Here is a 57,671-nt window from a genome sequence, read left to right as displayed (position 1 = left end):
GTGCTGGTGGGTCCGGTGTTGCGGGAGCGGTAGAGGCGCTGGAGCCGGGTGTGCGGGGTGCGGATCGAGGTGAGCGCTGCGCGGATCGATCGGGTCGGTTCCGGGGCTTCGCGGGCCATTGGTCCCGTATGCCCAGTCCGGCGGGCGGCCATGCCGGGGCGACCGCCCGGTCGGCGTACGTGACAATGGCCACGTGCTGGAGATGACGCGCGAGGAGTTCGAGGAACTGGTCGCCGAGGCCCTGGACAGGATCCCGCCGGAGCTGACGCGGCTGATGGACAACGTCGCGGTGTTCGTCGAGGACGAGCCCGCCGCCGACGACCCCGAGCTGCTCGGGCTCTACGAGGGGACTCCGCTCACCGACCGCGGCGAGTGGTACGCGGGCGTGCTGCCGGACCGGATCACCATCTACCGCGGGCCGACGCTGCGGATCTGCGAGTCCCGCGAGGACGTGGTCGAGGAGACGGAGATCACCGTCGTGCACGAGATCGCCCATCACTTCGGGATCGACGACGAGCGGCTGCACGCGCTGGGCTACGGATGAGCCACCCGGACCACTCGCACCGCCCGTCCTCCGAGGCCGTCGATCCGGATGTCGATCTCCATGTGCCCGCGCAGCGCGCCGGGGTCGCGGGCAGGCGTACGTGGCCGGTACTCGCCGTCATCTCGGCGGGCGGCATGGCGGGATCGCTGGCGCGGTACGGGGCAACCCTGCTGTGGCCGGCGGCGCCGGGGGCGTTCCCGTGGACCGTCCTCTGGGTGAACGTGGTGGGCTGCGCGCTGATCGGAGTGCTGATGGTCCTGGTCGGCCGGGGCGGCAGGCCCGCGCATCCGCTGGTGCGGCCGTTCCTCGGCGTGGGTGTACTCGGCGGCTTCACCACCTTCTCGGCGTACTCGCTGGACTTCTACAAGCTCCTCGAACGCGAGGAGGCGGGCACGGCGTTCGCCTACGCGGCGGGGACGGTCGTGGGTGCCCTGTGTGCGGTGTGGCTGGGGGCCTCGGCGACGCGGACGGTCGTTGCGCGGACGGTCGCCAAGTGAACTGGTGCTCCACATTTTCGTATGAGATGCCGCGGCGGGCCGAGGGCGGCCGGACGCCTCCGGCGGCCGCGAATACGGGTGCGTCGTTGCTGGTGAGGCTCGGATCGGTGTCCTTGGGCGCGGAGTTGGCGCCCGGGCCGGTGGCTGAGGTGGGCGCCCTGGGTGTGTCGGCCTTGTAGCGCGGGGCGTGTCCCTTGTGGGGCACGGGGAGTTGGGCAGTGAGACCCGTCTCGTTTCCCGTGCTCCGGAGGTGCTGCTCGTGCGCCAGTTGTCCGCCCCAGGCCGTTTGGCTGTGTGGATCGCCGCTTCGCTGGCGCTCGCAGCATCGGCAGGCTGTATGAGCGTGAGCGACGACGAGGACGGGAAGCCGGCGCCCCGTTCGACCGCGGACCGGAACGGGACGGTGGCCGATTCGGACGGTGGGCACGCCGCGCCGGGCGGGCGGCATGGCGACGGCGGCCCCGACGGCTCGGATGCGCCCGGCGGCAAGGACGCGGACGGCAAGGGGGCATCGCCGAAGCCGAGCGCCTCGGCGGGGCCCGCGGCGAAGCCGACGCGGGGCGGGCCCGGGCCCAAGCCGCCGGGGCTGCCCCAGCCTACGCGCGGCGGGATGTCCCCTTCCGAACCTCCGCCGCCGCCGCAGCCGTCGCCGTCCGAACCGCCGGCGGAGAGCCCCACTCCGCCGCCGAGCGAGCCCACCGACCCGCCCTCGGCGTCGTCGGCGCCAGAGGTGCGCGCGGGGGCGATGCGGGCTGCCGAGAGGTGGAGGATGCGGGGCGAACCGACGGCGTCTCCGCAGGTGGGACCCATGTAGGGCGCGTCCGGATGGCTGTGTAACCGGAGTCACTCGGACGCGGTTTGCCATTTGTGGGGGAGGGTGCGTATGGTTATAGATCGTTTGATCCCATTGCCCGGCGCCGAAAAAGAAGAGCGCCGCGTGGCGCGTACTCTCCCTTGCCGTGGCTGACCGCATTGAGGCGGTCGAATTTGCGATTCACGGAGTTTGGGCGCGTGCCGAGACTCCGGAAGGTTTCGCATTTCGCATGTCCACTTTCAGTACTGATCACGCCGTCATGCCCGAGAACGACGAGGCCGTGGCGGCTTCCGCTGCCGAGGCCGTAGACGCCCCCGACGCCGTTGAGGCTGTCGATTCCGACGCGGTCGCCGACACCGAGGCCGACACCGACACCGAGGCCGCCGAGCCGACCGTCACCTTCGCCGAGCTGGGACTGCCCGAGGGCGTCGTCCGCAAGCTCGCGCAGAACGGTGTGACCGTCCCCTTCCCGATCCAGGCCGCGACCATCCCGGACGCCCTGGCCGGCAAGGACATCCTCGGCCGCGGCCGCACCGGCTCCGGCAAGACCCTCTCCTTCGGCCTGCCGACCCTGGCCACGCTGGCCGGCGGCCACACCGAGAAGAAGAAGCCCCGCGCGGTCATCCTCACCCCGACCCGTGAGCTCGCGATGCAGGTCGCGGACGCGCTGCAGCCGTACGGCGACGTACTCGGCCTCAAGATGAAGGTCGTCTGCGGCGGTACGTCCATGGGCAACCAGATCTACGCGCTCGAGCGCGGCGTCGACGTCCTCGTCGCCACCCCGGGCCGGCTGCGCGACATCATCAACCGTGGCGCCTGCTCGCTCGAGAACGTCCAGGTCGCCGTCCTCGACGAGGCCGACCAGATGTCCGACCTGGGCTTCCTGCCCGAGGTCACCGAGCTGTTCGACCAGATCCCGGCCGGCGGCCAGCGGATGCTCTTCTCCGCCACCATGGAGAACGAGATCGGCACGCTCGTGCGCCGCTACCTCGTCGACCCGGTCAGCCACGAGGTCGACAGCGCCCAGGGCAACGTCACGACCATGACGCACCACGTGCTCGTCGTGAAGCCGAAGGACAAGGCGCCGGTCACCTCGGCGATCGCCGCCCGCAAGGGCCGCACCATCATCTTCGTCCGCACCCAGCTGGGCGCGGACCGTATCGCCGAGCAGCTTCAGGACTCGGGCGTCAAGGCCGACGCACTGCACGGCGGCATGACGCAGGGCGCCCGTACGCGCGTCCTCGACGACTTCAAGAAGGGCTACGTCAACGCGCTCGTCGCGACCGACGTCGCCGCCCGCGGTATCCACGTCGACGGCATCGACCTGGTCCTGAACGTGGACCCGGCCGGCGACCACAAGGACTACCTGCACCGCTCGGGCCGTACCGCCCGCGCCGGCAAGTCCGGCACGGTCGTGTCGCTGTCCCTGCCGCACCAGCGCCGCCAGATCTTCCGTCTGATGGAGGACGCGGGCGTCGACGCCTCGCGCCACATCGTCGCCGGGGCCGGCGCGTTCGACCCGGAGGTCGCCGAGATCACCGGCGCCCGTTCGCTGACCGAGGTCCAGGCCGACTCCGCGAACAACGCCGCCAAGCAGGCGGAGCGCGAGGTCGTCGACCTGACCAAGCAGCTGGAGCGCGTACAGCGCCGTGCGGCCGAACTCCGCGAGGAGGCCGACCGCCTGGTGGCGCGCGCGGCGCGCGAGCGGGGCGACGACCCGGAGACCGCGGTCGCCGAGGTGCAGGCCGTCGCCGAGGCGGAGGTCGCTGCCGAGGTCGCGGCTTCGGTGCCGGAGCAGTCGGCTGAGCGCCGCGATGACCGCCGCGACGACCGGGGCAACTTCGAGCGCCGTGGCGGCGAGCGGGGCGGCGACCGTGGTGGTTTCCGTCGTGACAACGACCGTCCGTCGGGCGGCTTCCGCTCGGGTGGCAACGACCGTCGCGATGACCGTGGTGGCCGTTCCTTCGAGCGTCGTGACAACGACCGTCCGTCCGGTGGCTTCCGTTCTGGTGGCGGCGACCGTCCGTCGGGCGGCTTCCGCTCGGGTGGCAACGACCGTCGTGACGACCGTGGTGGCCGTTCCTTCGAGCGTCGTGACAACGACCGTCCGTCCGGTGGCTTCCGTTCCGGTGGCGGCGACCGTCCGTCCGGTGGCTTCCGCTCCGGTGGCAACGACCGTCCCTCGGGCGGCTTCCGCTCCGGCGGCAACGACCGTCGTGACGACCGTGGCGGCTTCAACCGTGACGACCGTCCGTCCGGTGGCTTCCGCCGCGACGACCGCCCCTCGGGCCACCGCGGCAGCGACCGCCCGTTCAACCGCGACCGCCGCGACGACCGCCCCACGGGCGGCTTCCGCTCCGGTGGCGGCGACCGGCCGTACGGCCGTCGTGACGACCACCGTGGGGGCACCGGCACCGGCACGAACACCGGTTCCTTCGGGCGGCGTGACGACAAGCCGCGCTGGAAGCGCAACGGCTGACCGGCTGACGGCTCACTGAGCCTGACCTGCTGACAGGGCCCGTACGACACTTCGGTGTTGTGCGGGCCCTGTCGCTTTGAACGGGTTCGAAAGTGCCTTCCGTTGCCTGTGGGGCTGCTGTTACGATCCGTCCACTTGCGGTGGGGGGCACGGCAAGGGGAGTCCGGCCAGATACTTCGACGGCTGTGAGCCGCTGTGTCTTTCCCCTGCCATTTTTCAGGCTCCTGGGGAGGGACCTTCTTGAAGCGTCATGGGCTGCTGCGTGCACGCACTGCCGGACGGCTGAGCACCGGCGTACTGACCGGAGCCCTGCTGGCCGGACTGATGGCCGCCACGCAGCCCGCAGCCGCCGCGCCCAGCGCCTCGGCTGCGGCGGCGACCGTACCGTCATGGCTCGTGCCGCTGAACTTCCAGGACGGTGAGTCGGACGCCCGTCACTCCTGCACCGGCATCTATCTCTCGCCGGCCCGCACCCTCGCCACACCTGACTGCTTCACCGGGATGTCGAAGAACGACGGGGTGTGGGAGTACGACGCCGCCGGGAAGATGACCGGCGGTAGTGCAGGGTTTACCCGCTACCGCTCGCACCCGCAGTTCAACGCCACCACCCGCCAGGCCGGGGTCTCGGTCTTCTACGACCAGAATCCGGCGCCGGCAGGGCGGGCCGTCCTCGCGGGCCCTTCCGACACGTACCTGTACACCGCCGGCTCCAAGGCGACCTTCTACTCGTGGACGGGCACCGACGCGCAGGAGTCCGTCCGCGTACGCCACAGCGAGCAGGTGGTGGTCCGCAGTGGGTCCGACTGCGCCGCGCTGCTCGGCAGAAGCCTGCCCCAGGGCACCATCTGCACCTCCCCTGCCCCGGATGCCGCGCCGGTCGCGGCGGCGGACCAGTGTTTCGGCGACGCCGGAGGCGCACTGGTCGCGGGCGGCAAACTCATCGCGGTTTCGGCGACCAGCACCAGCGGCTGCGTGCAGAACGGCGTACGGCTCTACACCGCGATCCCCACCTACCGGGCGGTCGTCGAGAGCTGGACCCGGGACGTCGACATCGAGTACCGCGACAGCGGATCCATCTTCGGGCGGGAGCCGGAGGACATGATCGACACCCTCACTCCCGAATACGCATGGGCCAACAATGTCGACAACAGCGGCTTCATGTATCTGCCGTTCGAGAATTTCGTGACCCTGGGCGGTGACCTCAACCGCAACGGGTACACCGACCTTCTCGTCCGCCACAACAACGGGACGCTCTACCGGATCCCGTACGACGTGTCCCACAATCCGGGTTCCCGCGTGAGCCTTGGCACCGGCTGGAACCGCTACAACAAGCTGCTCGCGGTCCGCGACCTGTCCGGCGACGGCCAGCCCGACGTCGTCGGACGGGACGCCTACGGCTATCTCTGGATGCATCCCGGCACAGGGACCGGTGGTCTCGGCGCACGGAAGAAGATCGGCGTCGGCTGGGCCCAGTACAACGCGATCGTCGGCCGCAGTGATCTGTCCGGCGACGGTCGGCCGGATCTGCTGGTCCGCGACGCGGCCGGTGACCTGTGGCTGTACCGGGGGAATGGCGGGGGCGGCTTCCTTCCGCGCACGAAGGCGGGCGCGGGCTGGAAGGCCTTCAACGCCATCGTCGCGTCGGGCGACTCCGACCACGACGGCCGCCAGGACGTCATCGGGCGCACGTCCGCGGGCGCGGCATACCTCTACAACGTCAACAACAAGGGCAGCTTCGTGGCGCCCAAGCTGCTCACCGCGTCCAACTGGAAGAAGTACGTGTCGCTCAGCTGACGCGGGCTCGGACGGTGTCAACTCCCGTCCACACATGACACGTCATCCCGAGAGAATTCAGAAGGACCGAATGAGTCATCGCTCGATCCTCCGGCGCGCCACGGCCGCCGGAGTGGTCCTGGCCGCCTGCGCAGGTCTCGGCCCGGCTGTCGTACCCTCCCTCGCGTACGCCGCCGACGATCCCGCGGCGCAGGAAGTCGTGCTGCCCGCCGGCGTGCGATTCCTCCCGCGCGACGAGACGCTGCTGGAGGCCGGGACCACCGGGTTTCTGCATTATCAGGAAGGCAGTTCGGGGAGACAGTGGACCGACTACGCCACGGTGAGACCCGGGGCGGGTCGCCGGCTTTCCCGTACGGGCATTCCGGACTGAGGGCAGCGCTGGGGGAGACGGCGAGCTGGAAGGGGCTCACCCTCATCGGCGCGGGGGACCTGAACGGCGACGGCCGCGGTGATCTGCTGGCTCGTGACGCGGGCGGGGAGCTGTGGCGGTACGACGGCACGGGGACCGGGACGCTCAAGCCCCGCGTGCTGGTCTTCAGGGACTGGGGTGCCGGGCGCAACGCCTTTGTGGGCGCCGGGGACCTCGACGGGGACGGCAGGAATGATCTCGTCTCCCGTGACACGGCGGGCAGGCTGCTGCGCAACAGCGGTGACGGCAAGGGCTCGTTCCGGGGCACCGTGCAGATCGGGACCGGCTGGCAGCGGTACACGGCGATCTACTGATCGGAGCGGACTGAACTGGCAGTCACTCATATGGGTACAACCAGCGGGCACTTCGGGCAGTCGTACCTTCCAGGACGCTGAGCGCGCTAGGGAGTGTCTTCAAAGTAGCGTCGTCCGCCCGAAGGGCGGGCCAGGCGTCGCCAGGCAGACGGGACTTTGAAGACACGACCCAGGGGGGGTACGCATGACCCGCACCGCCGCACGTACCAGACGCAACCTCGTGCTCGGGGCCGTCGCCGCCTTCATCGCCAGCGGTCTCGGGCTCGCGCCCGGCGGTGTGGCCGTCGCCGGGCAGGGTGAGCCGGAAGAGGTCGTCATTGACCTGGGCACCTACCAGGGCGGGCCCGCCGTCCCTGAGCGCATCGCGCTCGGCGGCGGGCGGCTCGGGGTCGTGGCCCGGGTCGATCCGGAGGTCGGGCGCAGGCTGTATGCGTACGACCTCGCCGTGACCGGGACGCCGGAGCCCGGGCCGCGGTGGACCGACATTGCCGATGTGTGGGACGGCTACCCGGAGTTCGGCCCGCTGGTCCATGCGCTCGGGGACGGCCGGTTCGCGTACACCAATCCGAGCGGGGCCAACCACAGCGTCTCCGGTGAGGGGACCTCGTACGACACCATCACCGTCGGGCAGCTCGGCACGGAGCAGCGGATGGTGGCCGCGGAGGGGCGGTTCTTCGCGGTCGACGAGCCGAGTACGGGCAGGCAGTACGTCGCCACCTTCGACGACGAGCTGCCCAGGGTCCTCACCACGCGTCCGATCAGTGCCGTCGCCATCTGGGGCAGCACGATGTGGACGCCCGGCAGCAACCCCGGGTGGCTGCGGTGGTACGACCTGGCCCGCAGGACCGACGCTCCGTACGACCAGGCCACCGGCCTGAGCTGTACGCCGGACGAGCTGCAGAAGGTCGGCCGCTGGTTCTACTGGCGCTGTGACGGTGCCGCGAAGTCCTGGATCTGGGACTCCGGCGTCAGCTTCCCGCAGATCATCAGCGTGCCGTACTCGAAGTCCGCGAAGCTCGGCGACGGATTCGTGGTCCAACAGGACGACGAGACCGGGGCGTTGACGATGACCGACTTCCACGGCGGTGCCCGCGAGCAGCCGGTCACCACGACGCTGGCCGACAAGGCGGCGCCGGGGGCGGGCAGGTGGAGCGTCGACAAGTACGGCGGTCATGTCGCGTACACGGACACCGAGGGCCGTATCCACATCAAGCCGGTGACCGTGCCGCGGGGCGACTTCCACGCCCTCGACGTGTCCGCCCCGGCCACCGCCGACGACCTGCACTGGCCCTGGAGGGCGAAGGTGCTGCTGAACCGGCCGCCCGCCACCCGGACCTTCACGGTCAAGGACTGGCGCAGGGGCGTCCTCGTGAACGAGACCAGTACGGAACGGACCGCCGCGCTCGTACGTGCCCAGTGGGATGCCCGGGACTGGGATCCGAAGGACAGGGTCAGCGGCCCGTACCAGTGGGAGATGACCGTGCAGCCGGCCGACGGCACGGGCGAGTCGTGGACGCCCGGTTCCCTGCGGCTCGTCAACGGCGCCTCGGCCTTCCGGGACATGAACGCCGACGGCTACGGCGAGTTCTACTCGATGACGACGACGGGCAAGGCGGCCGTACACCACCCACGGGGCGGCGCCCGCTCCTGGGCCACCACCGGATGGGATCCACGCACGCGTCTCGTCCCGTACGGATCGAACACCGACAACCCGCGCAGCAATGTCCTGATCCGCACCCCCGACGGCACCCTCTACCGCGCGGGCGGCGGCAGCAACCCCATCGACCCGAAAGAGCCGCTCCAGCTGATGGGCAAGGGCTGGAACGGATTTGACGCCTTCGTCGCATCCGACGACTTCAGCGGGGACGGCCGTCCCGATCTGCTCGTACGCCAGGCGACCACCGGCTACCTCTTCCTCTACCGGGGCAATGCGCGTGCCGGTTTCGATCCGGCCGTGAAGGTCGGCTCGGGCTGGAAGGGCTGGAAGATCATCGGCGCCGACGACCTCACCGGCGACGGCATCGGCGATCTGCTGGCGCGTGACGCGGGCGGTGAGCTGTGGCGCTACGACGGCACGGGGACGGGCTCGTTCAGGCCGCGGACGCTGGTTTTCAGCAACTGGGGCGCAGGACGCACGGACATCATCGCCGTCGGTGACATCACGGGCGACGGCGTGGGCGATCTGCTCTCCCGCGACGCCAACGGCAAGTTGCTGCGCAACAGGGGCAACGGCAGGGGCTCCTTCGGCTCCACGGAACAGATCGGAAGCGGCTGGCAGTACTACCGAGCGCTGTTTTAGGCCACTGGTGGCGCATGTGGTGCCCCCGGCAAGGGAATTGCTGGGGGCATGACAGATGACGCCACTGCGGGAGGCCACCCGCCAACAGCACCCGTTCCCGAAGCCGCCCTCACACCACCCTCCGCGGGCTCCGACGAGGAGCGCCTGGCTCAGCTCGGCTACACCCAGGTCCTCGCCCGCCGGATGTCGGCGTTCTCCAACTACGCCGTCTCCTTCACGATCATCTCGGTCCTCTCCGGCTGTCTCACCCTGTACCTCTTCGGCATGAACACCGGCGGCCCCGCCGTGATCACCTGGGGCTGGGTCGCCGTCGGCCTGATGACCCTGTTCGTCGGCCTGGCGATGGCCGAGATCTGCTCGGCGTATCCGACCTCCGCGGGCCTGTACTTCTGGGCCCACCGGCTGGCACCGCCACGTACCGCGGCCGCCTGGGCCTGGTTCACGGGCTGGTTCAACGTCCTCGGCCAGGTCGCCGTCACGGCGGGCATCGACTTCGGCGCCGCCTCCTTCCTCGGCGCGTACCTCAATCTCCAGTTCGACTTCGAGGTCACGCCGGGCCGGACGATCCTGCTGTTCGCCGCGATCCTGATGCTGCACGGCCTCCTCAACACCTTCGGCGTACGCATCGTCGCGATCCTCAACAACGTCAGCGTCTGGTGGCATGTGCTGGGCGTCGCGCTGATCGTCGGCGCGCTCACCTTCGCGCCCGATTCGCACCAGTCCGCGTCCTTCGTGTTCACGAAGTTCGTCAACAACACCGGCTGGGGCAGCGGCATCTACGTCGTCCTCATCGGCCTGCTGATGGCCCAGTACACCTTCACCGGCTACGACGCCTCGGCCCACATGACCGAGGAGACCCACGACGCCGCGACCGCAGGACCGCGCGGCATCGTCCAGTCCATCTGGACCTCGTGGATCGCGGGCTTCGTCCTGCTGCTCGGCTTCACCTTCGCCATCCAGTCGTACGAAGGAGCCCTCACCTCTCCGACGGGAGCGCCACCCGCCCAGATCCTGCTGGACGCTCTCGGCGCGACCGCCGGAAAGCTGCTGCTCCTGGTCGTCATCGGCGCGCAGCTCTTCTGCGGTATGGCGTCCGTCACCGCGAACAGCCGCATGATCTACGCCTTCTCCAGGGACGGCGCCCTGCCGTTCTCGAACCTCTGGCACACAGTCAGCCCCCGGACCCGTACGCCCGTCGCCGCGGTCTGGCTCGCGGCGATCGGCGCCCTGGTCCTCGGTCTGCCGTATCTGATCAATGTCACCGCGTACGCCGCTGTGACCTCGATCGCGGTCATCGGCCTCTACATCGCCTACGTCATCCCCACCCTGCTGCGGCTGCTGCGCGGAGACAGCTTCGAACGCGGCCCCTGGCACCTGGGCCGCTGGTCCCGCCCGATCGGCATCGTGGCGGTGATCTGGGTCGCGGTGATCACCGTGCTCTTCATGCTGCCGCAGGTCTCCCCCGTCACCTGGGAGACGTTCAACTACGCCCCGGTCGCGGTGCTGGCCGTCCTGGGCTTCGCCGCGGCCTGGTGGCTGGCCTCGGCCCGCCACTGGTTCCTCAACCGCAACCACCCCCGGACCATCGCCCGCGAGACGTCCCGTCGGTGACGTGCCGCGGCGCCTCGACGGGGCCGGTGATCCGATACCCGATCGGCTCACCGGTCCCGTCCGGCTATGCTCAGGGATGTTGCGCCGAGGGCCGTTAGCTCAATTGGCAGAGCAGCGGACTTTTAATCCGTTGGTTGTGGGTTCGAGTCCCACACGGCCTACCGACCGCATCACCCTCCGAACCCTCGTTGACCTGCGTCAACGGGGGTTCGTCCGTTTCCGGGGCCCGCTCGGCCGTGGAATCCGTAGGGGAGGTGGTCACCGAGTGGTCACGCTCGTCCTCGGCAGACGCGATCGGCGCCACCGGACGGGAGCGCGGAACCAGGGCCGACGCGCGGTCTGCTGCGTCCCGCCCGACTCCTCCGAGAAGGTGGGAGTAGGTGTCCGATGTGATGGTGATGGTGGAGTGCCCGAGCCGCTTGGACACAATCGCCATGTCGATGCCGGCCGCGAGCATGAGGGACGCCTGTCCGTGGCGCAGATCGTGCAGCCGCACCCGGCGCAGTCCGGCCGCGTCGACCAAGGCACCGAACAGCTTGGTGACGTCGTCCGGGCGCAGCGGGTTGCCGTCCTCCCGGGCGAACACCAGGCCGTGGTCGGCGTACGCGTCGCCCCACGCCTGGCGCTCCTCACCCTGGCGCAGCTGGTGAGAGAGCAGCGCGCCCACGGTGCTCTCGTCCAGGTCGATGACTCGGTTCTCACCGGACGCGGTCTTGGGCCTGCCGAACGACATTCCGAGGTGGCCCGCCTCGCAGTACGGGCACGCCGCGGGGGCCTCGTTGTTCTTCTTGCGGCCCGACTCCTGGACGATCTGCTGCCGTACGACGATGACCCGGGCCGCAAGGTCAACGTCGTCCCATCGCAGGCCTACGGCTTCACCGCGACGCAGGCCGGTACCCGCGATCGTCTCGAACATGGCGCCGAGCCGGTGAGCCCCGATGGAGTCGAGGAACTGCCCGAGCTCCCCGGGCTCCCACGGTTTCACCTTCGGCCGCTGGGCTACCGGGAGGTCAACGTCCTTGGCCGCGTTGAAGGTGACCAGACGCCGCCGTACGGCCGTTGAGAGCGCGCTGCGTAGCGTCGCGTGGATGCGGCGCACCGTGGCTGCTTTCCGCTTCCCGTTGTCGAGCGCGGTCAGCAGCTGGTCGACGTGCTGCGGGCGCAGGTCTTGCAGGCGCAGGCGCCCGAGCCGCGGAATCAGGTGCTCGTCAACGTGGCTGCGGTAGGCGCGCAGGGTGGACGGACGCAGGCCGGCCCGCTCCTTGATCTCCAGCCAGGTACCGAGCCAGGTGGTAACGGTCTGGCCTTCGTCATGGGTGTAACTGCCCTCGTTGACGCGGCCGAGCAGCTTGGTCAGTGCCTTCTCGGCATCGTCCGCGGTGCGGAATCCGCCCTTGCGGACCTGCTTGCGCTTGCCGTTCGGGCCGAACCCGACGTCGGCGACGTAGTACCAGGCGCCGTGCTCCTTGCGGCAGTTGCGCCGGTTGCCCTTGGCGTCGTACGTGACCGGGCACCCGCACCGCTTGTACGTCGACCCCTTCACGCGCCCTCCCCCTTGTCGTCAGCACTGGTGGCCCCGGGGCTCACTGTGCGGATGAACTGCTCCAGAGCCCGCATGGATGCCGGAGAGCGGTCCAAGGTGACCTGGTAGCCCATCTCCCCCAGAGAAACGCTCACGGTCTCCGTGCGGGGCGCCTCGCGTTCGAAGCGGGCGGGGTCGGCGTTGAGCGGGTAGTACCCGCGAATCCACTCCCGCACCACCGGTACAGCCGCGGTGCGGGTAGGCGTGACCTGGTAGAGATCTGCGTCGGTCGCGTCCGGGGACACCAGGAGGTGGAGGGGCGCAACATCGAGGGCCTGAGCCAGTGCCAGCCACTCAACGACGCTCACATTGGGGCGCCGGCCCGCTTCAAAGTTGGCCACGATCGAACGGTTCCAGTTCACTCCCAACCGGGCGAGCCGGTCGGCCAGGTCCGCACCGGTCAGACCGGCTCGCCCGCGTAGCTCTTTGACCCTCTTGCGGAGAGTGTCCACGGGGGTCGCCGTATCGGCGGTGTGCTCCATGAGCACAGTTAAGCATCGCTAGACACAGAGCCGCAAGGGGGCGTAGCGTTCAGCACGTAGACCTGTAAGCACACCGCGTGCGCTGAGGGCACACATCGTGTTCCAGTCGCGAACCCGGAGGAACCCGTGAAGGAAAATGAGGTGCGGAATCTGCCCGCCGCGGTGGACGTCGTCACCGCAGGCAAGGCCCTTGGGCTGGGACGCAGCAAGAGCTACGCACTGGCACAGAGCGGTGACTTTCCCATCCCGCTGATGCGTCTCGGAGCCCAGTACCGCGCCCGCAGGGCGGACCTTCTCGCGCTGCTCGGCATCCCGGACCAGACCAAATAAGAGCGGCCCGCAGCAGGCGTTAGCGCGCCTGCTGGGGCCCTGCCCAATCTCCAGAAATGCCGAAGATCCCGGACCGCTCGCCAGCGATAACCCCGGGATCTTCAGAGAAGAAATGGACTACCTCGCATGGTAGAGGTCCCCTCAGACGCTGTCCACAGTAGACACGTCCCCGTGGCGTACTGCCGGCCCCGCCTCAACAACTTCCCCTCCGGGCACGAGATCTCCCTCGTGGTCGAGAACTGCCCGCTCTGCGGGGAACAGCACGTGCACCCGGGAGGGCTGGCCCGCAGGCCCTTCTACACAGTCCGCTCTGCCCCGTGCTGCGGGCAGTTCATCCCCTCGTGCGCCTACCGCCTGGCCCCGGCGGGGGGTGCGGCGTGACCACGGCCACAGACGCGCGTCAGATCGTCGACGACGCTCCGGCCGAGGCTGGCCCCGCCGAAGAGGCGGAGTTCACAGAAGTCAGTCTGGCGAAACTCACCGAGTGCGCCGTGACGCCCGAGCACGCCCGGTCCAGGGGCGTTATGCCGGTCCGTCACCCCGACCACGTACCCGACTCCATCAACCGGTTCTGGGTCATCGGTACGGGTCGCGGCCCCGGAATGCTCTTCCCCTGGACCGACGGAGACCGTGTCGTCCCGCAGTTCCGCCCGGACAAGCCCGTCGTGAAGGACGACGGGGAAGAGGCCAAGTACATCTTCCCGAAAGACTGCGGAAGCTTCCTGTGGCGTCTCCGGGAGGCAGCTGAGGGCGCGCCGGTCATCTTCTGCGAGGGCGCCCTGAAGGCCCTGGCGGTCGACCAGTGGGCACCCCCGGAGTGGGGTGTTGTCGGATTCCCGGGGGCACACGGCTGGTACGGCACGGACCTTTCGTGGGCGGACGGCCGGAAGATCGCACTCCTGTTCGACGCGGACATTTCCAGCAATCAGCAGGTGCACGACGCCGCGGCGGAAGCCAAAGAAGCGTTCGAGGCCGAGGGCGCCAACGACGTCGTGTTCATCACGCTCCCGGGAGCCAAGGGCAAGGACGGTATCGACGACGTCCTTGGCAAGCGGGACGCAGACAAGCGGACGTCCTATCTGGCCAATCTGGTCAACCGGGCGCAGCAGAACCCGGGCAAGCGTCCGGCGAAAAAGGCTTCCCGCCATTTCGACAACCGCGGCTCACTTCAGGCAGAAACGCTCGCCAAGGACATCCTCAAGGACCACCCATGCGCAGTCTCGGCTGAGAAGAAAGTCGCTGTCTACCAGGGCGGGGTGTTCCAAGTGAACAGCCTCGGGCTGCTGTCGGCCGTGCGGGAAAAGCTTCGTGAGCAGCACAGGCCGGCGCATCTGGTCACGGCGGAACAGTCGCTGCTCGGGCTGCTGTACGGAGCCGGAACGGTACTCCCGGACCGTGTGTCCGAGCCCCTGCTGAACTGCGCGAACGGCATGCTCGACCTGCGCACGGGCGAGCTGAAGGATCACAGTCCGGAGCACCTGTCCAAAACACAGATCCCCGTGGCATGGGACCCGGACGCCACATGCCCCACGTACCTCTCATGGGCAACAGACCGGGTCGGGGACCAGCTGGACGACCTCGAAGAGTCTGTGGCCGTGATGCTGGACCAGTCCAGGACCCCGACCAAGGGCGTGTTCCTCTTCGGGCCCACACGGTCCGGCAAGGGCACCTGGCTGCGCATCCTGCTGGCGATCGCAGGGCTGGACAACACGTCGTCGGTGACGCTGCATGAGCTCGCTGAGGACAAGTTCGCGGCGGCCGACGTCTACGGCCGCATGCTGAACGTTGCGGGCGATCTGAGCGCCAAGGACGTGCAAGACGTGTCCCTGTTCAAGACGCTCACGGGCGAGGACCTCGTACGCGCGCAGCGCAAGCACGGCCACTCCTTCAAGTTCATGTCGACCGCGCTCTTTGCCTTCTCAGCCAACGTGCTGCCCAACGTCTCCGAAGCGTCCGGCGCGTACGTCAACCGGGTCCGGCCGTTCAAGTTCCCCCACTCGTTCGATGGCTACGAGGACCCGTCGATCGAACAGAGGATCATGGCGGAGCTCCCGGGCATCCTTGTCCGCTGGGTGAGGGCGTGGCAGCGCTACACCGAGCGTGGCGGGTACCGGCCGGTCAACGGGGCCGTGGCAAAGGAGTTCACCGAGCAATCTGATCGCGTCGTGCTGTGGCTGAACACGTACTGCCGGGTCACTCCTGCCACAGCAGGAGGCATGCTCCCCGACCAGGACGTAGCCACCGTGACCGACCTGTACAACGCGTTCCGGCTCCAGCAGGAACGGGACGGCGCGTCATGCATGGGCAAGATGCTGTTCAAGAACAAGTTGCTCAGCGTCAAGGGCGTGGCGGAGGTACGGACGCCTAAGCCAAGCCGGAAGCGCGGGGTCAACGCCGTCGTGCTGCCGTTCGGTGGGACCAACGCCCCCGACGATGACGATGACGACGGCCCGGGGGGCAACTCTGGGGGCGACTCCGGGGGCGACTCTGCCCCCTCGGCGGGCAGAGTCGCCCACCCCCAAACCCTCCCGGAACCGGACACAACGGGTACCGAGGGCGCCTCGGTGGGCAAGGTGGGCAACCTTTCACCCACTTCTCGTTCTACGCAAAGTTTGAGCCCTCCGGAGGGTGTGAAAAGTGCCCAGGGTCTAGAGATGGCGAAGGTTGCCCACCCTGCCCACCCCTCACCCGAGGGCGGCCCGGACCGCTCTCAGACACCGTGTAATCGGTGCCAGAAGCCGCAGTGGAACGCATACGGGTCCCCTCTGTGCGGTGCCTGCCGTAGCAGGTACCTGGCTGATGCCCCTGCCAGTCCCCCCGAGCGTGGCTGCGACTACTGCGACAGCACCCCCTACGCCGTTCGCGGCGGTGCCCACCGTGCCAACTGCACCCGCCCCCGCAGGGATCTGCCCGCTCCCCCCGCTCCCCCCGCCTGCGACTACTGCGGGTCTGCCCGGGCCGCCGGAGGAATCCACGAGCTGGGATGCACCCGCCCCCGAAAGGATGTCCGTAATGGCCAGGAATGACCTAGAGACGCGCAGTGCGGCCGTCGCGCTGCTCGCCCGGGGCATGTCGACTGATGCGGTCGGTGCCGAGATCGGGATGAGCGGCCGTCAGATCCGGCGGTGGCGCGATGAACCCGAGTTCCGGGCGGAGGTGGAGGCGGCCCGCCGGGCCGTGCTGGACGAGTCGGTTGCGGCCCTCACCTCCGCAGTCCGCAAGGCCGTCGACACCCTCACCGCGGCCCTAGATGACCCGTCGGCAGTTATCCGTGTGCGGGCCGCCTCGGAGATCGTGCGGGCCCTTCCCCTGCTCGCCTCGCATGCCGAACTGGAGGCACGTCTGGGCGCCCTGGAGTCCCGCCTCAACGCGACGGAGGTACCGGCATGGCAGGCAGCCTGAACGCCCGTGTGGCTCGCCTGGAGCAGCATCTCTCCCCGCCGGCGCCGGACTTGATCGAGCACGTCGCGGCCAAGCTGGACCGGCTCGCGGCCACAGACCCCGACTGGGCGAACGAGCTGCTGATCAGCTTCGGTCTGCGCCCCTGCTACCCCTCCACCCCTGACCCGTTCGGCCCCGACACCTCCGAGGAGAGCAAGTGATGTCACGACGCAAGAGCCGTAAGGCTGCCGAGCAGCCCGTACAGGCGCCCGCAGCCGCTCCGGGCACCGAACCGGCCATGGACGAAATCCGTGCGCTGCGCGAGCGTCTGGACCGCGTAGAGAAGGACCAGTCCCCCCGGGATGCGTGGGCCATGGTGGCGGACCGTCACCGCATCGAGCGGGAGCGGGAGATAGCGGCGCACACGCGAGTCAGCCCGGACACGCCCTGCCAGGCATGCGGTGACGCGGAAGCGGTTCAGCGACGTCTCGTCTCACCGCTGGTGCTCGGTGCCTCGGGGTGGATCTGTGACCCGTGCATGCAGGCTGTGCAGCCGGGATGGGGGACGCAGTCCACCCGAACGCTGAACCGCTCACAGGGTGTTGACCGCCTCGCCTGCCTGGCGGCCGGCCTGGCGGAGTTCACGGAGGGATTCGCGGTCCTGGCCAGCCGCTACGGGCTCACTTTCCAGCTCGCCCAAGACAGCCGCGGTGACGGGGACGGTACCGCGTGGTCCCACCTGAGTGACCTGGCGGAGTGGCGCAGGGTCGGCGAGCTGGCCGTCCGGCGCCATGCCGCAGGGTTCGGTGTCTTCCCGGTGGCCACGCTGCCCACGCCCCCGGAGAAGAGGCTGGGCAGGGTCTGGGACCGGAAGGCTGGTGCCGTCCGTCTGGGCCTGGTGGAGGAGGCTCCCGAGCCTCCTGCGCCCGGGGAACTGGCGGCCCAACTGGCGGCCGAGGAGACCGCCATTGCGCAGACCCTCAAAGACCGGAAGCGCGCAGCCAAGGAAGCCGAGGCAGCGGCTGCCGAGACGGCTCGCCAGGCGGAGGTACGCAGGCACTGGCGAGACCACCAGCGGCAGTTGGAGCGGGAGATCAAGCGGCAGCGTGCTGCGCTCCGCCAGGACCTGCGTACCGCGCTCGGAAGGGGCGGAGCGGCATGAGCGGCAAGGCAGCGCCACCCACCGTCATAGTCATGGCCTGCGCCACCGCTGCGGAGACTCAGGCCCTGGCGCGCAGGGCCGAAGCGGTACACGCCCGGCTGCGGGCCGCGGCCCAGATACCGCCCGGAACGGGCGACGTGGTGACGTACCGGGTGAACCCGCGGGGTGGTCCGAACATCGTCACGCGTACCAGCCCGGCGGAGCGCCGGGAGGTCCGCGCCCGGGCCAATGCTGCGGGGCAGGCCCGGGCGCATTGGCGGGAGGCCGAGAAGTCGTTCGCTCGGCTGGACGCCCAGATCGAGCAGCGAAAGGAGCGGGACGCCGTGTTCCGCTGGCTCATTGACGCAGGCTGGCTCCCGCTCTGACACCGGACACGCAGAGAGCCCCGCCGATGATCCGGCGGGGCTTCTGCATGTCCGGGCGTGTGACCACCCCGTGACCACCCCTCCCGTGACCTGCGGGAACACAGCGACCACCGGATACCGAATCCGCTGGATTCTGTGTCGGGACTTGGGGCCGCACAGGAGAGAGCCCCCGCAGTCACCTGCGGGGGCTCTCTCCTGTGCGGGCTCTGAGAGGGGTCCTGGCCCCGGGCCCCAGACCCCTCTACGGGCCTCTACTTCGCAGGTCAGTGCCCACTACAGGGGGGATCTACCCCTGTAGTGGGCCCCCTCTAGATCCATCCGCCCGGTAGACCCCGGCGGACAGGGCCTAGTTGGGGGCCTCGGTAGAGGGGGAGGGGTCTACCGCCCGCGCAGCAAGGAGCAGTTCCTCGGGCACAGCCGCCTCCAGATCGGCCCGCCGGTACCCGGCAAGGTTCTTGCCCTTGATGTTGATCTGCTTGGTGGTCCGCTTGACCCCGGCGGCGTCCAGCTCGGCGGCGAGCTTGTCGAGATCCCAGTCCCCGTACCGGTCCTCATCGAGGTTGACGAGCCGGGCAAGCAAGTCGACTGAGTGCAGCCTGTCGGAGTGCCGCATCACATCGAGCGTGTCGGAGAGTACGGGCGCAATGGTGACCCCGACCCGTCCGGCTCCGGCCGTCACGTCGCCGGCCGCGTCACCGGTGATCTGCCCGAGCGGCTCGCGCAGCGCACGGCCCTTGAGGCACAGAGCGTTGAACTCAGCCGTGGTGAGCAGATCGTTCTTCACCGTGGCGTGCGATGCGGGCCCGGTGACCAGCACGGTCACGCCCTTGTGGTCCTCGGACAGCAGCGAGGCGTCCGCGCCCATGGCTGCTTTGCCCGAGCCGAGCACCATGTCGCTGCTCGTCTTGTCCGTGACCTGGGTGCAGCAACGGATGGTGATGATCTCCCGGAGCTTGGTCGGCACGGACTTGGCGTCCGGGCGCTGGCTCGCATAGTTGCTGATGAACCCGGCGGCCGGCCCACGCCTGGCGAGCCGCCCGAGGTCATCAACGATCTCCTCGCGCACCTTGTCGTCGACAGCGAGGAAGCATTCTTGCAGCTCATCGACGGTGATGAAGATGAACGGCATCCGGTACTTCTCGATGATTGCCGGAGTGAGCTTGCCCTCGGGGCAGATGGACGTAGGCAGGCCACGGAGCAGGGTGAACCGGCGCTCCATCTCGGCGAGCAGTTCCTTGAGCATTGCGATGAACGCTGCAATCGCGTCGTCCTCGGCGCCAAGGACAAGGCGGTGCGCGACGTGCCGCATCCCCATCCAGTCCTGCCCGCCCTTGAAGTCGGCCACGTAGTGCCGCACCCACGGATCGAGCAGCCCCGCCGCGGTCATCAGCCGTTGCGTGAACGTCTTGCCGCGGCGCGGGAGTCCACCAAAGAACATCGACTGCCACACGACCGGCACCGCGATGCGGTTGCCGCGCGCATCCTGCCCGAACGGCACCGGCTCCCAGATGGAGAACTTCTCCAGCTTGGCCAGTGGCGACGGGACCGGGTCGGCAAGGTAGGGGTCATCGTCCGCCACCCACATCGACACACGGCCAGCATTGCCACCCTTGGCCGCACGGACGCGGGACATGATGACCTGGATCTCATCCACCCCGAGCTCCTGCGCGATGACTTCCCGCTTCGCGAGCACGTCGGACGCGGTCTTACCGCCTCCTCGGGGCATGTCGAAGATGACCGCCCATCCACGGCCGTCGCGTACTGGGCCCATCACGCACGTGACCCGCGGCTGCTCCTTCTCGTCCTTCCCGGCGGCCGTCTTCAGGAGGCCGGCGGCGCGTAGCGCGTCGTTGAGCTGCTGCGCGGACATGTCCACGCGCAGCGGCGGCGCGCCGTGGTCGAGTAGCTGCGTGTCCTTGCCGCGCCCGAGGTAGGCGAGCGGCACCGTGACAGCGGTCCCGATACCGGCCTGGAGCATCGGATCAGCCAGGGTCACACCCACGGCAGCCGCGGCTACGCCTACAGCCGCGGCACCGAAGCGCCACCGCCGGGTACGGGTCCGGTCGGCATGCGCAACTTGCAGCCGTACAGCCAGCTCCACATCCTCGGGCCTGGCCTTGACCTGCGTCCGCAGGGCCTTCACGGCAGCACTGTGGTCCTGTGCGGACAGCGTGGGCCATATGCCCGCGGTGGCCCGGTAGAAGCCGCGTGCGGCCAACAGGACCGTTTTTACGAGGTACTTCGGTGTGCGCACCCCGTGATAGCGGCTGTGCCACCACGTGAGCCGCGCGAGTGCCTGCGCGTTGGCGACGATCGATGCGCCGGAGCGGGCCCACGCGGGCAGTACGGGCGCGTCGGGCACGGTGAGCCAGTCGGCCAGCGGGTTGTCCGGCCGGTCGACCGCCTCGACAACGGCCAGCTCCTCCGGAGCCGCGGCCGGCGCGGGGTCGGGCTGCTTGACCAGCGACACAGGGCCGAAGCTGTCCCACGTGATAGGGGCGGCGTGGCCGTTGAGCGGCCGGAACGTCGTGTCGGTCATGATGGAAGTCCTCTCTCAGGAGATGGGGCCCGGGGCGGCCGAACTTCCTTGGTCGGCGTGCGGCCGTCCCGGGGTTGCTACTTCTTGGCTTCGCGTTCCTCGCGCTTGCGGGCGCCTTCGATCACGCGTTCGACCTTGCGCTGAAGGTCGCCCTGGTAGACGTCGCCCGTGGGGGAGTTGTGGGCGGCGAGCCCGCGCTTGGCCATCCGTGCGACTAGCCAGGTGACCTTGGCTTTCTCGCCCGCGGTGAGCTTCGGTTCACTGGCCACAGCGCACCACCTGTGCAAGCTCCTCGGTCGCCGCGGCGCTCGCCAGCAGCGCCCACGCGGTCGCCTGCTCTGCGGCACCGTCGGCCAGGTCTCCCCCGACGGTGCGGGTGGTGAGCAGCTTCTCTGCCTTCTCGCGATACTCGGCACTGGTCATGGCGTGCCCCTCCGCCGGGTGGTTGCGACGGATCTCGTCGAGCAGCGGCGGGCGGTCGGGGTTGTGCGCGTCGATGTCGGCGGCCAGTGCCTGGATGTACCGGACGCCCGGCTCGTCGCCCGCGGCGACGGCCTTCTCGTAGAAGGCGTGGAGGTCATCACGTGCGGTCATGGCTGGCTCCATTCCGGGGCTGGACTGTCCGGCCCCACCGCACCCCCACGGACGAGCCGCGGAGGACGGAGGGACTGTCAGCCCTTGCCTTTCTGGAAGTCCTGCCAGACGCCCCGCAAGACGAGAACGCAGATGGTCAGGGACACGGCCGCAATGGCGAACGCCATGACGGAGATGGCGAGAGTGACGGCAAGGAACGGGGCGGCGACACCGACCGCGATCCACTTACCGGTGTTGGGCTGCTGCACCGGGGCCGGCGGGTGCTGGCACCCCTGGCGCTGGGTGAGCTGCTGCGCCTGGAGCACGGCAGCAATCAGGGCCAGTTGCTCGGAGTTGTGAGCAGCCTCCACGGCATCCCGGGCTGCCCTTTCGATATCGCTCACGACGCCACCTCCGCCGGAACGAGCGCCATCTGTCCGGGCATCTGCTGGGGTCCGCGAGCCTCATCGAGGCGTGCGAACACCTTCTTCACGTAGGAAGTGGATCGGGTGGCCTGACGGGCCGTATCTGCGACTGAGATGCCCATTACCCAGCAGGCGCGGATGACGTTCGTAGCCGCGTCGGCAGGCAACCTTTCCTGTTGATCACCGGACACCTCCCCGTCGGTGTCCCGACGGGTGACCTCCAGGGCGAACACCTCGCGGTCACCGCAGATGACCAGCGGTTCCACGGTCGGTGCCGCAATCGCAGGCACGGGAGCGACAGCCAGGGGGGCAGACACCCCCCGAGGGGTGTCTGAGGACACCTCCGCCCGCTCAATGACAGTCGTGGCAACAGGCCCCGGGGTGACCTCCCGGGCCCGCCCGGTGAGTGCCTGGTGTACCTGGCGCATCAGCGCGCCGAACGCGAGCAGAGCAGCCGTGGGCGGAACCGCGGCCACCACGTAGGCCAGGGGCTCGGCATGCTGACCGACACCCGCCACGTTCAGCGAGATGGACCCACCCGAGCCGAGGACAGTCAGGGCGATGGCCCACAGGTCGACGCGGTGAGCGAGGGCGGCGCGCAGCCACATGGTCTCGCCCGCAATGATGAACAGATCCAGGCAGGCAGGCCAGGCCCACGCCCGTACAGGGGCGCCACCGAGACCATGCCCGAGGGCGACCATCGCCAGGTGCGCGTAGGACAGCCAGAACGCCGTAGCGGTCAGGGCGATGATGACCAGTCCGGCCGCGACTGCCAGTGCCCGGGAGGGGTCGATGCGCGTCATGCCGCCACCGCCTTCGGGTTGCCAGCGGCCAGCCGCTCACCATGGAACGAGAGGACGTGTGCGAGCGGCATTTCGCCCGCGTTCGGTACCCGCACAGGGACACCCAGCAGTCCGTGCCCGGCAGCCTGGCGGTACAGGCCCCGCAGCTCCTCCGCGTCGGTCGCCTCGATTGCGGCTCGCATCGCGTTGTGGGCCGCTTCAACGAGCCTGTCGGGCTCGGGCGCTGCGGTCGGCTGTACGGGCTTCTGCGGGGCCGTGGGCTCCGTGACGGCCGGGGGCTCCGGGTGGTCACGGTCACCGTCGTCGATGCTGCGCCCGTCCACAGGGATCATCAGCACCTGAAGCAGGAAGTACTTCAGCGCTGCGGACATGGCCTTGTTCGTGGCCTTGTCGGCGAAGTCGGACGCTTCCCCGGGCACGGTGGCTTCCAGGCAGTCACCGGACGGCCCGTAGACGCGGTACCGCATGGTGATGCGGACGGTCGTCATCTTCTCGCCGTGCCGCTCAGAGGTCTTCTCGATCACCTCGGGGAGGATGAATACGCCGTGGGCGCGCATCGGTCCGGCGACGGCCGACATCAGGTCGTCGATGCCCCGGAAGCGGTAGCGCTGGGAGTTGTTGACCTGGTCCTTGCCGACGGGGACGACGTCACGCATGACGCACGCCAGGGCTTCGTGTACGCGGAGGTTGGGCGTGAGGGTTGTACGGTCATTCATGGGTCAGGACTCCTTGATCAGAAGGTGTTCGGATCAAGGCGCCGTTCGGTGGTTGCACACCGTGCGGCGCCGCTGCGTGTCGGAGGTGGTCACGTGGTCACGCGAGTGGTCACGGATGCCCTGTAGAGGGCCGACACAGAACGGCACCGGACGGTGGGGCTCTGGCCTGCTGGCCTGCGGGGATGTGAGGAGTCGTCACTCGTCATCACCCGGCGGCACGATCAGGGGTGAACTTTTAATCCGTTGGTTGTGGGTTCGAGTCCCACACGGCCTACCTGCGGCAGGGAGGGGAGATTCCCTCTGACCTGCTACTTAGCGCCTCGACCGGCTTCCGCCGGTCGGGGCGCTTCGTCGTTTCCTGCCGCGTGCGTGAGCGGACGGCCCGGCAGCACGGGTGGGCGGACCGGGTGAGTTGCCGTGCGTGCGGTTGCGCCTCACCCGGTGCCGATGGGGCGGACTACCACTGATTGAGGGGAAGGGCGACGTCGAAGACCTGGCGGTTGGCGGGGAAGGCGCCGGCGTCGGTGGCCGCCCCGGTGAGCGGGTTGACCTCGTAGAAGCGGTAGGAGCCGTTGGTGGCGAGGGCGGCGAAGCCTCGGTTGCTGGCCACCTTGGACGAGAAGTAGATGTCGAAGCCCGCGCTGGGCCCGGCGTCCACCCCGAGGCTTCCGGTGGGGGCGAGGGTGCCGGAGTTGGCCGGGGACTGCAGCGAGACGCGGTCGTTGGTGGTGTCGATGTCGAACAGGCTGGTGGCTGTTGCCGTGTCGAGGTCGTTGTTGGTGTAGGCGGCCCCGGTCACGCCGAGGGCCGGTCCAACGGCAGGTGGGTTGGTGAGGTCGGTGTCGGCGACGGTGCCGCCAATGGCGACGTTGACGTTGTGGCGCAGGTTCTGCCCGGTGTCGCTGATGATCCGCAGCCGGTCTGCGGCCGGGTTGAAGTCCACCCCGAAGAAGGCGCCTTGAAGGGCGATGCTCAGCTGGGACACCTGAGTCGCCACGGCGTTCGAGGTATCGATGGTGTAGACGCCGCCGGCGTTGCCGACGCCGTAGAGCAGGCCGTTCTGGACGCGGTAGTCGATACCGACCAGAGCTGTGTCGCCCACCAGGCCGGTGACGGTTCCGATCGAGGTGACAGTGCCTGGTCTGCTGGTGCGGAACTGCACCAGACGCTGGTCGCCGGTCAGCCCGGTCACCTTCAGACCTTGGCTGCTTTCACCGAGGTCGGGGCCGGCGGCCAGGGCGGGAACGGCGGTGGACAGGGCAGCGGTGAGCGCCACCGCGAGGACTGCCTTGCGCATGAAATCTCCAACGGAGTCGAGGCGCCCGCTCAGCCGGGGCGCCACCCCTACGACGAAAACAGCCAGCCATCCCCCGGGCACATCGAGTACGGCCATACGGCGGCATAGACGGCCGTGTTGCCGCCCTCGGAGGGGGCCTACCCGCACACGCGGCGCCCCGACCGGTCTTCACCGGTCGGGGCGCCGCGTCGTTTCCGGCTGTTGTCGCAGGGCGTCGTCCGCTCCCGCGCCGGGCGTCAGCCGGTCATCGTGTCCCGCTTCACGACGCACAGCGCCCAGATGACGAACGCGTACAGGGCGATACAGATGACCGACCAGACCGGGTAGTACGGCAGCGACAGGAAGTTCGCGATGATGAGCATTCCCGCGACCGCGATGCCGATGATCCGTGCCCAGAGCGGGGCCCTGAACAGGCTCACACCCACGAGGATGGCTACGGCTCCGAGGATCAGGTGGAACCAGCCCCAGCCGGTCACGTCGTACTGGAACGTGTAGTTCGGTGTCCGTACGAAGATGTCGTCCTCGGCGATGCCCATGATGCCTCGGAAGAGGTCCATGACACCGGTGATGATCAGCATGACCGCGGCGAACACCACGAGCCCGCCGGCTGCCGCCTGTGCTCCCTCGGAGCGATGGTGAATTGTCTGTGCCATGACGTTTCCTCTACTCCCGTACTCCTGAGATCGGTCACGTACTCCCGAGGGGGTCAGCGCAGGATCTTTTCCTTGGCCGCCTGGAACTCGGCCTCGGTCAGATCACCCTTGGCCTTGAGCTCGGACAGCTTGGCGAGCTCGTCCGCCCCGCTCCCGGCGTCTGGGGAACCGGCCGTCTCCCGGATGTAGGTGTCCACGGCTGCCTGCTGTTCCTGCGCGTGCCGGATTTCGCGCTTGCCCATCTGGTTGCCCCGGACGATCACGTACACCAGGACGCCGAGGAACGGGATGATCAGCACGAAGAGCAGCCATGCCGTCTTGGCCCATCCGCTCATCTCGTGGTCACGGAAGATGTCGATGATGATCCGGAACAGGAGCATCAGCCAGATGATCCAGAGGAAGATCCACATCACGGTCCAGAAGGCGCCCAGCACGGGATAGTCGTACGCCAGGACCAGATCGCCAGCCATAGCTCTCCTCCTGCCTCGCTTTCGGACCCCAGGGGTCCGCTTGTTTCCAGACTCCTCGTTTCCCCCCGCGAGCCCTCACCCGTCACGGGTGAATCCGCAGGACTTGCCGACCCGCATCAGACGGTCTCCGCGGTGACCCGTCCCGTGCGCACAGCGTCGGTCAGGGCCTGGAAATCGCGCTCGTTCTGGTCGGCGTAGAGCTCGGCGAACTCCGCCAGCGCCCGGTCGAAGGAGTCGTTGCTGCCGAGGTAGGCGGAGATGGCGATCCGGTCGCCGGAGCGGGCGTGGGCGCGGGCCAGCGTGATACCGCAGAGCGTGCCGAAGAACTCCATCTGGTTCGCGTTCATGAGCTCGGGCCGGGCGATGCCCTTCCAGTCGCGCAGCTGGCGGACGTAGAAGTCGCGCTGCAGACCGTCCATGCCCGTGACGTGCTCCCAGCCGAGGAAGATGTCGCCGGCGGCCTGCATGAGCCGCTGTCCGGACACCACGCGCTCGCCCTGGTTCTCGTACTGGCCGGCACCGGCGTATGGGGCCAGCACTGACTGGTCGGCCTCCTTGGCCTGCAGCAGCAGCGGGTCCTCGTCGTCCCTGCCGAGCATGAGCAGCACCCAGCAGCGGGTGCCCACGCTGCCGACTCCGACCACCTTGCGGGCGATGTCCACCATCCGGAACTGATGCAGCAGATGCCGCCGGTCGGACGCGAGGGTGGTGCCGTACCGCTGGACGAGCAGACGTAGCTCCTGCTCCAGCACATGGCGCTCGACGTCGGGGAGCAGATCCTGCAGCGGCACGATCAACGGCGGGTCGGCCGTGATCCGGCGGTTGCCGTCGACGACGCTCGTGAGCTTCCTGAACGCCTGCTGAGCGTCGCGGGTGCGGGCGGTGGTCAGTGCCTGGGACATCCTTTCGCGGGCGTTCTTGCCCAGCGACTCGGGCATGAGCCCGCGGAGCTGCTCGGTGTCGGCCTGGGTGTACCAGACATCGAGGTTGCCGATCCCGGCGAAGCCGCGCATCGCGTCCCGGTACGCCCGCACCGTGCCCCGTACGACGCTGCCGCGATGCTTGGCCGAGAAGCCGTTGGCGCGGCCGGCGATCACGAGACTGGCCGTGAGCCGTTTGACGTCCCACTCCCACGGGCCCGGCAGCGTCTCGTCGAAGTCGTTGATGTCGAATACCAGATGCCGTTCGGGGGAGGCCAGCAGCCGGAAGTTCAGCAGGTGTGCGTCCCCGCAGAGCTGCGCGTAGATCCCGGTGTGGGGCGCGGCGCCCAGGTCGGAGGCCATGATCGCGGCGGCGCCGCGATAGAAGCGGAACGGTGATTCCGTCATCCGGCCGTAGCGGATGGGAACGAGCTCCGGGACGCGAGTGGCGGACTGGCGCTCGATGATCTCGACGGGTCCGGTCCGGTCCGACGGCGGATCGAACTCGGCATGGCTGGATCGTGGCACCCGGGCGCGGGCGGCCTTGCCGATGGCGGCCCGCTCCTGGGGTGTCAGGTGTTCGCCCGGTGTCGTACGGGGGCCCTGTGTCGTCTGCGGGCCCGGTGTCGTGGCTGTCATCGCGCACTCCTTGCCGCTGGGGGGACCGGTCAGTCCGGCAGTCGGCGCATCTCCACCATGTGCAGGCCCAAGTCCTGGAAGCGCATGAGCAGTCCGTACAGATGCGCCTCGTCGGTCACGGGGCCGAAGAGCAGCGTCTGCGGCGCGGCGGCGACTTCCTCCAGCTCGGGGAAGGCCTCTGCGATGGGCCTGGACAGGCGGCCGGTGACGCGGAACTCGTAACGCATGCCCGCACTCCCCATCGGTCCTCGGGGGATCGTCTTTCCTGCATGCTGTCCGAGAGGCGACGGGCTCGGCATCACCCGGAGGAGGTGAGCGCGCGGTCGCCGCTCAGAGCAGGTGGAACTCCTTTGCCCGGCGGACCGCGTCGCGGCGCCGGGACACTGACAACTTGCGGTAGATGCTCCTTAGATGAGTCTTGACCGTATTGACAGATACGTACAGCTCTGAGGCGATTTCTTCGGTCGACATCATCTGTGCCGCCTGCCGCAGCACATCGCATTCGCGGTCGCTGAGCGTCTCGACGGGACCCGGGTGCACGGGGCCGCCGTCCGGGTGCGGCACGCCGTTGACCAGCTCGGGCGGGTGGCCGTCGACCGGCTCGGGCCGGTGTGCCAGCAGCTGCCGGAGCCAGGGAGAGGCTTCCGGGATGTCGGCGGGCATGCCTGCGAAGAGCCGTTCCATCCGGTGGGTGTCAGGGCTGTTGAGCGGGCCGCAGAGTGCGACGTGGTCGAGGACCAGGGAGGCGGCGTGCTCCCAGTCCCCGGCGGCGGCCGCGTGTTCCGCGGCCTCGACGATCAGGCCGGTTTCGGCGAACCAGCGGGCCGCGAGCCGGTGCAGCTTCGGTTCGAGACCCGGGTGATGGCTGCGCAGATACGCCTGGAGAACCTCGGCGAACAGCGGGTGGAAGCGGCACCAGGGGGTGTTGCCGATCGGCTCCACGAAGGCGTTGGCGTGGGTGAGAGCGGCCAGGATCCCCTCGCCGTCCTCGCGTCCGGTCAGCAGGTTCGCCAGCCGGGGGTGCACACGGTCCAGGATGCTCGTGCGCACCAGCAGGTCCTGGGTGGCGGCCGGCTGGGCGTCGACGACCTCGGCGAGCAGATAGTCGGCAACGGCACTCTGGGACAGGGCGAACGAGCGGGCGAAGCCGGCCGGATCGTCGGTCTGCTGCATGGCCAGGGCACACAGCCGCAGTCCGGCTGCCCAGCCCTCGGTCCGCCGGGTGAGGGTGTCGGCTGTCTCCGCCGACGGGACGAGGCCGTGCCGCCGCAGCAGCGTCGCCGTCTCGTGGCGGGTGAACGCCAGGTCGGCGCCGCGGATCTCGCAGATGCTGCCCTCGGCGCGATGGCGGTGCAGGGGGAGCAGCGGGTCGACCCGGCTGGTCACCACCAGGCGCAGCTGCGGCCCCGCGTGCCGCAGGACGAAGTCCAGGCCCGAGGCAACCTCGCGGTCGGGTACCCGGTCGAGGCCGTCGAGTACGAGAACCACCGGCTCGGGCAGCCGGGCCAGCGCGGAGGCGAAACGGACCAGCAGGGAACGGTCGACGCTGTCGGCGCGGGCCGGGGAGCCCACGACGGCCGGCAGCGTCAGCGGGTGATGTCTGAAGGCTTCGAGGACGTAGACCCAGAACACGCCGGGAGCGCTGTCGTCGTCCTCCAGGGTCAGCCACACGACGGGGTGCGCTGCCGCCGCCCTGGCCGCCCAGGAGGCGGCGAGCACGGTCTTCCCGGCGCCGGCGGGACCTGTGATCAGGGTGAGCGGTCCCGCCGTTCCCTCGGTGAGCCGGTCCAGCAGGCGCTTGCGGCGTACGAACGTCCCGGGAATCACGGGTACGGAGAATTTCGCGGCCAACAGCGGGTCACCGGCCGGAGTCAGCTGTGACCCTGTGGAGCTGGGGGGCATGGCGACCACCATCCGGCTGTCGGCTGCTGTGTCCTGCCGACCGGACGGAGCGTGCCGGTCGGCGCAGGCGGACGTCGTGCCGACGGCACTCGAAGGAACACGTCAATCTTCACCGCGGCGGTCAGTGATCGCCAGGCAGGGGATCACCACCGCCCGCGGGGGCGACCCGGTTGCGGCCCGTCGCGGCCAGCAGGGAGATCACGGCGAGGACCGCGAGCAGGATGAGTACGAGGAGCAGCACGGTCGCCACGGTCGGGTGGTTCCACAGGGCGAAGATCAGGGCCAGCAGGAGAAGCACCCCGACGGTGATCCAGTGGCGGTACTTGTTCGTCCAGGTGCCCACGGGGCCGGTGTTCACTCCGTGCGCGCCGCCCCAGCGGGCCACGGAGTCGGCGGTGCGCTCGGCCGTGGCCCGCACGGCGCGGGGCAGCCGTCCGGGTCCGATCAGATAGGCGCCGAGAGCGATGATCACGCCGAGCACGATCACGGTGCGCAGGGTGACGCGAAGGAAGCGCAGGAGGGTGTCGAAGATCGCCGCGGCGGCGGCATCGGACTGCACCTGGTTGGGCAGGTGGTCGAGGTAGTAGCGACGGGCGATCACCAGCACGATGGCAACGATCAGGCAGGCCACGGCGGCACCGAGAGCGGTCTTGGCCAGGGCGCGTCTGCGGTGATGGGCGAGCAGCACACCTGCCGCGCCGAGAAGCACAGTGATGATCGGCATCCAGTTGCCGAGCACATCGAGCGCGTGTGCGGCGTCCTGGATCTTGGCGAGCTTGTCGGACTTGAAGAGGACCAGGGTCTTGTTGACGTCGGGAATCTTCGAGGCCGGCTGCAGTCCCGCGTCGACGAGGTCCTTCTTGACGGTCTCCACGACCGTGCCGACGCTGAGGGTGACGGTCCCTTCCTCGACGCCGACGGCCCCTCGCCCCTTGCCGGTGAGCGCGTGGACGACGGCCGAGTGGCCGGCGCGGTTGACGTCGGTCCAGATCGTCTCGAACCTGTCGCTCTCGACGAAGCGGCGGGCAATCTTCTCGACCGCACTGTCCACGGCCGATTCCAGCTGTGGAGCGAAGCCCTTGACGGCGGTCGCGGCGGCGGGAGGCAGCCCCTGCGACTGGAGCCAGTCCGCGACATTGGTGGTGAACTGCTTGGCGTCGAAACGGACGTTCACCGCCTGGACCGCGCGGTTCACCGCGGCGTCCTCGATCGCCTTATTGCTCGCCAGGGGAGCGACCGTTTCGACGTACCGGTCGGTGTCGAGTGCGATGTCGTGCACCCAGACGGTCAGTACGGAGAGTGGGACGAGGATGCACGTGAGGACGATGAGGACGGCCGAGGACACCTTCCTGGTGATCCGTTCGGCGGTGGAGGCGACGCGTCCACCGCCCTTCGGCGCGCCCTCGCTCGCAGGGCTCGCTGGTTCCTGAGGTGGTTCCGGCGGGCTTGTCATCCGTAGCTCCTGCGTCAGGGCCGTGGGCGTCGTGGGGCTGCTGCCTCTGGTCCATTTCCGCCCATGTCCTCGGGTACGGCACGTCCGGACAGGCCGAACGAGCGAATCGCGGGAGCCCGGTCCCCTCTGTCAGGCGGCCAGGTAGTCGCCGGTGACGAGACGGTGGGTGAGGAGGGCGGTGCTGCCGTCGGGGGTGGTGACACACACCTCGAACCGCAGGTGCTTGCCCTCGGGCACGTCGGCGTTGTGGAGGAACTGATGGCCGCCCGAGCCGCCCGTGATGGTGATGTCGCCGTATCCGGACTTGCCGGAGCCGTCGGGGTCGGTGGCGTAGAACCGGCCGTCCATGCGGCTGCCGGCGGGGGCGCCCGTGATGGTGAGCTGGACGTACACCGGGCCGATCAGGGTGCGCGGCCCGGCGTGGATGACGGCGTCCTTGAAAGCGAGAGGGACCCAGTCCCCGGACGGCAGCTCGACGTCGATGGCGTTCGCTTCGTACAGCTTCGCGATGGGCATGTCCGGCTCCTGGGGCGGGTCGGTGTCGGTGGCGCGGGCGACGATCCCGGGGAACACGACCTCGCGGAACTGCTTCACGCGGGCGTCGCCGGGGCAGGCGGTGCCGGATACGGCCCACTCGGGGTGGAGGCGGTGGTAGCCGTAGCCGGGGTCGTCATGGGTGCGGCAGATCCTGAGCGGGACGCCGTGGTGCTGGTGCAGCCATACGCCGACGCGGATGAGCTGCGCGACCTGCTCGTCCGTCCAAGGGTCGGTCCCGCTGGTGTTGCTGGCGGTCTCGACCGACACGGCACCGGTCCCGTCGGGGCGGCGGTTGGCCTGGTAGTTGGCGTCGGCGCGGGTCTCCGTGCCGATGTACTGGCCGAGATCGCCCACGTATCCGAGGCCGAAGTGGGATTCGAGGCTCGAACTGTCGCGCCAGTACTCGTAGATACGCCTCGCCGTCCAGGGGGCGATGATCGAGTGGACGATGAACTGCGTCGGCCGGATGGCCGGTTGACCGTCGGACTCGGGCTGGAGCTCGTACTTGGTGGCGCCGGGATACCAGGCCATGGGTCCTCCCATCAGGAGCTGCGCCGTGCCGTTCTCTGGCGGGATCCCCTGTTCCGGCGGGCGTTACGCCTGACTGGCGATTCCACGCCATCTGATTCCGCGTCAGTCCCTTGTGGCCCGGGGGGGCAAGGAGTGCGAGAACCCGGAGTGTTCGCCGAGGAAGGACGACGTCCGAATTCCGCCGGAAACCACTCCGCAGCCGGCGCAGGCTCGTACGTAACCGGCGCAGGCTCGTACGTAACCGGCGCAGGCTCTTGGCGTAACCGACGGAGGAACGAACCATGACCCCGACAACCCTGTCCGCGGGCCGCGCGAGCGAGCGTGTGGCCGCGGGCGACTGGCACCGCATCGCCGACGAGCTGAACGAGTACGGCAGCGCGCTCACCCCGCGGATCCTCAACCCCGCCGAGTGCCGGGCGATCGCCGCGCTGTACGACGACGAAGAGCGCTTCCGCTCGACCGTCGACATGGCCCGCCACCGCTTCGGCTCGGGCCAGTACCGCTACTTCGCCCATCCGCTGCCGGACCTGGTACGGGAGTTGCGCGAGGCGTTCTACCCGCGTCTGCTGCCGATCGCCCGCGACTGGGCCGGGAAGCTGGGCCGGCCCGCGCCCTGGCCCGACACGCTGGAGGAGTGGCTGGGCATGTGCCATGACGCGGGACAGTCCAGGTCGGCCCAGATCCTGCTGCGCTACGGACCCGGCGACTGGAACGCCCTGCACCGGGACGTTTTCGGCGACGCGGTCTTCCCGCTCCAGGTCGTCATCGGCCTGGACACCCCCGGGACCGACTACTGCGGCGGCGAGTTCCTGATGGTCGAGCAGCGTCCGCGTGCCCAGTCCCGGGGCTCGTCGACCACGCTGCCCCAGGGCCACGGTCTGGTCTTCACCACCCGCGACCGGCCGGTGCGCTCGGCGCGCGGCTGGTCGGCCGGACCCATGCGGCACGGCGTGAGCACCGTCCGCTCGGGCCGCAGGCGCACGCTCGGCCTGGTCTTCCACGACGCGGCCTGACGGGTCCCGCTGCCGCACTGGCCAGGTCGGACCGCGCCTGCAACCGCCGGGCGGTACGCCACGTCTTTACCAGTACGTCCGAGGTCTCCTCAGGATCCCTGGAGGGGCCGCCGCATCGGCAAACGCTCATTCGGGCATCACGGCCCGACGGTAGCCAGCCCGCGAGTAGACCCGAGCCCGACGGTCCCTCCCGGCGCGCACCCGACAGCGGTCCCGCCGGCGCCCCCGGCCTGTGCGCGTGCTCCCGACGAGTGGTTCGAAAAGATTCTCCGCGCGGTGTCGAGAATCCGTCATCGGCTGCGACGTCCCCTGTGAGAGTTGCCCACAAGGGGCGGCGACGCATCCGAAGGAGCACGTCATGAAGTATCTGGTGATGATCCAGGGCACGCAGGACGACTACGAGGCGATGCGCGGTCAGGCGTCCGGCGCCAGCCCGGGCTGGAGCGAGAAGGAACTGCAGGCGATGTTCGCCTTCATGGGCGAGGTCAACAACGATCTCTCCGAGTCCGGTGAGCTCGTCGACGGCCAGGGGCTCGCCGAGCCCGCCAAGACCCGGTTCGTCAGCCTCGGCGAGGACGGGCGGCCCGTGATCACCGACGGGCCCTACAGCGAGACCAAGGAGCTGCTCGCCGGCTACTGGGTGCTCGACTGCGAGAGCCTGGAACGGGTCACCGAGATCGCCGCGCGGGTCGCGACCTGCCCGGTGCCCGAGGGGACGCCCGCCTACCCGGTGATCATCCGGCCGATCCTCGACGAGGGAGGCGATCTGTGAGACGTGGGTCCTGCATCGAGGACCTGCTGCGCCTGCACGCGCCGCAGGTCCTCGGTGCGCTGGTGCGGCGGTACGGGCACTTCGACCTGGCCGAGGACTCCGTACAGGAGGCGCTGCTCGCGGCCGCGCAGCAGTGGCCCGAGTCGGGGCTCCCCGACAATCCGCGCGGGTGGCTGATCAAGGTCGCCTCCCGCCGTCTCACGGAAGCGCTGCGCAGCGAGGAGGCCCGGCGCAGGCGCGAGGAGACCGTCGCCGCGCTCACCCCCAGGGACGCGTTCACCGCGCCCGCGCCCGGGGAGAGCCGCGCGCCATCCGACGACGACACGCTCACGCTGCTCTTCCTGTGCTGCCACCCCGCACTGACCCCGGCCGCCCAGATCGCGCTCACCCTGCGCGCGGTCGGCGGTCTGACGACGGCCGAGATCGCCCGCGCCCATCTGGTGCCCGAGGCGACGATGGCGCAGCGCATCAGCAGGGCCAAACAGAAGATCAAGGGCGTGGCGTTTCGGCAGCCGGGGCCCGAGGACCGCGATCAGCGGCTCGCCGCCGTGCTGCAGGTGCTCTACCTGATCTTCAACGAGGGCTATACGGCGACCTCCGGCAGGGATCTGCACCGCGCCGACCTCGCCGGTGAGGCGATCCGGCTGACCCGGGCCGTGCGCAGACTCCTGCCCAGCGACGGGGCGGTGACCGGGCTGCTCGCCCTGATGCTGCTCACCGACGCCCGCAGCGCCGCCCGCACCGGACCGCACGGCGAGCTCGTCCCGCTCGACGAGCAGGACCGGGGCCTGTGGGACGCGAAGGCGATCGCCGAGGGGACCGCGCTGGTGGAGGAGGCCCTGTCGGAGGGACCGGCGGGGGCGTACCAGCTGCAGGCGGCGATCGCGGCCCTGCACGACGAGGCGGCGCGTGCGCAGGACACCGACTGGCCGCAGATTCTCGCGCTGTACGACCTGCTCGTACGCCGTGCTCCCGAGCCGATGGCCGAGCTGGGCCGTGCGGTGGCCGTCGCCATGGTGCACGGTCCCGAGGCAGGGCTCGCCGAAGTGGCCGAACTGGAGGACCGGTTGGCGGGGCATCACCGGCTGGACGCCGTACGGGCGCATCTGCTGGAGAAGGCGGGGGATGCCGAAGGAGCCAGGGCCGCCTACCAGTTGGCGGCCCGGCGCACGCTCAGCGTCCCGGAGACGCGCTATCTCCAGATGCGGGCGGCCCGGCTGCTGCCCCCGAAGTAGCTTCCCCGTGTCTCTGGACAACCCGCAGGTCAGAGGCGGATTTCCGGCTTCCGTTCGCTGTTGCAGAGTGGTGACAGTACGGGGATTGCCCGGCTGATCTTGAGCGGTGAGGATGAGCACATCGCCGTTAGCCGGGACCGAACAGGGCAGGACGGAAGGCGAGTTCTGATGCGGCTCGCCACGCGAGCTCTCTCATCCCGTACCACCGCCTGCCGCGGCGCGCTCTGTCGCGTTGCTCTCTCGGCCGACTGCTGCCCATCCAGCGGCAGTCAGGCCCCTAGTCGATTCCTTGGGGGGAGTCCACCATGTCCGCTCGCTTCGTCTCCGCCGCCGCGCTCACTGTCGCCGCCGCCGTCGGCACCGCGCTTGTCCCGCTCAGCGCCCACGCCGCCCCGGTGGCCCCCCAGAAGCCCCTCACCATCGAGCTGGGCACTCCGGCGCCGGCCGGGCCGCTGACCCGGGGCGTGGCGAGCGAGACGTTCACGTTCACCGTGAAGAACTCCGCGGACAAGCCGGTGGACTTCCAGCCGTGGCTGATCGGGGACACGGACGGCGCGAGCCCCATCGCGGCCTCGCACGTCGTCTTCGACGTGCAGCCGGTCAACGCCCCGGCGACCGACGAGTTCGTCAGCCAGGAGGGCACGGGCGCGCAGGGCGTGTTCTACCCGGCCGCGAAGGGCAAGAGCGCCTCCTTCTCGGTGCCCGCCAAGGGGGAGCTGAGCTGGAAGGTCTCCGTCGGCCTCGGCAAGAACTACCCCTCCAACAACGGCAATCTGAAGTTCCTGGCAGACGACCTCGCCGAGAACACCAAGCGCGAACAGGACGACACCCTGGTCTTCGAGGCCAGCCCAAAGATCAACACGGGGCCCGCCTCGATGATGCTCGAGACCGACGAGAACGCTCCCATCAAGCCCGGCACAGCGGGCACCGTCGACATCGTCCACCAGCTCAAGGGCGGGGTGACGTTCGACTCCGACCTGAGGACCATCCTGGAGGTCGCCGAGGAGCCCGGCTCCACGGTGAAGATCCCCGAGCTGGTGATCGAGGAACTGGGCGAGGACGGCAAGTACACCAAGGTCAAGAAGTTCAAGGGCGAGGAGAAGTGGCAGCCGGCGGACGTCAGCAAGAGCCACATCTACAAGCGCACCAGGCTTCGCGTGAGTGTCATCGACTTCAAGGGCATCCAGAAGCCGGTCAAGCTCACGCTGCGCGCGACGACCGGGCTGACCGAGGGCAACACCCATCCGTTCCTGGGGGCCGAGGGCAGGATCACCGTCGCCCCCGAGCGCGGCACCACCTCGCCGAGCGCGACGCCCTCGGCGACGCCGTCCGCCACGCCCTCCGCGACCGCTTCCGCCACGCCCTCTGTGACCCCGTCCTCCTCGGCCACGGCGGTGGCCGGCGATAACACCCCCGTCACCACCACCGGAGCCCTCGCCAACACCGGATCCTCCGGCTCCACCCGGTACGCGGCCATTGCCGCTGCCGTCCTGATCGCGGCCGGCGGAGCCCTCACGGCACTGCGTCTGCGGCGCCGCTGAACAAAATGGATTTGATCTTGCTCCGGATGGCGTAAGGTGGTGTTCACCGACGCGGGGTGGAGCAGCTCGGTAGCTCGCTGGGCTCATAACCCAGAGGTCGCAGGTTCAAATCCTGTCCCCGCTACTGACGACAGTGGCCCGGCACTCGACAGAGTGCCGGGCCACTGTCGTGTACCGGCTCCGAGCATCGCTCGGTTGGCCGACGGCGACTCGCCGCCCGGCGCGGCTACGGCCAGCCTGGGAAGGGCGCGGTACCGTCCGCAGCCGTGTGGGACCGGGCAGGAGAGCACCCGTGGCCGAGCCAGAGCAGGGCGGAGCGGACATCTCCCGCGGATTCGTCCGCCTGCTGCCCGCCCTGATGATCGTCGGCGGCGCGATCTTCGACCTCGCGACGCCGCCCCGGTTCACCGCGGTCCCGCTGTTCGCGGCCGCGCCGCTGATCGCGGCCCCCATCTTCACCTGGGTCGGCACCCTGCTGGTCGGTATCGCGGCGATCCTCGGCGTGACCGGGCTGCACTTCTACAACCACACCCTCTCGCAGATCACGGCGTTCACCGAGCTGACCACTGTGATCACCGTCGCGGGCCTCGCGCTGCTGATCAACCGGGTCGTACGGCTCGGCAGCCAGCGCCTCGCATCGGCCCGGGTGATCGCCGAGACCGCGCAGCGCGCCGTGCTGCCGACCCCTCCGGAGCGGATCGGGGGGCTGCACGTCGCCGCGCGGTACGAGGCGGCGCAGGCGGACGCGTTCATCGGCGGCGACCTCTTCGCCGTACAGGACACGCCCTTCGGGGTGCGGCTGGTCGTCGGGGACGTACGGGGCAAGGGCATGCAGGCGGTCGAGGCGGTGGCCGTGGTCATCGGGGCGTTCCGGGAGGCCGCCGAGCAGGAGAGCTCGCTGGAAGGGGTCGCCGCGCGGCTGGAGCGGGCGCTGGTGCGCGAGGGCGCGCGGCACAACCTGGACGCGGTCGAGGGGTTCACCACCGCCGTACTGGCCGAGATCCCGCGCGGTGATCGTGTCGTACGGATCGTGAACCGGGGCCATCCGGAGCCGCTCCTGCTGTACGCGGACGGGAACGTGAACATCCTGGAGCCGACCGAGGCCGCGCTGCCGCTCGGTATGGGCCTCGGGATCTGGCCGGACCGCTCGGACGCGCACCGGCTGCCCCCCGGGGCCACGCTGCTTCTCTATACGGACGGGCTGTCCGAGGCGCGCGACAGGAGCGGCGTCTTCTACGACCCGGGCCGGCGGCTGGCGGGGCGGCTGTTCCCCGGGCCCGAGGAGCTGCTGGACGCCTTGGTGGACGACGTACGACGCCATACGGGTGGCGGCTCGACGGACGACATGGCGCTGCTTGCGGTCAGCCGCCCCGCGGAGGGGCAGCAGGAGCGCCGCAGGACCGTGCCCGTGATCGGCGCGGGCGGGCGGGACGGCGGGGATCAGGGCGGCGAGTGAAGGCTCTGGCGGCCCGGCGTCGTGAAGCCGGACGGGGTTGGGAACGGTACGTAATCGAGAGGCACCCCTCCGCATAACATTTGATGCACCGTCAGGTGACGGGACATGGCGGATGGTGCATGAGGGGCGATCAACTCACCCCACTCCGGGCGCTTGTGTCCGGTTAAGTCCCGGCGATGTTGTTAATGATCAGTCGGAACAGCTTGGAATCGGGCCCCGGTGTCTATTAACGTTCGATAACGCAGCGCGGTCGTCCCAGTCGTCGCAAGAGGCGGCACCGTGCGCACGCGCCGAATTCCGCAAGGGAACCGGGGAACCACCAATTGGGGTGAATCGGGCATCTTTTGCCGCTCTTGTCCGCGGCGGAAGCGCCCGTAGGAGACCTTCCTGCTCCGAACCCGTCAGCTAACCCGGTAGGCGAGAAGGAAGGAAAGGAGCACGCCTCAGTGGCGTCCAACAAACCTGCCCCGACAGCACCCTTCGAAACTGACTTCTTCGGCGACGAGGTGGCAGAGCGGGCATGGGAGGAGTGGAACCCCACCGAGGACTCCGTCCGTCCGGTGCGCGGCCGGCACCGTGTGATGAAGCAGCGCGGCGGACTCGCCCGCAGCTCCACGGTGCTCGGGGTCGGTGTGATCGCCGCGGTCGGCGCGGGCGGCATGGCCACCGCGCAGAGCAAGCCGCCGGTCTCCATATCGCTCCCCGACTCGATCTCGGACAACCTGCCCGACGCCAAGTCCCTTCCCGGCGTCGGCTCGTTCATGTCCGACGAGTCCTCGGACGCCGACGCCGGGAACACCGCTCCGCTCACTTCGGCGACGCTCGCCGCTGACACCGGCACCGGCTCCAGGGCCGAGGCGCAGGGCTCCGCCGGTGAGGCGCTGCGCGCCCGCATCCTCCAGCAGGCCGATCAGCAGCGGGCCGAGGCGGACGCCGAGGCCAAGGCGGCCGCGGAGAAGCTCGCGGCCGAGAAGGCAGCGGCCGAGGCGAAGGCCCAGCAGACCGCGGCGGAGGCCGAGGCCGAGGCGGCGAAGCTCGCCGCCGAGAAGGCCGCGGCGGAGAAGGCGGAGGCCGAGCGCCTCGCCAAGCTCGCCGCGAGCTACGCGCTGCCGACCTCCTCGTACACGATCACCTCCACCTTCGGCGAGGCCGGATCGATGTGGTCTTCGGGCTACCACACCGGCCTGGACTTCGCGGCCCCGACGGGCACGCCCCTCAAGGCCGTGCACAGCGGCACCGTCAAGTCGGCGGGCTGGTCCGGGTCTTACGGCTACCGCACGGTGCTGGAGCTCGAGGACGGCACGGAGATCTGGTACGCCCACCAGTCCTCGATCTCGGTCAGCGTCGGCCAGAAGGTGTCGACCGGCGAGACGATCGGGCGCGTGGGCGCGACCGGCAATGTGACCGGCGCGCATCTGCACCTCGAGGTCCACACGGCGGGCGGGACCGGGATCGACCCGATGGCCTGGCTGCGGGACAAGGGCCTGACCGTCTGATTTCTCCGTGCGCCCCCTCGCGCCGCCGCTCGGCGCGAGGGGGCGTTCTGCGGATGCCCCCATGTGCGCGGTGCTCCGCACTCCCCTGAACGCCGGCAGTTCTGGCGCTCACCCCCCGACGCCAGGGCTGCCGGTCTCTCCTGCCCCGGTCGCGTACTGCACGCAGGCGGAGCAGGCCGTACCGGCCTAGGAGCGGTACGGGTTGTAGCCGCCGTAGTCGCGGTGCGGGGGCGGGGTCCATACCCGGCCCGTCGCCCGCGCGGCGTAGCTCAGCGCGGGAGACGCGACTTCCTTGCGCTGCCACAGGTGGTGCAGCAGTTCCTGCTCGCGCTCCATGAAGTCCGGGCCCGCCGTGCCGCGCTGAGCCCGGTGGCGCAGAAACGCCAAGGTCGTCGCGAACCGCTCGTACTCCGAGACGGCGTGGGCCGCGGCCGGTCCGTGCGTACGGCGGGCGATGTCGCGGGCCATCGTGCGCGCCCGCATCGAGGAGAGCGCGCGCGGCTCGTCGGCCGTCAGCCAGCCGGCCGCCGCGTATGCGGGCAGTTCGGTGGATATCGTGCGCAGTTCGCGCTGCCGGGTCCAGATCGTGAGCCAGGTCAGCAGCCCGAAGACCGGGACCATGAAAGCCCCGTACACGGCATAGAAGCCGAACGGGCCGAAGAGCGACGCCGAGCCGTTCCACAGCGCGTGCATGCCCATCGCGAGGGCGAGGCCCAGCAGCGGCAGCGCGATCCGCCGGAACCGCTGGCGCCGTGCGGCGAGCGCCGCGATCCCGAAGCCGATGCCTGTGAGCACGGTGAAGAGCGGATGCGCGAACGGCGACATGACGACACGTACGAAGAAGGTCGCCGCGGTCACCGATGCCAGGCCCGAGGTGCCAATCTCCTGGTCCTCACCGAAGGCGTTGCCCAGGTAGAGGATGTTCTCGGTGAAGGCGAAACCGGTCGCGGTGAAGCCCGCAACGACGACGCCGTCGACGATCCCGGTGAAGTCCCGTCTGCGGAAGGTGAAGATCAGCAAGATCGCCGCGGCCTTCGCGCTCTCCTCGACGACCGGGGCTATGACGGTCGCGCCGAGCGTGTCCGCGCTCGCCGGGTCGGCGGTCGCGGTGGCTATCCAGCGGGTCGCGAAGGTGTTCGCGATGATCGCGACGAGGGCGGCGGCGAAGGCGCCCCAGGCGAACGCGAACAGCAGATTCCGCCAGGGTCCCGGCTCGACCCGGTCCAGCCAGCGGAAGGCCGCGGCGAGAAGCGGGACGGGCAGGGTGGCGAGGCCCAGTCCGACCAGGAAGCCGTGGGTGCCGGTCTGTTCGCGTACGAGAGCCAGGATGACGAGCCCGGAGAGGGCGAGCAGGGTGATGACGACCCCGGCCCGAACCGCCTTGCTGCGCCAGAGCCGGGAGGCTCGCCGCGGTTTGTACCGCCAGCGGGCGCGCTCCGGCACGGCATCGAAGAGCGGCTGCTCGTCGAAGGCCGGGACCGCCGGATGCGGTGGGAGGTGCTGCGGAAACGACTCGGACACCTGATGACCCTAACGAGGCACACTGACACCTGGCGATGGTGCACGGCACACTACCGAGGGTTACGCCGACTCCAACACGCGGCGGAACAGCAGGTCGTGCACCTTGTGACCCTTGTCCAGGCCCTGCCCCTCGAACCGGGTGAGCGGCCGGAAGGCGGGGCGCGGGGCGAAGCCGCCGTGCTCCTGGGTGGTCTCGAATTCCGGATGCGCCGAGAGCACGTCGAGCATCTGCTCGGCGTACGGCTCCCAGTCGGTCGCGCAGTGCAGGATCGCGCCGGGCTTCATACGGGGCGCGGCGAGACTGAGGAACTCGGGCTGGATCAGCCGGCGCTTGTGGTGGCGCTTCTTGGGCCAGGGGTCGGGGAAGTAGACGCGCAGCCCGTCGAGCGAGCCGGGCGGAAGCATCTCGCGGAGCAGGATGATCGCGTCGCCGTTGGCCACACGGATGTTGGACAGTCCGTTCCGCTCCGCGAGACCGAGGAGATTGCCCTGCCCGGGCGTGTGCACGTCGACGGCGAGAATCCCGGTGCCGGGATCGGCGGCGGCCATCTGCGCGGTCGCCTCGCCCATCCCGAACCCGATCTCCAGGACGACCGGCAGCCCGCCGAACATCTCCTCGAGATCGAGGACGCGCTGCCCGTCGATGTCCATGCCCCACCGGGGCCAGAGCCGCTCCAGGGCATCCCCCTGCCCGACGGTCACCCGACTCCGCCGCGGCTGGAAGCTCCGGATCCGCCGCTCATGATGCGACCCGGCGGGATCGGCAGCGGGGCCCCCGGGGAACCGCGGCTCGCTCTTGGCGCGGAGAGGGGGACGGGACGGGGATGGGGCGGGGGTGGGGTTACGAAGCTCAGACACAGTGGCTCGATTCTAAGGGCCGTCGCGGCGCGGGTCTGGGGCGGTCCGGGGTGCGCCGGTGCCGTGTGGTGCGGGTTCCGGGTCCCCTCCGGGCTCGACTCCTCGGCGTCGGCGGCGATGAGGGGTTCGTAAGGGCACCCGGTGTTGGCCGCCAATCGCCTGCGGGGACGACCCTGCACGGCCCCTCCCCACCCGAACGGTTGCGGTGCGCGGGCCCGCCGGTCATTCAGCCCGTCCGGCGTTTGAGGACCGGGGTCCGGGGCGGAGCCCCGGTTGAGGGATGGGGGTACCTCCCACGGCCGCCAGGCCGTAGGGGGAGGGCGGGGTGGGGAAAAGGCCCCGCGCAGCGGCCCATCCGGCCCGCACCCTGCGGCAGGCCCGTGCCACGGCACCCCAAGACCTGCGGGCTTGCGGGTTACCGCGCCGCGCCCGCCACGCGCCCCGGCGTCAGAGCCGTCAGTGCCCGCCGTGCCACCTCCCGGCCGATGGGAAGCGACGCCGTCGCCGCAGGGGACGGCGCGTTCAGCACATGCACCGTCCGCGGCGCCTCGCGGATCAGGAAGTCGTCCGCCAGCGTCCCGTCCCGCAGCACCGCCTGCGCCCGTACCCCCGCCGCGGCCGGCCGCAGGTCCGTCTCCGTCACCGCCGGGAGCAGCCTGCGCACCGCCGTCGTGAAGGCACGCTTCGACAGGGACCTGTGCAGTTCCCCCGCCCCGTACCGCCAGTGCCGCCGCGCTATCCGCCAGGATCCCGGCCAGCTCAGCGTCTCGGCGAGTTCCCTCGGGCGGACCGCCGACCAGCTGTAGCCCTCGCGGGCCAGCGCCGGGACCGCGTTCGGGCCGACGTGGACTCCGCCGTCGATGCCGCGGGTCAGGTGGACGCCCAGGAAGGGGAAGGCCGGGTCGGGGACCGGATACACCAGGCCCCGCACCAGCGAGGGGTCCGTCAGCTCGTAGTACTCACCCCGGAAGGGGACGATCCGCATCCCGGGATCGTCGCCCGCCAGCCGCGCCACCCGGTCGCAGTGCAGCCCCGCGCAGTTCACCAGCACCCGCGCCCTGACCACCGCCCCCGACGCCGTGCGCACCGCGACCCCCCAGCTCCGGCGGTCGATCGCGGCCACCTCCTCGCCGTAGCGGACGTCCGCGCCGGACGCGGCCCCCAGCTGCGCCGCCACCGCCCCGAAGTCGCACACCCCGGTCGTCCCGACATGGATCGCCGCGAGCCCGCGCACCTCCGGCTCGTACTCCATGATCTGCGAGGGGCCCAGCTCCCGCACCGGAATGCCGTTCTCCCTGCCGCGCTGGACCAGTGCGTGCAGCCGCGGCAGCTCGTCCTTGCCGGTAGCCACGATCAGCTTCCCGGTGACCTTGTGCGCGATGCCGTACTCGGCGCAGAACTTCACCATCTCGGCCGCGCCCCGCACCGCGAACCGCGCTTTGAGCGACCCCGGCCGGTAGTAGATCCCGCTGTGGATCACTCCGCTGTTCCGCCCGGTCTGGTGGCGGGCCGGGCCCGTCTCCTTCTCCAGGACGATCACCCGGGTTCCGGGAGCCGCGCGCGTGAGGGCATGGGCCGTCGACAGGCCGACGATCCCGCCGCCGATCACCAGCACGTCACAGTCGAAGTCGTGCACCGAGCCCTGCCCGGACGCTGTCACCGCGTCACCTCCCACCCCGATAGTGCACTGGCCCACTGACAAGGCCGTTAAACCAGCTGAGCCGGGATGTCTGCGCCTATGCCGGAGCCATGTGTCCCTAGGGGGTGTCTTTCGGATCTTGCCGGGCTCGCGTGCCCTGGCACGCACATCTGCTGCGTTGTCGTCAGTCGCCGACGCTCCGCGTCGGCTCCCTCCTCCGCCTTGCAGCTGCACGCACCAGACCCCGCTCACTGATCCGGCCTGATCCAAAAGACACCCCCTACGCCGGGGCCACGAGCAGCGGCCGGGCCCGCTCCCGCAGCTCCACCACCCGCGGCTCGTCGCCGTACGGCTCCAGGCGGTGCAGCAGATCCCGTACGTATTCCGTGGTCCGCGCCGAGGAGATCCGCCCCGCGACCTCCACCGCGCGCGTGCCCGCCGCGCACGCCGCGTCCAGATTCCCCGACTCCAGTTCGGCTACGGCCGACACCACGAGCCGCAGCCCGTGCGAGCGCACGAATTCCTCCGTCGGCCGCGACAGCGCCTGCTCCGTGAAGCGCCGTACCTGCCGCGGCGCCTTCAGATCGCGGTAGCACTCGGCCGCGTCCGCAGCGAACCGGTCGTAGGAGTAGAAGCCCAGCCACGACGGGTCAGCGTCGCCCTCCCGTGAGCGCTCGAGCCAGCCCTCGGCCGCCTTCAGCGCCGCCCCCGCCGCCGGGGCGTCGGTCGCCTTGGCGTGCGCCCGCGCCTCCACCAGCCGGAAGAAGCTCATCGTGCGGGCCGTGGCCAGGCCGCGGTTGCGCTCAAGGGCCGCCTGGGCGAGGTCGACGCCCTCGTCCGCGAAGCCGCGGTAGGTCGCCTGCAGGGACATCGAAGCCAGTACGTACCCGCCCAAGGGCACGTCCGCCGCCGCCCGGGCCAGCCGCAGCGCCTGGATGTAGTACCGCTGCGCCGCCTCCTGCTGACCGGTGTCGAAGGCCATCCACCCGGCCAGCCGGGTCAGCTCCGCGGTCGCGCCGAACAGCGCGCGGCCCACTTCGTCCGAATACGACCCGAGCAGCAGCGGAGCCGCATCCACCCGCAGACACTCCGGCACCATGGATGAACGCCAGTCCCCGCCCCCGTACTTGGAGTCCCAGCGGCGCGCGTCCTCCGCCGCCTCCCGCAGCTTCGCGACGTCGCTGTGGCCCACGCGGGCGGGAGTGTCCTCCGTCGCGTCCAGGGATCGCTCGACCGAGGAGTCGGCGGGGGTTATCAGCCAGCGGGACGCGGGCGTGGCGTAAGCGCTCACTGCGAAAGAACCGGCCAGCGACTGCCAGATGCCCCCGCTGCCCGCCCGGCGGCCCGCAAGATCCAGACGGTAGAGCTCGGTGGCCGATTTCACCGCCTCGCCCACATCGCGCGGGAAGGCGAGCCCGACCTCGGGGGCCGGGTCGGCGTCCGCGAGGCCGATCTCGTGCAGCGGCACCGGCCGCCCGAGCTTGGCGCCGATCGCCGCGGCGATGAGATGGGGCGCGGCGCCCTGCGGCACCATGCCCTTCGACACCCATCTCGCCACGGACGTCTTGTCGTAACGAAGTGTCAGCCCGCGCTGCGCTCCGAGGTCGTTGACCCGCCGGGCAAGGCCGGCGTTGCTGATTCCCGCGAGGGCGAGAACGGTGCCGAGCTTTTCGTTCGGCCCGCGTTGCTCCCTGGACATGCGCCACCCCTCGACACACAGACGGCCGCCGCGTCGCTGTTGGCGCACGGCATTCGTGCTGCGTTCTCCCCGGTGAACAGGTCCTTGGTCCCGGCTGCAAAAGCGTCTGGCCGAGCCCCTGGGAATATGCGCCCCTGAGGAGAACAACAGTAAACACAGCGTAGTTCGCCGCATCCCGACCGTTAAGAGGCGGTGTTCCGTATGGCGAGATTGTTGTGCGTTGGAGCAGACCGTCCGTGAAGGGCGGTGCCGTGGCGTGCTCCTGGGCGTGCTCCGGGTGTGTGGCCGTGCGCCCGTCCGTGCGCTCTGGTCCCGCTGGTGGGGGAGCGCTTCCATGAGTCCTGCGTGGGTCGGCCCACTGCGTACTGGAACCAGTGGGCTGGGGGAATCCGCTGCCTTCAATCCCCGCGGGTGGCGGACCGGTCCGGGAGGCGTGTGCCGCCTCCCGGACTGTGTTCTGCGGGGGTTACGAACGGATGTACGCCCCGCAGATTGGCTGAATGCCGACTGTCCCCTGTATCCCTTTTGCGCCTTTGTGGGCGTTGGTCGCTCGCTCCGCAGTGCCCTGGACCGTCGTCAAATCGCCAATGCCAGGGGCGCGTTCACTTTTTGCGCACGCGACCCGGAGACCCTCTTGTGCGCCGCCTTCGTGGCAGCATGTTCCCGAACGGCGGCATGTTCCCGTGCGGCTGCATGCTTCTGAGGTGCTCCCGAGCGGCTATGGTCCCGGGTCTGAGTTCGTCCACAGCCTGTGGAGGCGCGATGCGGTGGTTGGTGGGCTGGAGCAGTATCGCCGCAAACTTCGGTACGGCCGGGGTCGTCGGGGGGTCCGACGAGGGCCGCACCGTTCACCCCGTCGGGTCCCAACTCCTGTGGGGAGACCCGGATCCGCTCTGGGCGGTCGGCGACTGGCGCCCCGACGAGCTACGTGTCGTCACCGTGGACGCCTTCACCAAACTGGCCGTCCTGGGCTGCTGCGCGGCCAGCGACGAGGAGCTGAAGGTCGGTCTGTTCGCGGCGCGCGGAGGCGCGTTGCGGCACCTGACCGCGTGGGCGGGCAGCTATACGGCCGTCGCGCAGGTCGGGCGGCGGATAACGGTCGCGGGCGATCTCGCCGGGGCGAGACCCGTCTTCTACACGCCATGGGCGAACGGCACCGCGTACGCGACCGCCGCGCTGCCGCTCGCCGACCTCATCGAAGCGCAGCTGGACATCGGGCACTTGGCGGCGCTGCTGGCCTGCCCGGAGACGCCGGAGGCGCTGCGCGACTCGACTCCGTACGTCGGTGTGAAGCGCATCCCTGCGGGGCACGCGCTGATCCTGCGCGAGGGCTCGCGCGAGATCACCGGATACGAGCCGGTGGCCTCGCTGGCCGTCGCCGGACCGCAGATGGAGGCAGAGCGTGCGGTCGAGGGGGTACGGGACGCGCTCGTCGACGCCGTACGAGCCAGGCTCACCGCGCCCCGGCACGCGCCCGAGACCCTGCCGCCGGACCCCGGGCCCGTCCCCGGAATGGGCCCGGCAGCCCGCCGCGCCGCCCGCGGGGGTCCGGCACCCGGCATCGGAGCCGATCTCTCCGGCGGCAGCGCGTCCGGCACACTCGCGCTGCTGGCGGCGGGGCTGCCCGGCGTGCCGGGAACGGTGCTCGGCCATGGCACCGGCGCGGGAGAGCGGCTGCTCGCTGTCACCTTCAACGACCTGGCGACGGGCGGTCGCGAGGTGGAACACGCGGCCGAACTGGAGCGGGCCCGGGCGATCGCCGCGAATCCGCGGCTGCACCACGTGGTGGTCGCGGCGGGTGAGGAGTCCCTGCCGTACGCGGATCTCGACGGGCCGCTGACCGACGAGCCCGCGCCGTCCCTCGTCGTGGCGGAACGGCACCGAAACCGGCTGGCGGCGGGCAGCGCCGACCACTTCACCGGGGCGGGCGCGCGGCAGGTCCTGGACGCGCATCCGGCGCGGCTCGCGGATCTGCTGCTCGACCGGCGCCGCCGCCATCTGATGCGGCCCGTCGCGGCGTTGGCACGGGCCGAAGGGCCCTCGCCCCAGTCCCTGTTCATCCCGCTGACCGTGTACCGGGCGGCGCGGCGGCTGGCGCGTACGCCCTACCGCACGGGCCTGGAGCTGGCGGCGGACCACCTGCTGGCCGCGAACCGTCTGCCCGGCCGTGCCCACGACGGCCCCCTGGGCGCGTCGCTCGCCGCACTGACCTGGTCCCGGCCGGGCCCCGCGGCGCGCTGGCTCACCGGTGAGGCGCTCGCTGAAGTATCGGTTCGCCTGACGGAGGCGGCGATGCGGCCGGTGTCGGTGCAACGGCCCGGCGAGGCCCGCGCGCGGGCGGCGCTGACCCGCCACGCGTCGGACCAGCGGATCCTCGAACAGGCCGCGGAAATCCGCAGCCAGCGCCTGCACGCCCCCTTTCTGGACAACCAGGTCGTACGGGCCTGCCGCGACCTCCCCGAATCCCTCCGGGTCCGGCCGGGCGCCCGCGCGGAAATCCTCCGCCGGGTCCTGGCGGGCGCGGGCATCCACGACCTGCCCCCGGGCTGGGGCGCGACGACCCACACCACCTCGACGACGGCGGCCCGCACCGGCCTGCGAGCCTCACTCCCGCACCTGATCGCCCTGTTCGACGCGCCGCTGCTGGCGGACGCGGGCTTGGTGGAGGCCCGCGTGATCCGCAAGGCGCTACGGGCGGCCTCCGAGGGCGAACCGGTCCCGCTGGACGGCCTGGCGGACCTGATCTCGACGGAACTGTGGCTACGGAGGCTGCTCTCGCGGCGCGGCACGTGCTGGACGGGCACGGCGGCGCCGAAACAGCGAGCGGTGGCGGGAGGCGTCCCCCCGAGGCGGACGCTGCAGGCGTAGCTGGGTGGGGGCGCGGGGTTGCCTGGTGCGGTGTCGGTGACGGTCCGGCGCGCCTGGGGTTGCCGGTGCCGCGGTGGTAGCGGGTTCGGGGTGCGGGCCGAGGGGTTGCCCGGTGCCGCGGGGCGGGCGCCTGGGTCCGCTCCGGGGTGGAGCCGGGACTGCATGATTTACGGCGCGTCTCAGCCGTACCGAGGTGCGCGGGCGTCCCCGCGCCACAAGTCACGCTCTACGTCCCAACTCCACCCGCTCCGCGGCCCCTTACCCGGCGGCGGCAATTGGTAGCCCGCGCCGCGAAGCAGGCGCACTGGGGGTGCGGGGGCGTCGGCCCCCACGTTCCCCCCTCCCCTCCGGGGACCCGGAGGCCCGCGCCGCGCAGCTGGCGCAGTGCGGGTGGCGGGCGTCAGGCCGCACGTTCCCCTTGTCCGCGACGGCCGTCGGTTCCCGCGTGCCGAGTTGGGCGCGCCGCGAAGCGGGCGCCAGGGGTCTGGGGCCCGCCCCAGTTTCGGGAAGGGGCGGGGTGGGGGAAAGGAACCCCGGACCGCAATGACCGTGCCGTCGCGCGCGACCCGGCCCCGGAACGACGCGGCCGGGTCCGTCAGCCGCAGCTGATCTGTGCCTGGGCCCAGTCGCCCAGCGCCGCCGAGTCGAGCGCCGTATGCGGCTCCACGACCAGCCGGATCTTCTTCAGCCCGGCGAGCGACACATGCACCGGCACCGCCGCCTGCCCGCGGCGGATCACCGGCGAGCGCCACAGCCGCCCTCCGTCGCCGTACACGGAGAAGCGCACCGCGCCCATGCCCAGCGTCAGATCGTCGACGCCGACGAACGCGTCGTAGGCGGTGCACCGGCGGTTGAGGTTGATCGTCACCGACGACGTGGCGTGCACGGTCACCCCATGTCCGTACCGCCTGCCGTCGATCGACATGCCCGAGCGCTGCCAGAGCCAACTGCTCCCACCGAGGCGCACCTCGGGCCGGGTGTGGTCGCCGAAGACGTCGTACTTGAGCCGGTTGACCTGGTAGACCCTCGGGGCCGGCGCGGGCGGCTGGGTCGGTGGTGTCGGCTGCGGCTTTGTCGGACCCGGGGCGGGCGGGGCCGACGGGAGGGGCGGCACCGGCCTGGGCGGTGTGTCCATCGGCGTCGTTCCGGGCCCGGGCGGCGGGGTGGGCGCCGGAGTCGGCCGCTGCGCGGGATTGTCCGGCGGTGGAGCCGGCTGCGCCGCGGGCGGCGCCGGAGGCTCGGGCTTCGGTGACGGCGCGGGTTTCTGCGGTACGACAGGCACCGAGACGCCCGGCTCGGCCCCGGCCTTCGGCGCGGGCTCGGGATCGTCGCCAGACATCCCCCACACCAGTCCGGCGGCCGCCGCGACGGCCAGCGCCGCGGCGATCCCGGCCTTTGCCGGGGCACCCAGTCCCTCCGACACCGCGGCACCACCGGCCGTGCCCCCGGAAGCACCCGACGTACTGCCTGTGGCCGTGGCGACCGCACCCGCCCCTGCCGCGCCCGCGGCTCCGCCGGCCACGATCCCGACGGCCTTGAGGGAGTACCCGGCGGCGAACCAGCCGATGACCGCGACCGGCAGCAGCGCCGGAATCCCGGCGTTGACATGCGCCAGCTCACCGGCGGCGAGACGGCACTTGGCGCACTCCTCCAGGTGCTTGCGCAGGCCGAGTTCGGCCCGCATCCGCAGGCCCCCGCGGGCATAAGCGCCCAGCCGGTCGGCGTACCGCGCGCAGTCACCGCCGGAGGTGAGCGCGGTGCTCACATGGGCTTGCAGGTAGGCCTGCTTGAGGCCCTCGCGGGCCCGGCTTGCCAGTACCGCGGTGGCGTTGGCGGTCAGCCCGAACAGCGGTGCGACCTCGCTCGGCGATTCCTCCTCGACGGTGGTGTGCCAGAGCACGGCCTGCCAGCGCTCGGGCAGGGAGCGGAAAGCCCGCATGGCCAGCGACTGCTCCGCCTCGTGCATCGCCCGGACGTCGGCACCCGGATCGAGGGTGCCGTCGCTCGCGGCGCCCGTGCTGCGGACGGCCTCCGCGGCGAACACCGCGAAGTCCTCGACCAGTTGTTCCCGCTTCGCTGTTTTCGTCCAGGCGGCCGCGACCCGCCTCACCGTGGTGAGCAGATACGCCCGTACGGCCTGTTCGGGTCCCGAGCCTCCCCGCACCGCCTGCAGCGTCCGCGCGAACACCTCGGCGGTCAGGTCGTCGGCGGTGTGCGCGTCCCGGCAGCAGGTACGCGCGTACCGGCGCACCGAGTCCGCGTGGCGACGGAACAGTTCCTCGTACGCACCGTCGTCGCCGTTGCGCATGCGCCGGATCAACGCGACGTCGGACGTGGGCAGTTCACGCGGCGCCGGAGGGGATTCGCGACCGGAGGCCTCGCGCTGTGGCGGCACGGCGTGCTCGTCCGCACCACCCGAAGCGTTGTCCCCCGAACCACTCGAACCGGTCCCGGACGGGCCGGCGGGACCGGCCACACCGGCGGGACCCGGCACACCGGCAGGACCCGAAGCTCCGGTCGCGCCGGACGACCCACCGGGCCCGCCCTGGCTCGGCACCTGTCGGGAGGGCAGTCCGGCTGCCTCCCCGCCGCCTGCGCCGCCGAGCGACTTGTCCCGACCCTCACCGCTCATCGCGGAAGCCCCCGTAAGCACCAGCAGACCCGAACACCGGGCAAGGGTGCCACAGAGCGGCCGCACATCGAGCCCTTGTGTACGACAACCACTCATCCGGGGCGACTTCCCGGAACCGGGCCCTATTCGTCACTCGTTCGGGAAGACTGAACCGGCCTTGCCCACCAGTCAGTTGGTGCCGCGGTTCGGGCAGGAGCGCGCTCAGGCGGAGCGGGGCCGCAGACCCTCCAGCAGGATGTCGAGGAGACGGGCCGAAGCCGCCGCCTGCTGTACCGCATCCGGCAGCGAGGGCGCGGCCGTGGCTATCACGAGCAGCACGTCCGCGACGGTCACATCGTCGCGCAGCTCACCCGCCCCGCGCGCCCGGTCGACCAGCTGCCCGACGACCTCCAGCAGTTCCTCCGCGCCCGTGTCGTCCAGCTCCTCCACCGGCACCGGACGCGGTCCGACGACCCGCAGTTCGGGCTGTGCGCCGACCCGCTGCTGCGGTACCCGCGCCTCGTCCCGTACGACAACCGGCGATTCCTCGGACTCCACGCCCACCCGCAGCACCTGCGGCGGCAGCAGCCGTCCCGCGCCCGAAGCCACCGACGTACGCAGGAAACGGGAGAGCGCCGACCAAGGCTCCTCCTCCTGCCCCAGAGCCGTGCGCGCCTGCTCGGTGAGCCGGGAGGTCTCCTCCTCGGCGATCCGGCGCACCAGTACGTCCTTGCTCGGGAAGCGGCGGTACACCGTCCCGACGCCGACCCTGGCGCGACGGGCCACGTCCTCCATCGGCGCGCCGTACCCCAGCTCGCCGAACACCTCGCGTGCAGCACGCAGTACATGCTCGAGATTGCGCTGCGCGTCCACGCGCAGCGGCGCGGAGCGGCCGCCCCCGCCCGATCCCGCCCGCCCGTTCCCGTCAGCCGCCGAACCCGGCGCGACAGCAGCCTGCCAATGCGAATCCTGAATGGTCATACATGTTCCCCCGGTCATGATGTCTCCCCCCGGAGACCTCCCCGCCTGTCCGCCGGGCGTGCCTAGTCCGGGCACCCCGACGAGGTACGAACATAGTTGAGCCAGGGTCAATTCAGAAGGGGGTAGTTCCGCACGGAGCGCCCCCCGATCGGAGCAAGGACCGGAACATTCCCTAATACGCCCCCTCGCGCCACCCCCCTCATATGCCCTGACCTGCGCACCTTCCCCGCCTTGCGGCTCCGCTCCCGCGCGCAGTGGCGCAAAGCCTCCGGTCACACAATTTGCCGGGGCTGTGGACAAACGCCCGAGGCCGTTGCGTCATGGGATGGTGAAGGCCTCTAACTCCCGGGGGACGACCCCCGGCCCCCCGCCGGGAACGCGCATTCTCGTCATCGGCGGCGGCTACGTCGGGATGTACACGGCACTGCGGCTCCAGCAGAAGCTGAAACACGAGCTGGCGCGGGGCGAGGTGGAGATCACCGTGATCACGCCCGATCCGTACATGACGTACCAGCCCTTTCTCCCGGAAGCGGCGGCCGGCTCCATCTCCCCCCGGCATGTCGTCGTCCCCCTGCGGCGGGTACTCGACAAGTGCAAGATCGTCATCGGTGAGGCCAAGGCCGTGGACCACGCCAAGCGCACCGCGACGGTCACCACCCTCGCGACCGCCGAAGAGCGCACCGGCGCCGTGGAGATCACGTACGACGAACTCGTCATCGCGCCCGGATCGATCTCCCGTGCCCTGCCCATCCCCGGTCTCGCCGACTTCGGCATCGGCTTCAAGACCGTCGAGGAAGCGATCGGACTGCGCAACCACGTCATCGAGCAGATGGACATCGCCTCCTCCACCCGCGATCCCGCGATCCGCGACGCCGCCCTCACCTTCGTCTTCGTCGGCGGGGGCTTCGCGGGCGTCGAGGCACTCGGCGAGCTGGAGGACATGGCCCGCTACACCGCGCGGTACTACCACAACGTCAAGGCCGACGACCTGAGGTGGATCCTCGTCGAGGCCAGCGACCGCATCCTCCCCGAGGTCGGCGAGGAGATGGGCAAGTACGCCATCCGCGAGCTGCGTTCGCGCAATATCGACGTACGCCTCGAAACACGCCTGGACTCCTGCGAGGACCGCGTAGCGGTCCTCAGCGACGGCAGCCGCTTCCCCACCCGCACCGTCGTGTGGACCGCGGGCGTCAAGCCGGCGCCGCTCCTCGCCGCCACCGATCTGCCCCTCAACGAACGCGGCCGCCTCCAGTGCACCGCCCAGCTCACTGTCGTCGGTGTCGAGCACGCCTGGGCGGCCGGCGACGCCGCGGCCGTCCCCGACGTCACTTCCGACGAGCCGGGCAAGGAGACCGCGCCCAACGCCCAGCACGCCGTGCGCCAGTCCAAGGTCCTCGCCGAGAACATCGTGGCCTCACTGCGCGGCGAACCCCTCAAGGAGTACGCCCACAAGTACGTCGGATCCGTCGCATCGCTCGGCCTCCACAGGGGCGTCGCGCATATCTACGGCCGTAAGCTCAAGGGCTATCCGGCCTGGCTGATGCACCGCACCTACCACCTCAGCCGTGTGCCCACCTTCAACCGCAAGGCCCGTGTGCTCGCCGAGTGGACCCTCGCCGGGCTCTTCAAGCGCGAGATCGTCTCCCTGGGCTCGCTGGAGCACCCGCGCGCGGAATTCGAACTCGCCGCGGGCGGCAGCGGCAGACGCCCGGGGCACGGCCCGGACACCCCGTCGAAACACGCGCCGCACAGCGGTCCCGACAGCGGCCCGCACAAGCGACCGGGCGAGGGTCCCGGCGGGAAGTAGACAACGAGGACTGTCAGTCCGGTCGGTCACACTGGACGTGTGACCATAGGTGGGCTCACACCTGCACAGAGTGACCCTTGGCGACAACCATTGAGGCTAGAAAGTCAGTGAACTTCACGCGTTGGAGCGCAAGGCTCCCCGGTACGCAGCGTCGCGCCGCAGCGCGGAGGACCGACCACGGACTCTCCCCCGCCCAGCGAGGGGAAGGCTCCGTGCCCGCGGCCCGCGGCGAGTTTGAACAGCAGCCGGAGCCCCTGCCCGACGTCCCCGCGCTCGACGACTTCTCCGTACGGGAGATCCTCGGCCCTCTGCCCGCCCTGGTCGCCCTCGTCCACGGCCCCGAGCACCGCGTCGCGTACGTCAACGACGCCTATGCCGCGGCCTTCGGCCCCCGCCGGACGGGTGCCCCGGCGGCCGACGCCTGCCCCGAACTCGACGAGCTCGGCCTGCTGCCGCTCATGGACCAGGTGTTGCGCAGCGGCAAGCCGCGCACGGTCAAGTCCCGCAAGGTGCGCGGCGGCGGCTCGTACACCGTCACCTGCCTGCCCGCCGAGAGCCCCAAGGAAGGCGGCGGCGTCCTCGTCTTCGCCGCCGACGTGACCGACCACGCGGAGGCCGCCGAGCGGCTGCGCGCCAGCGAGCGCCGCCACCGCGAGACGGCCGTGACCCTCCAGCGATCTCTGCTCCCGCAGGAGTTGGAGCAGCCCGACGATCTGCGTATCGCCGCCACATACCAGCCGGGCGGCACGGACGCCGCGGTCGGCGGCGACTGGTACGACGTCATCACGCTCGGCGCCGGACGTACCGCGCTCGTCATCGGCGATGTCATGGGCCGCGGTGTGCGCGCGGCCGCCGTCATGGGCCAGCTCCGCACCGCCGTGCGGGCCTATGCCCGCCTCGACCTGCCGCCGCACGAAGTGCTCCAGCTGCTCGACGGCCTGGCCTCCGAGATCGACGCCAGCCAGATCGCCACCTGCGTCTACGCCGTCCACGACCCGAACGAAGGCCGGCTGGTCTACGCATCGGCCGGCCACCTCCCGATCCTCGTGCGGGACGAGGACGGCTCGGTCCGCCGCGCCGAGGAGCCGACCGGCCCCCCGCTCGGCACAGGCGGCTGGCTCCACACCTCGGGCACCATCGCCCTGCCGCCCGGCTCCAGCGCCGTTCTCTACACGGACGGTCTGATCGAGCGGCGCGGCGAGGACATCGACGAGGGCGTGGCGGCGCTGGAGCGCGCGCTGTCCGGGGCGACCGGCGCCCCCCAGGTGGTCTGCGACCGGCTGATCCGCTCCCTGGGAGTGACCGCGGAACACGACGACGACGTGGCCGTACTGGTCGTCCAGCACCCCACGCGTACGGGCGCGTCGGCCGAGCTGTTCCACAACGCCGCCCTCGAACTGCTCGGCGGCGTCGAAGCGGCACCACGCGCGCGTGCCTTCGCTTCCGGAGTCCTGGCTTCCTGGCGCTTCTCGCCCGAGCTGCACGACCTGGGCGTGCTGGCCGCCAGCGAACTGGTCGCCAACTCCCTCCAGCACGGCACCCCGCCCATGCGCCTCAGACTCCGCCGCACCGACCGCCGCCTGATCATCGAGGTGACGGACGGCGACGATCACCTCCCGCGCCGCCGCCGCGCGGAAACGGAGGACGAGGCGGGCCGCGGGATTTCCATCGTCGCGACGATCGCCTCGTCCTGGGGGAGCCGCCGCACTCCGGGCGGCGGTAAAGCGGTGTGGTGCGAGTTCGCCCTGCCTGCTTAGGCGGCGGCTTCGAGCTGCGCGGAAGGCTTGTGCTGGGCCACGACCCGCGACCTCGACACGAGAGACGGCTTGTCCTGTACGGGGGTCAGCTGCCTGCCCAGCCGCAGCGCCAGCACGCTGATACCGAGTGAGAACAGCACGAAGGTCACGATGTACGGACCGTGCAGCGCGGCTCCCATCGGCCCGCCGACGGCCGGACCGACCGCCAGCGCGAGCTGCTTGACCAGGGCGAATGCGGAGTTGTACTGCCCGACCATCGACTCCGGTGCCAGGTCGGCGACCAGCGGCGCGACGGTCGGCGACAGCATCGCCTCACCGAGCCCGAACATGCCGTACGCCGAGATGAACGCGGCCGTCGCCATCGCCTGGCTGCCGTGCCCGAGCCCCGCGTACCCCGCGGTGATCCACGCGACGGCCCAGATAAGCCCGACGACCGCGATCACCCGGGTACGGCTGCGGCGCTCGACGAACTTCAGCACCACGAACTGCGCGACCACGATCACCGCGGTATTGGCGGCCAGTGCCGTCCCCAGCGTCGAGGGCTGGATCCCGGCTGCCTCGGTGCCGTACGCGGCAAGACCAGACTCGAACTGTCCGTAGCAGGCGAAGAAGAGGACGAACCCGAGCACGCACAGCTGCACCATGGCCCGGTTCCCGAAGACCGCGCGCATCCCGCCCCTGGCCTTGGCCTCGGTGTTCGCGGGCCGAACCTCCTGGAGCGCGAGCGAGCGCGGCAGCCGCACGGTGAGCACGATCCCCGCCAGCACCAGGAACATCACGGCCTCGATGCCGAACAGCAGCGTGAAGCTGCCCGGGCGGCTCTCGTCGACGATGTGCCCGCCGATCAGCCCGCCGATGCCGAGCCCCAGGTTCTGCAGAAAGAACTGCATGGCGAAGGCACGCGTGCGGGTGGAGGCGTCCGAGCACCAGACGATCATCGTGGCGAGGGCGGGCTGCATCACGGCGGTACCTGCCCCGAGCAGCGCGGCGGACAGGACGACGGTCGGCACGTTCGCCGACAGCCCCATGGACGCCGCCCCCACGGAGGCGAGCACCGCGGCCCCGATCAGCACGGGCAGCGGCCCACGCCGGTCGATGACACGCCCGGTGAAGGGCAGGGCGACGAGCGCGGCCATCGCAAAGACCGCGAGGACGACCCCCGCCGTCGTCGCGCCCAGATCCCGCACCTGCGCCACATAGACGTAGAGATACGGAACGGTGAAGCCGAGTCCGAACGCGCTCAGCGCGTTCCCCGTCTGAATCCGGCGCATCGCAGCGCCCATCGCCCTGGTCACACTCACCTGCCTCGAGGTCTTGATCGTGCTGGTCATCTTGGAGCTGAAGGGCTGAAGCCTGAAGACTTCAACACTAAAGTTAGACCCTGAACAATACACATCGAAGGACTTCAAGGCCAACTCGGCCGTGCGATACTTCAGCCCATGCCAACCGAGACCCCAGAGGGCCCCGGCCCCGAGGCGCCCGGCCCCGCCCTCCAGGAGCCGAGCCTCGACGAACAGATCGCGGCCTACCAGCGCGAGTTCGGTGACCTGGACCCGCAGGTCGAGAAGGTCGTCTCGGCCCTGGGCCGCCTCAACCGCCGGATGAACGTCGCGTACGGCCGCCAGGTCGCCGACCTCGGCATCAGCAGCGCCGAGTGGGAAGTCCTCAAGACCCTCGTGCTCGCGGGCTCCCCCTACCGGATGGGCCCGGGCGAGCTCGCCAAGCGGCTGGGCCTCACGCCGGCCGCGATGACCCACCGCATCGACCGCATGGCGGGCGAGGGCCTGGTCACGCGCGACCGCGACGAGAACAACCGGGTGCGCGTCATCGTGGAGCTCACGGACGAGGGCCGTACGAAGTGGCAGCAGGCGATGCGCATGGCCACCGACTTCGAGGAGGACCTGCTCCGGGACCTCTCGGCGGAGGAGCGGGGCGTGCTCGGCGAGCTCCTGATCCGCGTCCTGCGCCGCGTGGAACACGCCCAGCCGGATGCCGGCGGGAGACTCACCGACCTGGACTAGAACGCTGGTCGGCGCCCTGAGGGCTGGAGTTGACACACCCTTCACCAGTCCGTAAAGTTCTTCGAGTTGTCACGGGGCCGGAACGGTTCTGCGACAGCCACTCCCGCCGCGAAAGCGGCAACCCAACTCAGCACGATCTCCCAGCCGGGATGAATTTCGGCATGCCGAAATTCATTTCGAAGACTCGATTATGAGTCGCCTGGGGAATCCGCTAGGGTTTGGGCGTCGGAACGGCTGAACGGCCGGAATGACAACCCGAGTTCGACCGGGAATCAGGCCCGAAAGGATCTGATAGAGTCGGAATCGCCGGAAAGCCGGAAGGCCGGAAAGCGAGCCCCGCTCCGACGGGGAATCGGACACGAAAGCGTCTGATAGAGTCGGAAACGCAAGACCGAAGGGAAGCGCCCGGAGGAAAGCCCGCGAGGGTGAGTACGAAGGAAGCGTCCGTTCCTTGAGAACTCAACAGCGTGCCAAAAGTCAACGCCAGATTGACAACCCCGGCCCATTTCGGTGGGTTGAGGTTCCTTTGAAAGTCCTGTCGGCCCTTTGTGGCGGGCAGGCAATGACACAGCGAGGACGCTGTGGATGACTGGTCTTATTCCGACCGGTTGTCCCGCTCTTGTGGTGTTCGACCCGATTACGGGTAAACATTCATGGAGAGTTTGATCCTGGCTCAGGACGAACGCTGGCGGCGTGCTTAACACATGCAAGTCGAACGATGAAGCCCTTCGGGGTGGATTAGTGGCGAACGGGTGAGTAACACGTGGGCAATCTGCCCTTCACTCTGGGACAAGCCCTGGAAACGGGGTCTAATACCGGATACCACCCTCCGAGGCATCTTGGGGGTTGAAAGCTCCGGCGGTGAAGGATGAGCC

General features: G+C 70.1%; 47 protein-coding genes, 2 tRNA genes, 1 rRNA gene, 1 pseudogene and 1 riboswitch (2 of these 52 cut by a window edge). Of the genes and pseudogenes, 27 read left to right on the top strand and 24 right to left on the bottom strand.

Translation table 11 applies throughout. The features are described 5' to 3' along the window. On the bottom strand, positions 1–119 hold the start of the coding sequence (locus OG741_RS19425; protein ID WP_405599583.1) for a metallophosphoesterase. The gene continues 1,477 nt to the left of window position 1, outside the view; 119 of the gene's 1,596 nt are visible here — the first part of the coding sequence; it begins with the start codon at positions 117–119; its stop codon lies off the left edge, out of view. Positions 120–193: 74 nt separating this feature from the next. On the opposite strand from OG741_RS19425, the gene OG741_RS19420 reads away from it, so the two are divergent. The 9 genes from OG741_RS19420 (at position 194) to OG741_RS19380 (ending at position 10,922) form a co-directional block, all read left to right on the top strand. Next, positions 194–544: a metallopeptidase family protein gene (locus OG741_RS19420; protein ID WP_266480914.1), complete on the top strand. Its 351-nt coding sequence runs from the start codon at positions 194–196 to the stop codon at positions 542–544. After that, the gene (locus OG741_RS19415) at positions 541–1,041 is read left to right on the top strand and encodes a fluoride efflux transporter FluC (protein ID WP_405599581.1); all 501 of its coding nucleotides are present in this window, start codon (positions 541–543) and stop codon (positions 1,039–1,041) included. The genes OG741_RS19420 and OG741_RS19415 overlap by 4 nt, the downstream gene beginning before the upstream one ends. A 1,043-nt stretch (positions 1,042–2,084) precedes the next feature. Then, entirely contained in the window at positions 2,085–4,334 is a 2,250-nt protein-coding gene (locus OG741_RS19410; protein ID WP_405599578.1) for a DEAD/DEAH box helicase, read from the top strand. A gap of 240 nt (positions 4,335–4,574) precedes the next feature. Further along, positions 4,575–6,128, top strand: a complete 1,554-nt coding sequence (locus tag OG741_RS19405) for an FG-GAP-like repeat-containing protein (RefSeq protein ID WP_405599576.1) — start codon at positions 4,575–4,577, stop codon at positions 6,126–6,128. 70 nt (positions 6,129–6,198) lie between these two features. Further along, the gene (locus tag OG741_RS19400) at positions 6,199–6,498 is read left to right on the top strand and encodes a hypothetical protein (RefSeq protein ID WP_405599574.1); all 300 of its coding nucleotides are present in this window, start codon (positions 6,199–6,201) and stop codon (positions 6,496–6,498) included. Continuing rightward, on the top strand, positions 6,429–6,851 hold the full coding sequence (locus OG741_RS19395; protein ID WP_405599572.1) for an FG-GAP repeat domain-containing protein: 423 nt from the start codon (positions 6,429–6,431) through the stop codon (positions 6,849–6,851). Before OG741_RS19400 ends, OG741_RS19395 begins: the two co-directional genes overlap by 70 nt. Positions 6,852–7,035: 184 nt before the next feature. After that, on the top strand, positions 7,036–9,150 hold the full coding sequence (locus tag OG741_RS19390; RefSeq protein ID WP_405599571.1) for an FG-GAP repeat domain-containing protein: 2,115 nt from the start codon (positions 7,036–7,038) through the stop codon (positions 9,148–9,150). A gap of 48 nt (positions 9,151–9,198) precedes the next feature. After that, positions 9,199–10,761 (top strand): amino acid permease, encoded by a 1,563-nt coding sequence (locus OG741_RS19385; protein ID WP_405599569.1) that lies wholly within the window; start codon positions 9,199–9,201, stop codon positions 10,759–10,761. An 88-nt stretch (positions 10,762–10,849) separates the two neighbouring features. After that, positions 10,850–10,922 (top strand) — tRNA-Lys (locus tag OG741_RS19380). A 266-nt stretch (positions 10,923–11,188) separates the two neighbouring features. Here OG741_RS19380 and OG741_RS19375 read toward each other — a convergent pair. Beyond that, positions 11,189–12,304 (bottom strand): annotated as a pseudogene (locus OG741_RS19375) (tyrosine-type recombinase/integrase); the annotation flags it as partial. Next, the gene (locus OG741_RS19370; protein WP_405599567.1) at positions 12,301–12,825 is read right to left on the bottom strand and encodes a helix-turn-helix transcriptional regulator; all 525 of its coding nucleotides are present in this window, start codon (positions 12,823–12,825) and stop codon (positions 12,301–12,303) included. The gene OG741_RS19370 and the pseudogene OG741_RS19375, both read right to left, overlap by 4 nt. A 126-nt stretch (positions 12,826–12,951) precedes the next feature. Between OG741_RS19370 and OG741_RS19365 the strand changes: the two genes are divergently transcribed. From OG741_RS19365 to OG741_RS19340, 6 genes are all read left to right on the top strand, one after another. Further along, entirely contained in the window at positions 12,952–13,155 is a 204-nt protein-coding gene (locus tag OG741_RS19365) for a hypothetical protein (protein WP_405599565.1), read from the top strand. Between the two features lie 377 nt (positions 13,156–13,532). Then, positions 13,533–16,181, top strand: a complete 2,649-nt coding sequence (locus OG741_RS19360; RefSeq protein ID WP_405599562.1) for a phage/plasmid primase, P4 family — start codon at positions 13,533–13,535, stop codon at positions 16,179–16,181. After that, positions 16,168–16,557, top strand: coding sequence for a helix-turn-helix domain-containing protein (locus OG741_RS19355; RefSeq protein ID WP_405599559.1), 390 nt, complete (start codon positions 16,168–16,170; stop codon positions 16,555–16,557). The genes OG741_RS19360 and OG741_RS19355 overlap by 14 nt, the downstream gene beginning before the upstream one ends. Continuing rightward, complete coding sequence (locus OG741_RS19350) at positions 16,542–16,757, top strand: hypothetical protein (protein WP_405599556.1); 216 nt, start codon at positions 16,542–16,544, stop codon at positions 16,755–16,757. The genes OG741_RS19355 and OG741_RS19350 overlap by 16 nt, the downstream gene beginning before the upstream one ends. Continuing rightward, positions 16,757–17,698: a hypothetical protein gene (locus tag OG741_RS19345; RefSeq protein WP_405599554.1), complete on the top strand. Its 942-nt coding sequence runs from the start codon at positions 16,757–16,759 to the stop codon at positions 17,696–17,698. The genes OG741_RS19350 and OG741_RS19345 overlap by 1 nt, the downstream gene beginning before the upstream one ends. Next, positions 17,695–18,063, top strand: a complete 369-nt coding sequence (locus tag OG741_RS19340) for a hypothetical protein (RefSeq protein WP_405599552.1) — start codon at positions 17,695–17,697, stop codon at positions 18,061–18,063. Before OG741_RS19345 ends, OG741_RS19340 begins: the two co-directional genes overlap by 4 nt. Before the next feature lie 346 nt (positions 18,064–18,409). On the opposite strand, the gene OG741_RS19335 is transcribed toward OG741_RS19340, so the two are convergent. The 14 genes from OG741_RS19335 to OG741_RS19270 form a co-directional block, all read right to left on the bottom strand. Then, complete coding sequence (locus tag OG741_RS19335; protein ID WP_405599549.1) at positions 18,410–20,602, bottom strand: cell division protein FtsK; 2,193 nt, start codon at positions 20,600–20,602, stop codon at positions 18,410–18,412. A 77-nt stretch (positions 20,603–20,679) separates the two neighbouring features. Next, positions 20,680–20,871 carry a DUF6257 family protein gene (locus OG741_RS19330; RefSeq protein ID WP_405599547.1) on the bottom strand — a complete coding sequence of 64 codons (192 nt, stop codon included), beginning with the start codon at positions 20,869–20,871 and terminating at the stop codon, positions 20,680–20,682. After that, positions 20,861–21,196: a hypothetical protein gene (locus tag OG741_RS19325; RefSeq protein WP_405599545.1), complete on the bottom strand. Its 336-nt coding sequence runs from the start codon at positions 21,194–21,196 to the stop codon at positions 20,861–20,863. The genes OG741_RS19330 and OG741_RS19325 overlap by 11 nt, the downstream gene beginning before the upstream one ends. 77 nt (positions 21,197–21,273) lie before the next feature. Then, positions 21,274–21,579, bottom strand: a complete 306-nt coding sequence (locus tag OG741_RS19320) for a hypothetical protein (protein WP_405599543.1) — start codon at positions 21,577–21,579, stop codon at positions 21,274–21,276. Continuing rightward, entirely contained in the window at positions 21,576–22,403 is an 828-nt protein-coding gene (locus OG741_RS19315; RefSeq protein WP_405599540.1) for a DUF2637 domain-containing protein, read from the bottom strand. Before OG741_RS19315 ends, OG741_RS19320 begins: the two co-directional genes overlap by 4 nt. Then, complete coding sequence (locus OG741_RS19310; protein ID WP_405599538.1) at positions 22,400–23,119, bottom strand: ERF family protein; 720 nt, start codon at positions 23,117–23,119, stop codon at positions 22,400–22,402. Before OG741_RS19310 ends, OG741_RS19315 begins: the two co-directional genes overlap by 4 nt. Positions 23,120–23,576: 457 nt before the next feature. Continuing rightward, positions 23,577–24,416, bottom strand: a complete 840-nt coding sequence (locus OG741_RS19305) for a DUF4394 domain-containing protein (RefSeq protein WP_405599536.1) — start codon at positions 24,414–24,416, stop codon at positions 23,577–23,579. Between the two features lie 236 nt (positions 24,417–24,652). Further along, the gene (locus OG741_RS19300; RefSeq protein ID WP_405599534.1) at positions 24,653–25,069 is read right to left on the bottom strand and encodes a hypothetical protein; all 417 of its coding nucleotides are present in this window, start codon (positions 25,067–25,069) and stop codon (positions 24,653–24,655) included. Between the two features lie 53 nt (positions 25,070–25,122). Next, entirely contained in the window at positions 25,123–25,539 is a 417-nt protein-coding gene (locus OG741_RS19295; protein WP_405599532.1) for an SHOCT domain-containing protein, read from the bottom strand. 116 nt (positions 25,540–25,655) lie between these two features. Next, positions 25,656–27,098, bottom strand: coding sequence for a DUF2252 domain-containing protein (locus tag OG741_RS19290; RefSeq protein ID WP_405599531.1), 1,443 nt, complete (start codon positions 27,096–27,098; stop codon positions 25,656–25,658). A 29-nt stretch (positions 27,099–27,127) separates the two neighbouring features. Beyond that, the gene (locus OG741_RS19285) at positions 27,128–27,325 is read right to left on the bottom strand and encodes a hypothetical protein (RefSeq protein WP_328675365.1); all 198 of its coding nucleotides are present in this window, start codon (positions 27,323–27,325) and stop codon (positions 27,128–27,130) included. Positions 27,326–27,428: 103 nt separating this feature from the next. Continuing rightward, the gene (locus tag OG741_RS19280; RefSeq protein WP_405599527.1) at positions 27,429–29,000 is read right to left on the bottom strand and encodes a LuxR C-terminal-related transcriptional regulator; all 1,572 of its coding nucleotides are present in this window, start codon (positions 28,998–29,000) and stop codon (positions 27,429–27,431) included. A gap of 121 nt (positions 29,001–29,121) precedes the next feature. Next, entirely contained in the window at positions 29,122–30,453 is a 1,332-nt protein-coding gene (locus OG741_RS19275; protein ID WP_405599525.1) for a hypothetical protein, read from the bottom strand. 129 nt (positions 30,454–30,582) lie between these two features. After that, positions 30,583–31,521, bottom strand: a complete 939-nt coding sequence (locus tag OG741_RS19270; RefSeq protein WP_405599523.1) for an N-acetylmuramoyl-L-alanine amidase — start codon at positions 31,519–31,521, stop codon at positions 30,583–30,585. Between the two features lie 281 nt (positions 31,522–31,802). Between OG741_RS19270 and OG741_RS19265 the strand changes: the two genes are divergently transcribed. From OG741_RS19265 to OG741_RS19235, 7 genes are all read left to right on the top strand, one after another. Continuing rightward, complete coding sequence (locus OG741_RS19265; protein ID WP_405599521.1) at positions 31,803–32,534, top strand: 2OG-Fe(II) oxygenase; 732 nt, start codon at positions 31,803–31,805, stop codon at positions 32,532–32,534. A gap of 358 nt (positions 32,535–32,892) precedes the next feature. Next, positions 32,893–33,306 (top strand): YciI family protein, encoded by a 414-nt coding sequence (locus tag OG741_RS19260; RefSeq protein ID WP_266480965.1) that lies wholly within the window; start codon positions 32,893–32,895, stop codon positions 33,304–33,306. After that, positions 33,303–34,541: an RNA polymerase sigma factor gene (locus OG741_RS19255; protein WP_405599518.1), complete on the top strand. Its 1,239-nt coding sequence runs from the start codon at positions 33,303–33,305 to the stop codon at positions 34,539–34,541. The genes OG741_RS19260 and OG741_RS19255 overlap by 4 nt, the downstream gene beginning before the upstream one ends. Positions 34,542–34,846: 305 nt before the next feature. After that, the gene (locus OG741_RS19250) at positions 34,847–36,082 is read left to right on the top strand and encodes a hypothetical protein (protein WP_405599516.1); all 1,236 of its coding nucleotides are present in this window, start codon (positions 34,847–34,849) and stop codon (positions 36,080–36,082) included. Between the two features lie 50 nt (positions 36,083–36,132). Further along, positions 36,133–36,206: transfer RNA gene (locus OG741_RS19245), tRNA-Met, on the top strand. Between the two features lie 168 nt (positions 36,207–36,374). Continuing rightward, a complete protein-coding gene (locus OG741_RS19240; protein WP_405599513.1) occupies positions 36,375–37,538 on the top strand; it encodes a PP2C family protein-serine/threonine phosphatase in 1,164 nt (387 codons plus the stop codon). A gap of 278 nt (positions 37,539–37,816) precedes the next feature. Continuing rightward, positions 37,817–37,973, top strand: a riboswitch (cyclic di-AMP (ydaO/yuaA leader). 11 nt (positions 37,974–37,984) lie between these two features. Then, positions 37,985–39,034 carry a M23 family metallopeptidase gene (locus OG741_RS19235; RefSeq protein WP_405599511.1) on the top strand — a complete coding sequence of 350 codons (1,050 nt, stop codon included), beginning with the start codon at positions 37,985–37,987 and terminating at the stop codon, positions 39,032–39,034. A gap of 186 nt (positions 39,035–39,220) precedes the next feature. On the opposite strand, the gene OG741_RS19230 is transcribed toward OG741_RS19235, so the two are convergent. From OG741_RS19230 to OG741_RS19215, 4 genes are all read right to left on the bottom strand, one after another. Then, complete coding sequence (locus OG741_RS19230; RefSeq protein WP_405599509.1) at positions 39,221–40,555, bottom strand: PrsW family intramembrane metalloprotease; 1,335 nt, start codon at positions 40,553–40,555, stop codon at positions 39,221–39,223. Between the two features lie 60 nt (positions 40,556–40,615). Then, positions 40,616–41,413, bottom strand: a complete 798-nt coding sequence (gene trmB / locus OG741_RS19225; RefSeq protein ID WP_405599506.1) for a tRNA (guanosine(46)-N7)-methyltransferase TrmB — start codon at positions 41,411–41,413, stop codon at positions 40,616–40,618. Positions 41,414–41,828: 415 nt separating this feature from the next. Next, complete coding sequence (lhgO, locus tag OG741_RS19220; RefSeq protein ID WP_405599503.1) at positions 41,829–43,073, bottom strand: L-2-hydroxyglutarate oxidase; 1,245 nt, start codon at positions 43,071–43,073, stop codon at positions 41,829–41,831. A gap of 259 nt (positions 43,074–43,332) precedes the next feature. Further along, complete coding sequence (locus OG741_RS19215; protein ID WP_266480984.1) at positions 43,333–44,751, bottom strand: MFS transporter; 1,419 nt, start codon at positions 44,749–44,751, stop codon at positions 43,333–43,335. 762 nt (positions 44,752–45,513) lie between these two features. Here OG741_RS19215 and OG741_RS19210 point away from each other — a divergent pair. Further along, a complete protein-coding gene (locus OG741_RS19210; RefSeq protein ID WP_405599500.1) occupies positions 45,514–47,619 on the top strand; it encodes an asparagine synthase-related protein in 2,106 nt (701 codons plus the stop codon). Between the two features lie 595 nt (positions 47,620–48,214). Here the strand turns inward: OG741_RS19210 and OG741_RS19205 are convergent. Both OG741_RS19205 and OG741_RS19200 read right to left on the bottom strand, forming a co-directional pair. Then, the gene (locus OG741_RS19205) at positions 48,215–50,251 is read right to left on the bottom strand and encodes a sigma-70 family RNA polymerase sigma factor (protein WP_405599497.1); all 2,037 of its coding nucleotides are present in this window, start codon (positions 50,249–50,251) and stop codon (positions 48,215–48,217) included. Between the two features lie 201 nt (positions 50,252–50,452). Continuing rightward, positions 50,453–51,211 (bottom strand): TetR/AcrR family transcriptional regulator, encoded by a 759-nt coding sequence (locus tag OG741_RS19200; RefSeq protein ID WP_405599494.1) that lies wholly within the window; start codon positions 51,209–51,211, stop codon positions 50,453–50,455. Positions 51,212–51,536: 325 nt separating this feature from the next. On the opposite strand from OG741_RS19200, the gene OG741_RS19195 reads away from it, so the two are divergent. Next, complete coding sequence (locus OG741_RS19195; protein WP_405599493.1) at positions 51,537–53,018, top strand: NAD(P)/FAD-dependent oxidoreductase; 1,482 nt, start codon at positions 51,537–51,539, stop codon at positions 53,016–53,018. A gap of 107 nt (positions 53,019–53,125) precedes the next feature. Continuing rightward, on the top strand, positions 53,126–54,775 hold the full coding sequence (locus OG741_RS19190; protein ID WP_405599490.1) for a SpoIIE family protein phosphatase: 1,650 nt from the start codon (positions 53,126–53,128) through the stop codon (positions 54,773–54,775). Here the strand turns inward: OG741_RS19190 and OG741_RS19185 are convergent. Continuing rightward, the gene (locus OG741_RS19185) at positions 54,772–56,058 is read right to left on the bottom strand and encodes an MFS transporter (RefSeq protein ID WP_405605653.1); all 1,287 of its coding nucleotides are present in this window, start codon (positions 56,056–56,058) and stop codon (positions 54,772–54,774) included. The genes OG741_RS19190 and OG741_RS19185 overlap by 4 nt on opposite strands. A gap of 156 nt (positions 56,059–56,214) precedes the next feature. Between OG741_RS19185 and OG741_RS19180 the strand changes: the two genes are divergently transcribed. Both OG741_RS19180 and OG741_RS19175 read left to right on the top strand, forming a co-directional pair. After that, on the top strand, positions 56,215–56,796 hold the full coding sequence (locus tag OG741_RS19180) for a MarR family winged helix-turn-helix transcriptional regulator (protein WP_405599488.1): 582 nt from the start codon (positions 56,215–56,217) through the stop codon (positions 56,794–56,796). Positions 56,797–57,446: 650 nt separating this feature from the next. Further along, positions 57,447–57,671 (top strand): 16S ribosomal RNA (locus OG741_RS19175) (it continues 1,300 nt past the right edge of the window).

It is taken from the genome of Streptomyces sp. NBC_01410 (assembly GCF_045040195.1).
In the GTDB taxonomy this organism is placed as follows: Bacteria; Actinomycetota; Actinomycetes; order Streptomycetales; family Streptomycetaceae; genus Streptomyces.
Note: the sequence above shows the minus strand (reverse complement) of the source record. Positions and strands in the feature narration are given on the sequence as shown.

Coding starts and splice junctions, on each gene's coding strand:
- OG741_RS19400 (WP_405599574.1), top strand. CDS start 6,199: ATGAGTCATCGCTCGATCCTCCGGCGCGCCACGGCCGCCGGAGTGGTC.
- OG741_RS19195 (WP_405599493.1), top strand. CDS start 51,537: ATGGTGAAGGCCTCTAACTCCCGGGGGACGACCCCCGGCCCCCCGCCG.
- OG741_RS19205 (WP_405599497.1), bottom strand. CDS start 50,251: ATGAGCGGTGAGGGTCGGGACAAGTCGCTCGGCGGCGCAGGCGGCGGG.
- OG741_RS19200 (WP_405599494.1), bottom strand. CDS start 51,211: ATGACCATTCAGGATTCGCATTGGCAGGCTGCTGTCGCGCCGGGTTCG.
- OG741_RS19315 (WP_405599540.1), bottom strand. CDS start 22,403: ATGACGCGCATCGACCCCTCCCGGGCACTGGCAGTCGCGGCCGGACTG.
- OG741_RS19300 (WP_405599534.1), bottom strand. CDS start 25,069: ATGGCACAGACAATTCACCATCGCTCCGAGGGAGCACAGGCGGCAGCC.
- OG741_RS19290 (WP_405599531.1), bottom strand. CDS start 27,098: ATGACAGCCACGACACCGGGCCCGCAGACGACACAGGGCCCCCGTACG.
- OG741_RS19340 (WP_405599552.1), top strand. CDS start 17,695: ATGAGCGGCAAGGCAGCGCCACCCACCGTCATAGTCATGGCCTGCGCC.
- OG741_RS19410 (WP_405599578.1), top strand. CDS start 2,085: ATGTCCACTTTCAGTACTGATCACGCCGTCATGCCCGAGAACGACGAG.
- OG741_RS19415 (WP_405599581.1), top strand. CDS start 541: ATGAGCCACCCGGACCACTCGCACCGCCCGTCCTCCGAGGCCGTCGAT.
- OG741_RS19325 (WP_405599545.1), bottom strand. CDS start 21,196: ATGACCGCACGTGATGACCTCCACGCCTTCTACGAGAAGGCCGTCGCC.
- OG741_RS19285 (WP_328675365.1), bottom strand. CDS start 27,325: ATGCGTTACGAGTTCCGCGTCACCGGCCGCCTGTCCAGGCCCATCGCA.
- OG741_RS19265 (WP_405599521.1), top strand. CDS start 31,803: ATGACCCCGACAACCCTGTCCGCGGGCCGCGCGAGCGAGCGTGTGGCC.
- OG741_RS19295 (WP_405599532.1), bottom strand. CDS start 25,539: ATGGCTGGCGATCTGGTCCTGGCGTACGACTATCCCGTGCTGGGCGCC.
- OG741_RS19355 (WP_405599559.1), top strand. CDS start 16,168: ATGGCCAGGAATGACCTAGAGACGCGCAGTGCGGCCGTCGCGCTGCTC.
- OG741_RS19270 (WP_405599523.1), bottom strand. CDS start 31,521: ATGGCCTGGTATCCCGGCGCCACCAAGTACGAGCTCCAGCCCGAGTCC.
- OG741_RS19335 (WP_405599549.1), bottom strand. CDS start 20,602: ATGACCGACACGACGTTCCGGCCGCTCAACGGCCACGCCGCCCCTATC.
- OG741_RS19385 (WP_405599569.1), top strand. CDS start 9,199: ATGACAGATGACGCCACTGCGGGAGGCCACCCGCCAACAGCACCCGTT.
- OG741_RS19275 (WP_405599525.1), bottom strand. CDS start 30,453: ATGACAAGCCCGCCGGAACCACCTCAGGAACCAGCGAGCCCTGCGAGC.
- OG741_RS19370 (WP_405599567.1), bottom strand. CDS start 12,825: ATGGAGCACACCGCCGATACGGCGACCCCCGTGGACACTCTCCGCAAG.
- OG741_RS19215 (WP_266480984.1), bottom strand. CDS start 44,751: ATGTCCAGGGAGCAACGCGGGCCGAACGAAAAGCTCGGCACCGTTCTC.
- OG741_RS19305 (WP_405599536.1), bottom strand. CDS start 24,416: ATGCGCAAGGCAGTCCTCGCGGTGGCGCTCACCGCTGCCCTGTCCACC.
- OG741_RS19180 (WP_405599488.1), top strand. CDS start 56,215: ATGCCAACCGAGACCCCAGAGGGCCCCGGCCCCGAGGCGCCCGGCCCC.
- OG741_RS19250 (WP_405599516.1), top strand. CDS start 34,847: ATGTCCGCTCGCTTCGTCTCCGCCGCCGCGCTCACTGTCGCCGCCGCC.
- OG741_RS19280 (WP_405599527.1), bottom strand. CDS start 29,000: ATGCCCCCCAGCTCCACAGGGTCACAGCTGACTCCGGCCGGTGACCCG.
- OG741_RS19345 (WP_405599554.1), top strand. CDS start 16,757: ATGTCACGACGCAAGAGCCGTAAGGCTGCCGAGCAGCCCGTACAGGCG.
- OG741_RS19260 (WP_266480965.1), top strand. CDS start 32,893: ATGAAGTATCTGGTGATGATCCAGGGCACGCAGGACGACTACGAGGCG.
- OG741_RS19310 (WP_405599538.1), bottom strand. CDS start 23,119: ATGAATGACCGTACAACCCTCACGCCCAACCTCCGCGTACACGAAGCC.
- OG741_RS19350 (WP_405599556.1), top strand. CDS start 16,542: ATGGCAGGCAGCCTGAACGCCCGTGTGGCTCGCCTGGAGCAGCATCTC.
- OG741_RS19390 (WP_405599571.1), top strand. CDS start 7,036: ATGACCCGCACCGCCGCACGTACCAGACGCAACCTCGTGCTCGGGGCC.
- OG741_RS19210 (WP_405599500.1), top strand. CDS start 45,514: ATGCGGTGGTTGGTGGGCTGGAGCAGTATCGCCGCAAACTTCGGTACG.
- OG741_RS19185 (WP_405605653.1), bottom strand. CDS start 56,058: ATGGGCGCTGCGATGCGCCGGATTCAGACGGGGAACGCGCTGAGCGCG.